The organism is Nonomuraea pusilla, from assembly GCF_900109355.1.
GTDB classification, from domain to species: Bacteria; Actinomycetota; Actinomycetes; order Streptosporangiales; family Streptosporangiaceae; genus Nonomuraea; species Nonomuraea pusilla.
Map to the genome: position 1 here is coordinate 1 of NZ_FOBF01000026.1, position 54,284 is coordinate 54,284.

Consider the following 54,284-nt stretch of genomic DNA (forward strand, 5'->3'; position numbering starts at 1 on the left):
GAGTACCGCGAGGTCGTGCCGCTCACCGACGTGGCCGACGTGATGAAGACCGCGATCGTGGCCATCGAGGACGACCGGTTCTACCAGCACGGCGCCATCGACCTGGAGGGCACGTTCCGGGCCCTGGTGAAGAACTTCGCCAAGGGCGGCGTCGCGCAGGGCGGCTCCAGCATCACCCAGCAGTACGTCAAGCAGGTGCTGCTCAACTCGGCGGTCACCGACAAGGAGAAGGCGAGGGCGCTGGAGGCCAGCTACGCGCGCAAGCTCAAGGAGCTGCGGTACGCGATGGCGGTCGAGGAGAAGTACAGCAAGGACCAGATCCTGGAGAAGTACCTCAACATCGCCTACTTCGGCGCGGGCGCCAACGGCGTCGAGGCCGCCGCCAAGCGCTTCTTCGGCGTCCACGCCAAGGACCTCACGCTGCCGCAGGCCGCCACGCTCGCCGGAGCCGTCCAGGACCCGAACGCCACCGACCCCAACCTCGGCAAGGCCCAGCGCGCCCGGCTGCTGCAGCGCCGCGACGTCGTACTCGACCGCATGGCCCAGCTCGGCAGGATCACGCCCGAGCAGGCGGCCAAGGCCAAGGCCGCCAAGCTCGGCTACAAGGGCACCCCCGTGCCCGGCGGCTGCGGCGCGAGCAAGTACCCCTACTTCTGCCTGTACGTCCGCAGCGAGATCCTGAACAACGCCGCCTTCGGCGCCACCGGCGAGCAGCGCCTCGCCCGGCTGAACCGCGGCGGCCTGACCATCAGCACCACGATCGACCCCAACGCGCAGGCCGCCGCCGACGCCGCCATCAAACGGCACGTCCACGCCTCCGACGCCCCCGTCGCCGCCGAGGCCCTGGTGCAGCCCGGCACCGGGGCGATCAGGGCGATGGCCGCCAGCCGCCCGTACGGCAACTCCAAGCGCAGGCACGAGATGTCGTACAACGTGGTGGCCGACGCCGCCCACGGCGGCGGCGTCGGCTTCCAGGCGGGCTCCACGTTCAAGACGTTCACCCTGATCGCCGCCCTGCAGCAGGGCATGCGGCTCGACGACGGCCTCCAGGCGGGAGCCGGGTACCGGGCGCCCGACTACTCGGCGTTCAGGAACTGCAAGGGCGAACGCGTCGGCGACCCCACCCACACCGTCACCAACGACGAGGGCAGCCCCGGCTGGAAGACGCTGCGCACCGGCACCTGGGCGTCCGTGAACACCTTCTTCATGGTGCTGGAGCAGCGGGTCGGGCTGTGCGCGACGGTCGAGACGGCCCGCTCCCTCGGCGCCCGGCGCGCCGACGGCCGGCCGCTCGCCGAATACGAGACGTTCACGCTCGGCATCAACGAGATGGACCCCGTGACCGTCGCCGCCGCGTACGCCGCCATCGGGGCACGGGGCAGGTACTGCGCGCCCATGGCCATCACCGCCATCACCGACCGCGACGGCAGGACCACCCCGTACCGGCCGCGCTGCCGCCAGGCCCTCGACCCCGAGGTCGCCGACGCCGCCGCCGAGGTGCTGTCGGGCGTGTTCACCCAGGGCACCATGCGGGGGGTCGGCGGCATCGGCCGCGACGCCGCCGGCAAGACCGGCACCACCGACGGGTACGCCACCGCCTGGTTCGCCGGGTTCACACCGGACCTCGCCGGAGCCGTCAGCATCGGCGACCCGCGCGGGTCCACCCGGCACAAGCTCACGGGCGTCACCATCGGCGGCCGGCACCACGGCGCCGTCCAGGGCGCCACCGTCCCCGGCCCCATCTGGAAGGACACCATGCTTGCCGCGCTGCGCGGGGTCCAGCCCTCGCGGTTCACGCCGGTGAACCGCATCCGCTTCGGCGGCTGCTCCACCCACTGCGCCCCCGCCAAGAGCGACGACCCCGCGGCCCCGGACGGCCAAGGGGGTGATCGGGGGGACGACCTGGGGGGTGACTTCGGGGACGGCCCCACCCAGCCCTGACCACACCCGGGCAGGTCTTTCCTGCATCGCCCGCTCAGGCACCCTTCGCCGGGGGTGCGACCCCCGCCCTCTCCTCGGCAGAGGGCTCCTCGGACAGAGGGCGGGGAGTGTCACCAGCCGGGCGGGTACGGCGGGCCGAGGTTCCAGGCGCGCAGGACGCCGTCGTCGGCCGCGGTCAGCGCGATGGCGCGGCCGTCGACGTCGGTCACGGCCGCCGCGCGCACGTCGCGCCACGCGCCGTCCACCGTCGCCAGCTCCGCGCGTTCGCGCAGGTCCCAGATCCTGATCGTCCCGTCGCTGCCTCCGCTGACGGCGATGGGGGAGCCGTCCACGGAGCCGGTGACGACGGCCCTGACGTCGCCGATGTGGCCGCGCAGCGGCGTCCCGAGGCTGCGGCGGGTGCGCAGGTCCCAGACCACGATCTCGCTGTCCTCGCCGTCGCTGCCGCCGATCAGCGCGACCTGGCGGCCCGCGACCGACCCCACCGCCACCGAGCAGATCCCGTCCGTACGCACCGGCACGGCGATCGAGCCGAGCTGCCGGGACCGCTCCAGGTCCCACAGCCGGGCCGTCGAGTCCGTCCCGACCGTGACCGCCACCGGGGTGCCGTCCAGCTCGGTCGTGGCCACCGCCATGACGTCGCCGTCGTGCTCCAGCGCGGCCCCCACCTGCCGGAACGTCCGCAGGTCCCACACCCGGGCGGCGTTGTCGGCGCCGGCGGTGACGGCGACGGGACGGCCGCCCACCCGGGACAAGGCCACGGCACGCACCGCGCCCGCGTGCCCCGTGAACCGCCCCAGCTCCTTCCTGCCGGTGAGGCTCCACAGCCGGGCAGTGCGGTCGTCGCTCGCCGTCACCGCCACGGGTGCGCCGTCGAGCGTGCCCAGCGCGACGGCGTTGACGGCCCCGGTGTGGCCGGTCAGCGCGCCCCCCGACTGGCGGCGCGTACGCAGGTTCCACACGCGCGCCGCCTCGTCGTCGCCGACGCTCACCGCGACGGGGACGCCGCCGAGCGCCCCCGCCGCCACCCCGTGCACCTCGCCGACGTGGCCGTTGAACGCCGCGCCGACCTGCCTGCCGGTGAAGAGGTCCCAGACCCGGACGGCGCGGTCGGCGCCGGTCGACAGCGCGATCGGCCCGCCGTCGGGGTGCCCGGCGGCGACCTCGAACACCTCGCGCCCGTGCCCGGTCAACGGAGAGCCCAGCTGCTCGTGCGTCACGAGATTCCACCGGCGGACGGTGCCGTCGGCGCTGCCGGTGACCGCCACCGGCACCTCGCCGAGCCGTTCCACCGCGATGGACGTGATCACGCCGCGATGCCCGGTCAGCGGACGTCCGAGCTGCTCATGGGTGCGCAGGTCCCAGACCCGCACCTCTTCGTCGTGAGAGGTGAGGACGACGTCCTCGCCCTGCACCCGCGCCAGCGCCACCGGCCCGGCCGCCGCGGCGTCGGTGCGCAGCGGGTCGCCGAGCTGCTTCATCGCGGACAGGTCCCAGACGCGCGCGGTGCCGTCGCTGCTGCTCGTGACGGCCACGGGAGTGTCGCCCGCCAGCCCGGTGGTGACCCCGCCGACGTCGCCGGTGTGCCCGGTGAGCCTGCCCACCGCCTTGCCGGTGTCGAGGTTCCAGACGTGGACGTCGTTCATGTCGCCGACCGCCACCGCGACCGGCGTGTCGCCGACCTGGGCGAGCGCTGCCAGGTAGGCGTACCGGTCCGTGATGGTCCTGCCGACCTGCCGGTACGTGGCGAGGTCCCACATCCGCAGCGAACCGCCGCCGTCGGCCGTGAGCGCCACCCTCGCGCCCCGGTAGTCGCCGAGCGAGATGGACCGCACGGCCACCCGGTGACCGCCGAGCGGGTTGCCGAGCTGCTGCCTGGTGCGCAGGTTCCAGACCCTGGCGAAACCGTCGGTGCCCCCCGTGACGGCCACGGGCACACCGCCGACCTGGCCGGTGGCCACCGGCAGGACGTACCCGGTGTGTCCGGACATCGGCTCGCCGAGCGGGCCGCCGAACGTCACCGCGTGCGGCTGCGTCGGCGGGGCCGGCACCAGCAGGTACGCCACGGTCAGCAGCGACGCCAGGACAGCGCCGCCACCCAGGACAAGCCGCCTCCCCCCGGCCCCCATCCGCTGCCACCGCCGCGCCACCCGCCCCACACCGAACCGCCGCCCCACACCGAACCGGCGGCTCCCAGCGAACCAGCGGCCCGCACCGAACCAGTGGCCCGCAGGGCGCCCCCGCAGCCCCCGCCCCTTGCGCGCACTGAGCCCGCGCCTCTTCAACCCACCCAGCCCGCGCACCTTCGCCCCGCTCGGCCCAAGGCCCTTCCGCTTGTCGGACTCCAGGGACTTCCGCCCGTTCAGCTCGGTGCCCCTGTTCAGCCCGGTGCGCCCGCTCAGCCCAGTGTGGTCGTTCGGCCCGGTGCGCCCGTTTAGCGGGGTGTAGTCGTTCAGGGAGGTGGGCCCGTCCGAGGAAGTACGGCCGTTCACGTCGGTGCGCCCGCTCGACGCGCCGTCCGCGCTCGCCCCAGGCCCAGCGGTGCTGGCCGACCGGCGTCCCCGCAGCCCCCGCGCCCAGGACCGTCCAGGCAACCCGCCACCGGACTCCCCGCGCCCACGAAGCCGACGCGACCCCCGCCGTACGCCCCGGGACTCGGGGCGAGCACCACCGGTCTCCCCCCGAGCACTCGGGACCTGGGTCCCACCCTGATCGCCGTCATCGGAGACCGACGCATCGCCGGCATCGGAGGCTCCGGCGGCCTCGAAGGCATCCGAGGCCCCGGAGACCCCGGATGCCGCGCGGGCCCGGGAGGCCCCGGAGGCGTCGGAGGCAGAGCCGGGAGGGCGCTGCACGTCACAGTCCAGCACAGGGTTCCCAAGGTCCCGCCGCTCCTGAGGGGCCGCCGGGCTGGAAAGGTCGTGTCCGTCCTGGCCGGAGGCTGGGCTGGGGAGGCGGTGTCTGTCCTGGCCGGAGGCTGGGCTGGGGAGGTGGTGGCCGTCCTGGCCGGATGCCGGGCCAGGGGGGTGGCGCAGGTCCTGTTGGGACGGCAGGCCAGGGAGGTGGTGCACGTCCTGTTGGGGTGCCAGGCCAGGGAGGTGGTGGTCGTCCTGGTCGGACGCCCGGCGGGAGAAGTGGCGCATGTCCTGGTCGGACGCCGGGTTGAGGAGGTGGTGGCCGTTCTGGTCAAGTGCCGGGTCGAGGAGGTGGTGGCCGTTTTGGTCGGGCGACGGGTCGGGGGAGGGGTACCAGTTCTGGTCGGAGGTTGGGCTGGGGAGGTGGTGCATGTCCTGGCTGGGTGCAGGGGCCGGGTGGTCGTGGCTGTCGTGGTCGGGCCTCGGGTGCGGGAGGGCGGGCATGTTCTGGCCGGGCGTCGGCTGCCGGAGGTCGTGGTTGTCCTGGCCGGGCGTCTGGTTGGGGAGGGCCTGGGTGTGCCGGTCGAAGAGGGCGTCACCGGGGGGCTGCGAAGGGCGGCGGGCGTGGCGGGGCTGCCCGGTGTGGCGGACGCGGGCGGCGGCACGGCGGCCGCGCCGGGCTCTCCGCATCCACCTGGCACGCCACGCGCCCGGCACCGCCCCGACCGCCTCATCTGGCCCTTCGCCCGGTGCCCGGCCGCCCGCGCTGTGGGGCCTTGCGTCGGGCATGCGTTCGATCGCGCCGTCTGGCCCTTCGCCCGGCGCCTGGCCGCCCGTGCTGTGGGGCCTTGCGTCGGGCATGCGTTCGATCGCGCCGTCTGGCTCTTCGGCCGGGGTCTGGTCGCCTGTGCTGTGGGGCCTTGCGTTGGGCGTGTGTCCGGCCGCCCCGGTCGGCACTTCGCGTGGCGTGTGTCCGGAGGTCCTGTCGGGTGATTCGCCCGGTGCTGGTTCCAGTGTTCTGTCGGGGGTTTCGTGGGGCGTGTGTGCGATTGTTCCGTTGGGCCATGTGCCCGGTGTGGGTTCGGCGGTCCTGTTGCGTGATTCGCCGGGTGCTCGTTCGGTCGTTCCGTCCGGGCCTTCGTTGGGTGTGCGTCCGTGAGTCGTGTTCGGTTCTCGGCCGGACGTGCGTCCTGCCGTTCCTGGGCGGCGTCTGCCGGGTGCGCGGCCCGATGTGCTGGGAGGGGCGGCGGGCAGGGTGAGGAGGGCGAGGTGGATGTCCGAGGCGCGGGGACGTGCGGCCGGGTCGGGCGCGAGGCAGGCCGCGACGAGCGGGTGCAGCGTCGCAGGCAGGGCGTCGATGTCGGCGATCCCGCCGGCCATCCCTGGTGAGGTGGGTCGGTCCTCGGGGAGGTGGGGGTCGGGCCGCTGTGGGGAGCGGGCGGTGGTGGCGGCGAAGAGCAGGGTGGTGGCCCATGCTCGTACGTCGGCCGCCTCCTCCGCAGGCCCGCCGGTCCACTGGTACGGGACGGCCGGCTCGTCCGCAGGCCCGCCGGTCCAGTGGTACGGGAAGCGGTCGGCCGGCTCGTCCGTAGGCCCGCCGGTCCACTGGTGCGGGAAGCGGTCGGCCGGCTCGTCCGTGGGCCGGTCGGATGTCAGGCCGGGGAAGTGGCCGGCTGGGTGGTTGGGGAACCGGTGGGGCGGCTCGTTCGTGGGGCTGGTGGGTGGCTGGGGCAGTGTGCAGGCGGTGCCGGTGAGCCAGGGGCCGTCGGCCGCGAGGCGGATGTTCTCCGGGTTCACCCCGCCGTGGGCGACGCCCGCGCCGTGCAGGCCGGCGAGTGCCCCGGCCGTGGCGATGCCGAGCCGCAGCAGCGCGGCGGCGCCGAGCGGCCCGCCGCGGCCGACCAGCTCCCGCAGGGAGGGCCCGTCGACGTGCTCGCTCACCACGTACGGTGTGCCGTCTTCGACGCCCGCCCCGAGCACCTGGGCCAGGCCCGGCCCTGACGCCCGCCGCGCCGCGAGCGCCCGGCGCAGGAAGCGCTCGCGCGCGCCGGCGCCGAGGACGGCGTGCAGCACCCTGACGGTCACCCGCCTCCCGGCCGCGTCGAGGCCGAGGTAGGAGACGCCCTGCCTGTCGTGGCCGATGGCGCCGAGCAGCAGGTAGCCGCCGATCGTGTCGTGTTCGCCGGGCCGCGGCGGTCGTGCCTCCGCCACATCACCTCCCGTGAGATCGTCCGTACTCAGCGTAGTGGTTCGGGCGTCTCCGTGCGGACCGGGAGCCGGAAGGCCTGGCGGAGCGTGCGGATCGTTATCGGCCGGTGCGTGAAGCGGCGGCCCGTCCGGGGCATCGTGGACGGGGTGACGACCGATGAGACCCGGGACGGGGTGGCGCTCACCAACCTGGGCCAGCCGCTGTTCGACGGCGCCGGCGCGACGAAGCGCGACCTGGTCGACTACCTCGACGCGGTCCGCGACAGGATCCTGCCGGCGCTGCGGGGCCGCCCGCTGTCGGTGGTGCGGGTGCGGCCGGGCCAGGAGCCGTTCATGCAGAAGAACCTGCCGTCGTACGCGCCGTCGTGGATCCGCAGGGTGGGGATGTGGGCGGAAGCGTCGCGCAGGCAGGTGTCGTACGCGCTGTGCGACGACCGGCGGACGCTGCTGTGGTTCGCCAACCAGCGGGCGGTGGAGTACCACCCGGGGCTGGTGCGCGGCGGGGAGCCCACGCATCTGGTGCTCGACCTGGACCCGCCGGAGGGCGCGGGTTTCGACCTGGTGGTGCGGGCGGCGCACCTGGTCCGGCAGGCCCTGGACGACGCGGGCCTCGCGGGCGCGGTGAAGACGAGCGGGGCGAAGGGCGTCCACGTGTTCGTGCCGGTGACGCCGGGGACGGCGATGGACGATCTGGCGGCGGCGACGCGGGCGCTGGGGGCGCGGGCGGAGCGGCTGGATCCGGCGCTCGCGACGACGGCGTTCATCCGGGAGGACCGCCGGGGCAAGGTGTTCGTCGACTCGACGAGGGCGGGCGGCGCGACGGTGGTGGCCGCCTACAGTCCCCGGGTGCGCCCGGGGGTGCCGGTGTCGTTCCCGGTGGCGTGGGAGGACCTCGACCGGGTGGTCCCGGCGGACTTCACCCTCCGTACGGCGCCGGGGCTGCTCGCGGAGCGTGACCCGTGGGCGGAGCTGATGCCCGAGCCGCGGCGGCTCCCGCCGGACCTGGTGGAGGAGGGGCACGCGATCCCGGTGGCGAGGGTGCAGGCGATGCACGAGGGCAAGCGGCGGGCACGGGCCAGGCGCGCCGAGTAGGGGAACGGTCTGGCCGGGTAAAACACGACATTGTCCGGGATTTGTGGCAAGAGCGTGAGGCAATAAGGCTTCCCAGGGATGTCGCGCCGGGTTACGTTCCGATTCGTTGCGGCTCGGGGGGATCTCTCCGCATCCCATTCGCACGTAGGGGAGCCCGTATGCGCAAAACCGTCCTGCCGCTGGCCACGGCATTCTCGCTGGTCCTCGCCGTGTCCGCGCCCGCCGCGGCCACGCCGCCCGGCGAGGTCATCGCCCGGCTGCTCGTCAAGAAGGTCAAGGTCGAGAACGTCAAGCAGCACCTGTCGGCCCTTCAGTCGATCGCCGACGCCAACGGCGGCACCCGCGCCATCGGCACGGCCGGCTACCAGGCGTCCCGCGACTACGTGGCGGGACGGCTGCGCGCCGCCGGCTACCGGGTGAGCCTCCAGCCGATCGACTTCGTGCAGAGCTGGAAGGAGAACGCCCCCGCCACCCTGGAGCTGCCCGGCTCCAAGTCGTGGGCCGCCGGGCAGGACTTCCACACGTTCGAGCCCTCGCCGGCCGGGGACGTGACGGCGCAGGTGCAGGGCGTGGACCTGACGCTTCCTCCCGCCCCCACCCCCAGCTCGACGAGCGGCTGTGAGGAGTCGGACTTCGCCGGGTTCGTGCCCGGGAGGATCGCGCTCATCCAGCGCGGGACCTGCGCGTTCGCCCAGAAGATCCGCAACGCGGGCCGGGCAGGCGCGTCCGGGATCATCGTGTTCAACGAGGGCCAGCCGGGCAGGACGGAATCGTACCCGCTGGACATCGGCGAGTGGCGGGCCAAGGTGCCCATGGTGTTCACCGACCACGCCGTCGGCGCGGAACTGGCCGCGGCGGGCAACCCGACGGTCCACCTCAAGGTCGACTCGACGCTCGTGCTCGGCAAGAGCGACAACGTGATCGCCGAGAGCCGCGCCGGGGACCCGCGCGACGTCGTGATGGTCGGCGCCCACCTGGACAGTGTCCCGGCGGGGCCCGGCATCAACGACAACGGCTCCGGCAGCGCCGCCATCCTGGAGGTGGCCGAGGAGCTGTCGCGCTTCCCGGTGCGCAACCAGGTCCGCTTCGCGTTCTGGGCGGGTGAGGAGGTCGGCCTGCTCGGCTCCGACCAGTACGTCGAGTCGCTCAGCCGGCGCCAGCGCGACCGCATCCGCCTGTACCTGAACTTCGACATGGTCGCCTCGCCCAACTACGCGTACAAGCTGTACGACGGCGACAACTCCGACAACGTGGGCTCCCCGGCCGGCCCGGCCGGGTCGGCGCAGATCGAGAAGCAGCTCGAAGCCTTCTACGACGCCCGCAGCCTGCCGCACAACGGCACCGACTTCGACGGCCGCTCCGACTACGGGGCGTTCATCGCGGCGGGCATCCCGGCGGGCGGCATCTTCACCGGCGCCGAGGGGATCAAGACGGCGGAGGAGGCGGCCCTGTTCGGCGGTACGGCGGGCGCCGCGTACGACGCCTGCTACCACCAGGCGTGCGACACGCTCAACAACATCAACGACACGGCGCTCGACGTCAACGCCGACGCCATCGCCGACTCGACGGCGAGGTTCGCGTTCGACTTGAGCGGCATCCCTGAGCGCGCCTCCCAGGGCTGACTGCACCCCTGAGCGCGCCCCCAGGGCTCACGGCATCCCTGAGCGCGCCCCCAGGGCTCACGGCATCCCTGAGCGCGCCTCCCAGGGCCGCCAGGGCTGACGTCAAGGCCCTCCCGGACGTTCACGGCGAAACCGCCGCCCCAGCCCGTAAGGGTCACGGCGTGGCGGCGGGGACGCGCAGGGCGGCCAGGAGGGCCTTCGGGTCGTCGGCGAAGAAGCGGACGACGGTGACCTCCGCACGGCCGCCCAGCGGGCGGACCGCCACGACCGGCTCGGACAGCTCGACCACCACGTTCGTCTGCGACGCCACGGACACGGTGGCCCGGCCGTCGGACATGTGCACCATGCGGCGTTCGTCGTACGTGCGGGAGAGCCGGGCCGAGACGATGAGCGCGCGGGGGAGCCGCAGGTCGACGTAGGGCCCGTAGCGGACGCGCAGCTCGCCGGCGGTGACGACGTGCGGGCGAGTGGCGCAGGCGGCGGCCAGCCCGACGCCGAACACCACGCCGTACGCGTCGGCGACCAGCACCGCGAGACGCACCGGCGCCGGCACGCCGAACGCGCTCAGCAGGACGTCCATGACGACGGTCTCGACCGCCATGGCGAACACCATGAGCAGGAGCGTGGTGGACTGCTCCCTGGCGTACGAGCAGGCGGTCGCGCCCGGCGGCACGCCGTGCCTGCGCCTGGCCACCCACAGGGCCACGCTCGCCAGGCCCTTCAGCTCGAAGCCCAGCACCCTCCACGCCACCCGCAGCGGCCACGGCGTCATGCGCGCTCCTTCAGCTCGGTCACCATCAGACGGAACACCTCGGCCTGCGCCGGGCTCAGCTCGCCCGACAGCGTCTCCAGCCAGCGCTGGTCGCCGGGCAGGCGGCCGGCGAGGGCCCGCGCCATCTCGTCAGGGAGGTGGGCGGCCAGCTCGGCGGCGAGCGCGGGAACCCGCGGGTCGTCGGCTCCGGCGCCCGAGAGCGCGTCCAGCCGCCGGTACAGCGCGTGCCCCTGGGCCAGCCTGTCCGGCTCGGTCAGCGGGCGCATCAGGGCGAGGACGCGGTCCTGGTCGGCCGGGTCGGCCATGAGGTTCATGAGCATGAGCAGTTCGCGGTCGACGTCCGCGAACCTGGAGCCCTTGGCGTGCAGGTCGCGCAGCACGTCCGCGGCGTCCGACGGCACGACCCAGCCGGGGCGCAGGTCGGCCCGATCCAGCAGCGCCGCGAGCCGCCGCCTGCGCTCCGCGATCGCCTCCTGCTCCCTGGCCAGGTCGGCGTCCAGGTCGAGGAGCACCTCGCGCAGCTCCTTGCCCGCGTCGTCGGCGAGCGCGTCGCGCAGCTCCTCCAGCGACAGGCCCAGCTCGGCCAGCCGCCTGATCCTGGCGAGGACGACCGCGTCGCGCAGCTCGTACTCGCGGTAGCCGTTCGGCCGCCTGGGCGGCTCGGGCAGCAGCCCCACGTGATGGTAGTAACGCACCGTACGGGTCGAGACCCCGACCAGCGCGGCGATCTCGCCGATCCGCATGCCGTCATTAGACACGTTGACGTCGCGTCAAGGTCAATGCGCGGCGTCCCGCCCGGGGTCAGGCGGTGGGTTGCGGTTCGCGGTCTGCCATGAGGTCGTCCACGAAGCGGGTGGTGTGCTCGCCGGCCGCGAACCGGGGATGCGCGAGCAGCAGCGGGATCGTGGTCACGACGCCCGGCCCCTCGACCGCCAACTCGGCCAGGACCCGGTCGGCCCGCGATGGCCTCGTCCCTGGTGGGCGCCCACACGACGAGCCCCGCGATCAGCGAGTCGTACGTGGGCGGCACCACGTCGGCGGCGGACGTCCTGCCGGCGGAAGGGCAGCGCGCCGCCCGCGGCGACCCTGATCTGCTCGCGGACGACGTCCACGCCGGTCAGCATCTCCGTCACGGGGTCGCCTGTCCATCGTGCAGGCGGTGGTGAGCGCGTACGGCGGCGAGGTCGGAGCGCGTTCGGCGCCGGGGGAGGGCGCCACGTTCGAGGTACGCCTGCCGCTGGGCGAGCCTCTACCGCCCTGAGACCGGGGCCCGGGGGCCCTGGCCGGTTCCCTGGAGCGGGGTGATAATCCGCTCAACCGGGACACCAGCCACCGGCACACGAGGAGCCGCGGCGTGAACCACCGCGTGACCGAAGAGGCCATGGTCCGGGCGCTGTACCGGCAGTACGGCGGCCCGCTGACGGCCTTCGCCGTCCGGCTGACCGGCGGCGACCGGCGCTGGGCCGAGGACGTCGTGCAGGAGACCCTGGTACGCGCCTGGCGCAGCCTGGACGGCCTGCGCACCGACTCGGGGTCGCTCATGCCCTGGCTGGCCACGGTCGCCAGGCGGGTCGTCATCGACGACCGCCGTCACGCCTCGCACGCCGCCGTGCCGGGCGGCGCCGGCCTGCCCGACCGCGCGCCGCCCTCCGAGGCGGAGGACGACCGCCTGCTGCGCGAGATCGTCGTGGCCGACGCGATGCTCTCGCTGTCGCCTGCCCACCGGCAGGTCCTGACGGAGACGTACCTGAGGGACCGGTCGCTCAAGGAGACGGCCGACCTGCTCGGCGTCCCCGTGGGCACGGTGAAGTCCCGCGTGTACTACGCGATGCGGGCGTTACGCGTCGCGCTGGAGGAGAGGGGAGTGACCCTCCCGTGACGGGCCCATGACACAGGCGCACCACGAGGACGTCGCGGCGTACGCGCTGGGGCTGCTCGACCCGGCCGAGCGGGAGGAGTTCGCGCGCCACCTTTCCGGCTGCGCCTCCTGCGCCGCCGAGGTCAGGACGTTCGCCTCGATGGGCGAGCTGCTCAGGTACGCCGACCCGGACGGGCTGGAGGCGGCCCCCGCCGACCCCGGTGTCGAGTCGCTGGTCGTCAGGCGGGCGCTGAAGGAGCGGCGCGCCCGCCGCCTGCACCGGGCCTTCGTCTCGGCGGCGGCCTGCGTCGCCGTCGCGGCCGGGGTGTACCTGGCCGTCCACGCCACCGCCTCCGGGCCGAACCCGGACAGCGTCCACGGGCCCGCGCGGGCGCTGCTGCTGACGGGGCGCACGTACACCGGCGCCGACCCGGCGACCGGCGTGTCCGCCGTCGTCGGGCTGGAGGACAAGGGCTGGGGCACGCACGTCGCGCTGGAGCTGAAGGGCGTCAGGGGCCCGCTGCGGTGCCGCCTGCTCGCCGTCGGCGACGACGGCCGCTCGGAGGTGGTGGCGAGCTGGGGCGTGCCGTCCGCCGGCTACGGCGTGCCCGGGGCGCCGGACCCGCTCGTCCTGCACGGCGGCACCAGCCTGCCCGAGGACGAGCTCAACCACTTCAGCGTCGAGACCCTGGACGGCCGCCTCCTCGCCACCGTGCCCGTCTGACCGGCACCGGTCACGCCGTCTTCCCCGCGGCGGCGAAGTGCGTGGTGAACCACTCGCGCGCGTGCTCCGCCACCGCCTCCAGCGTGCCGGGCTCCTCGAACAGGTGGGTCGCCCCCGGCACGATCCGCAGCTCGCACGCGGCCCGCATCCGCCTGCGCGCCTCCTCGTTCAGCTCCAGCACGATCGGGTCGTCGCCGCCGACGATGAGCAGCGTCGGCGCGCGGACCTCCGCCAGGCGGTCCCCGGCCAGGTCGGGCCGCCCGCCCCTGGAGACGACGGCGGCGACGTCGTTGCCCGGCTCGGCCGCCGCCCACAGCGCCGCGGCGGCGCCGGTGCTGGCCCCGAAGTAGCCGACCGGCAGGCCCGTCACGCCCGGCTGCCGGCGCACCCAGGCGCTGCGCTCCAGCAGCCGCCCCGCCAGCAGCCCGATGTCGAAGACGTTGGCCCTGTCGATCTCCTCCTCCGGCGTGAGCAGGTCGAACAGCAGCGTGGCCAGCCCGGCCTCGTTGAGCGCGCCCGCCACGTACCGGTTGCGCGGGCTGTGCCTGCTGCTCCCGCTGCCGTGCACGAACACCACCACCCCCCGAGCCGACTCGGGGACGATCAGGTCGCCGTTCACGAGCCACACCTCCCCCCGCGGCTCCGCTACCCGTGACGGCCCCGCTCTATCCCGCGTTGCCCGCCGTCGATGCGGGGCATAGGGGTACGTCATGGAGAGCGGTGAGAGGCGCGGGCGGCGCCCGGGCCGGTCCCCGCTCGAACGCATCGCGGCGGGGATGCGGCTGGCGCTCGACCAGCTCAGGACCCTCGGGCCGGGCGGCTGGCTGCAGATGGAGAAGGAGGCGTTCGTCCAGACCGCGAAGGTGACGGGGGCCTGCCTGATCGCCTGGTGGCTGGCCGCGGCCGTGCTCAGGGTGGAGCTGCCGGTGCTGGCGCCCATCGGCGTCCTGCTGACCGTGTCCGCGACCGCGTACAGCACCGTCGTCAGGGCCGTTCAGCAGGTCGGCGCGGTGATCGTGGGCGTGACGGCGGCGAGCGGGCTGACCTGGCTGCTCGGCCCCAACAGTCTCACGCTGGCCGTGCTGGTGGTGGCCGGGCTCGTGCTGACGCGGCTGCTCACCCTGCCCGCCCAGAACGTCCAGATCCCCATCACGGCGCTGCTGGTGTTCGCGCTGGGCAACACGTACGGCCTGGAACGGCTGATCGACCTCCTGCTCGGCGCGGGGCTCGGCATCGCCGCCAACCTGCTCGTGTTCCCTCCCCGGTACGTGGAGCAGGCGGCGGGCGAGGTGTGCGCGCTGTCGGAGGAGATGTCCGGGCTGTGCGACGACATGGCGCAGGGGCTGCGCGGCGCGTGGAACGAGGACCAGGCCCGCGACTGGCTGGACCGGGCCCGCGCGCTGGCCCACCGGCTGGAGAGCACCAGGGACGCCGCCGACCAGGCGTCGGAGTCGGTGCGCCTGTCGCTGCGCCGCCACCGTTACAAGCCGCGGCTGCGGCAGGTGGCCGAGGCCGCCACCTGCGTGGACCACGCCTGCCAGCAGGTCAGGGGCATCGCGAGGGGGCTGGTGGACCTCGTCGCGGGCGCGCGCGGCCTGCCGGGTGAGGCGGCGGCGGCCCTGCCCGAGCCGCTGTCGAGGGAGCTGGAGGCGGTCTCCCGGGTGTTCGCCGCGTTCGCCAGGATCCAGGCGGGCGGCGACGGCGCCGACGACGAGGAGCAGCTGCGCGAGCTGCGCGCCGCGCTGCACGCGGGCGAGACGTTCCAGCACCAGCTCGCCGGCGCGCTGGACCCGGCCGACCAGGAGGAGCTGTGGTCCCTGTACGGCGCGCTGCTCGACGACTGCGCCCGCATCCGCCACGAGTTCGACCCCGCGGGCCCCCACCGCGCCGCCTACCCCCGTCCCCAACAGGAGGCGGAGCCGCGCTGAGCCTTCAGGTCTGGGACGTCCGGGGGCGGGGGCAGCCGCGTGGACAGGGCAGGATGCGCAGGCCGGGACGGCCGGGAGGGCCGCCGGTGAGGGTGAGCACCTCGCCCGCGCTGAAGCAGAAGCCGCACAGCCCCGCGGCCTGGACGGCGGGGTGCTCCCAGGCGGGCCGCCGGGCGCGCTCGGCACCGGCCGCCGCCGGCTCGCCGTCTCCGCCGACCTGCCCTTCGCCGAGGCAGACCGGGCAGGCCAGGAAGTGCTCGCCGAGCCGCATGCCCTTGCGGCCTCCGCATTCGGGACAGGTGGCCGGGCCGCTCACCTGCCCCTCCCGGCGGTGTGGCAGGGCCGGATGACAGGCAGCGCCACACGGGACGGAGAGGCGGCGGGCAGGGCCGGGCCGCGGGAAGCGCCGGTGGCGGGCGGGGCCGGGTGAGAAGGGCGGGGGACCGGCGGGCGGGCGCCGTCGTCGCGCTGGGTCACGTCGTGCTCCTTCGGGGGGTTCCTCGGGGGGACGTCTCGGCGGCTCCTTGGGGTCGGGGGCCGTCCTTCCGACTTGTTGCCACCGCCGCGCGCCGCCACACCTGCCGCAGGCGTTTTCCCGTGACCTTCCCGGGGGAGCGGGCTCCCGAGGCTCAGACGTGCGCCGAGTCGGACCTGTCGGGGACGAACCGGTAGCCGACGTTGCGGACGGTGCCGATCAGCGACTCGTACTCGGTGCCCAGCTTGGCGCGCAGCCGCCGGACGTGGACGTCCACCGTCCTGGTGCCGCCGAAGTAGTCGTAGCCCCAGACCTCCTGCAGGAGCTGCGCGCGCGTGAACACCCGCCCCGGGTGCTGCGCGAGGTACTTCAGCAGCTCGAACTCCTTGAACGTGAGGTCGAGCACCCGGCCCCGCAGCCGCGCGGTGTAGGTGGCCTCGTCGATCGACAGGTCGCCGCTGCGGATCTCGTCGGGCACCTCCTCGGCGGCGGCCTGGGAGATGCGGCCGGTGGCCATGCGCAGCCGGGCCTCCACCTCGGCGGGGCCCGCGCCGTCGAGCAGCACGTCGTCGACGCCCCACTCGGCGGTCATCGCGGCCAGGCCGCCCTCGGTGACGATGACGAACAGCGGGCAGTCGATGCCCGTGGTGCGGATCAACCGGCACAGGCTCTTGGCCTGGACGAGCTCCCTGCGCGCGTCGACGAGCACGGCGTCGGCGGGCGGGGCGTCGATGAGCGCGGAGGCCTCGGCGGGCGCGACCCGGACCGAGTGGAGCAGCAGCCCCAGCGCGGGGAGCACCTCGGCCGAGGGCTCAAGTGCGTTGGTCAGCAGGAGCAGGTTGCTCATTACGGCCTCCTCAAACGCGCAAGGACCCGGGGGCTACGTCGCCCAGGTCCTGTACGCGAGGATAGCCCACGCGTATGAGGCGTCCATTGGGCGTCCGCCGGATGAACGGCGGATCTCGTGAAACGACCGTGTTAACCGCGGCGCACAATGGATCGGAGTCGATTGTGAGGTTCGCATGGGCACAGGAAAAATACGGTATTGGGCCGCGGCGAAGGAAGCCGCGGGAGTCGCGGAAGAGCCGTTCGACGCGGCCACTCTCGGCGAATTGATGACGAAAATCACACGCGATCGTGTCGAGCTGGCGCGCGTGGCGAGCCGTTCGTCGTTCCTGGTCGACGGGGCGCCCGTCGGCCGGCGTCCGCACGACGAGGTGCTGCTCGGCGAGGGGGTGACGGTGGAGGTGCTGCCGCCGTTCGCCGGGGGGTGAACGCCCCTTTCATCAGGGAATGAGACAGCCAGTCGATAGGCTGGCAACCCCCTTCTCGCCCAGGGAGCCCCATGCGGAAGCTGATCCTTTTCCTCATCGTGGTCGCCGTCCTCCTCGTCGCCCTCGACCGCGTCGCGGTCGCCGGAGTGGAGCGCGACATCTCGAACAGGATCGCCGCGTCGGCCGATCTCAGCGAACAGCCCACCGTCACGATCGAGGGCATCCCGTTTCTCACCCAGGCGCTTTCCGGGCGTTATCAGGAGGTGCGGTTCGACCTCGGCACGCTGACGTACGGCGGCGTGCCGGTGAAGAACCTGCACGGCTCCGCGTACGACGTCACCGCGCCGCTGGCCGACGTCCTGCAGAACCGGGCCGACATCAGGGCCGGGCGGGTGGCCGTGACCGGCACGCTGACCAGCGCGACGATCGACAAGTTCGCCCCGGAGGGCGTGAAGATCAGGGGGAACGCCAAGGGCCTCACCGCCTCCGGCGAGGTGCCCGTGGGCGCCATGAAGGTGAAGTTCCAGGCCGAGATGGCCGTCGAGGTCACCGACGGCGGCGTCAGGCTGCGGGCCGAGAAGATCGAGGGCGTGCCCGACCAGCTCGCCGGGCTCCTCTCCTACACGATCCCGGTCAAGGGCAAGCTGCCCTTCGGCGCGAAGCTGACCAGGGTGAGGGGCGTCGCCGACGGGCTGGAGATCTCGGCCGAGGCGTCAGACGTGCCGCTCCGTGGATGACGTTGAACCGTCCCGCCCCGGCGTACGTGATGAGGACGTGAGTTCAGCGGGCACCGCCGACGATGAACTCGTGAGGACGCTGTTCGACGAGCACGCCGGCCCGCTGTACGGGTACGTGCTGCGCCTCACGGGGGATTCGGGACGCGCGGAGGACGTCGTGCAGGAGACCCTGCTGCGCGCGTGGAGGCATCCCGACGCGCTGGCCGGGCGCCCCATCCGCGCCTGGTTGTTCACGGTGGCGCGTAACCTCGTGGTGGACCAGCACCGCGCCAGGAAGTCGCGCCCCCAGGAGACCGGCGACGAGGCGCTGGCCGTCATCCCGGCCGACGACGAGCTGGAACGCGCGGTCGAGTCGTGGGCCGTGGCCGAGGCGCTGGCCGCGCTGCGGCCCGAGCACCGCGAGGTGCTCATGGAGGTCTACTACCGGGGGCGATCGGTGAAGGAGGCGTCGGAGACGCTGGGCATTCCGCCAGGCACCGTGAAGTCACGCACCTACTACGCGCTGCGGGCGCTGAAGCTCGCGCTGCAGGAGCGGGGGCTCGCGCCATGATGACCTGCGAGGAGGTGCGCGTCGCGCTGGGCGCGCACGCGCTGGGGGCGCTCGACCCCGACGAGGCACTGGAGGTCGACAACCACCTGGCCACCTGCGAGGAGTGCGGCGCCGAGCTGCTCGACCTCGAAGGCGTGGCCGCGTTCCTGGGGAAGGTGTCGGAGCGCGACGTCGAGCTGGTCTCCAGCCCGCCCAGGCAGGTGCTGGACCGGCTGCTGAACGCCCGCGCCAGGCGCAGCAGGCGCGGACGGCTGCTGCTGGCCGTGGCCGCGTCCGCCGCGGCCGTGGCGGTGGGCGGCGCCGTCTGGACCGCCGCGCGGCCGCCGTCCGGCGGGCAGGCGACCAGCGTCACCGCGCAGGGGCCGATGGCGGACGCGTCCGCCGCGCAGGGCACCGCCCCGCCGGCCGCCGAGTCCTCGGAGGCGGCCTCGGCGTTCGCGGCCGACGGGAACGAGAAGGCGATGACCAAGATGAACGCCGAGCCGTCGCCGTCGGGCAGCGCGACCACCGGGCGCGAGTTCTCGCGGGAGAACGGCGGCTACCGCGCGACCGTCTCCGCCTTCCCCGGCGCGAACGGCACGGAGCTGTCGGTGGGCCTGTCCGGCGTGCCGGTCGGCACGACCTGCCGGCTGGTCGTCGTGGGGGCGTCGGGGCGGCGCGACCTCACCCAGAGCTGGACGGTGACGCGGGAGACGGTCCGCGACAAGAGCGTCTTCCGCCGCCAGACCGACCTGCCGATGTCCGACATCATCCGTTTTGACCTGGTGGACGGTTCGGGCAAGCTGCTCGTCCGCGTCCCGGTGCGTGACGGGAAGTGACGGCCCGGGGAAGGGCGTCGGGGACGTCCGGGGCGGGGCGGGGAAGCAATCCGGGCCTCGCGCGGTTGCACCGGGCGACGATGGGTGTGCGATGACGGGTCTGTGGGTGGCGCTGGCGACGCTGGCGCTCGGTACGGTGATCGGGGTGGTCCGGCTGCGCCGCGACGGACGCGTACGTGACATGGGCCAGGACGCCGACCGGCTCACCCCGGCCGACCTCGGCGCCGGGCTGGGGGAGCGGGCGACGCTCGTGCAGTTCTCGACCGCGTTCTGCCAGCCGTGCCGCGCCACCAGGCGCGTCCTGGCCGACGTGAGCGGCCTCGTCCCCGGGGTGGCGCACGTCGAGATCGACGCCGAGTCCCGGCTCGACCTCGTCCGCAGGCTCGACATCCTGCGCACCCCGACCGTCCTGGTCCTCGACGCCTCGGGAACGATCGTCAAGAAGGCCGCCGGCCTCCCCAGGAAGGCCGACGTCCTCGCCGCCCTGTCCACCGCCCTCCCTGACGGCACGTCGTAGGGCGTTCTCGTCCGTGGACGGTTCGTCTCACCAACCGGACGAGATGTGACAGATGACGAGACGCCGAGTACTGTCTTAGCCATGAACCCTTCGACAGAGCTGCTGACGAAGCGGCGCGCGGTTGATTTCTGCCGCGTCGCCACCGCGCTCTGTCGCGCTGCCTGAGGACGGTCTCGAGCGGACTCCGATCCGCCCCCACCCGACCCTTCAGGAGCATCCCGCGATGCGTGCCGATCCCCGAGCGCTGCGCTTCGGCGCGGCCGTCACCACCTTGGTCCTCGCCCTCGTCCTGGTCATCGGCAGCCCCTGGCTGCTGGCCGTCCAGGCGCTGGCGTTCGCGCTCGGAGTGGTCTGGCGCTCGCCGTACTCGATGCTCTTCAAGGCGTTCGTCAAGAGCGCGCCGAAGGAGACCGAAGATTCCCGCCCGCCACGCTTCGCGCAGGGTGTCGGGCTGGTCTTCGCGGTAGCGGGCCTGATCGGATACGTCGCCGGGATCACGCCGCTGGCCTTCGCGGCCACGGCCGCGGCTCTCCTCGCCGCCTTCCTCAACGCAGCCTTCGGATTCTGCCTTGGCTGCGAGATGTACCTGCTGATCCGCCGTCTACTGCCCGCCGCCAACATGGAGGTTTCCCAATGAGCCGCTCCGCCGCACTGGTGGATGCCGACTGGGTCGAGGCCAACCTCGACACCCCGGGCGTCGTACTCGTCGAGGTCGACGAGGACGTCAGCGCCTACGACAAAGGCCACATCCGTGGCGCCGTGAAGATCGACTGGCAGCAGGACCTCCAGGACCCCGTCCGCCGCGACTTCGTGGACAAGACCGGTTTCGAGGCCCTGCTGTCCGAGCGCGGCATCTCCAACGACGACACCGTCGTCCTGTACGGCGGCAACAACAACTGGTTCGCCGCCTACGCGTACTGGTACTTCAAGCTCTACGGCCACGAGAACGTCAAGCTGCTCGACGGCGGCCGCAAGAAGTGGGAGCTCGACTCCCGCGAGCTGGTCAAGGACGTCGTCGAGCGGCCGAGGACGCAGTACGTCGCCACGGAGCAGGACGCCGCCATCCGCGCCTTCCGCGACGACGTCGTCGACGCCATCGGCAAGCTCAACCTGGTCGACGTCCGCTCGCCCGACGAGTTCACGGGCAAGCTGCTCGCCCCCGCCCACCTGCCGCAGGAGCAGGCGCAGCGCGCGGGCCACGTGCCCACCGCCCGCAACATCCCGTGGTCGAAGGCCGCGAACGACGACGGCACGTTCAAGTCCGACGACGAGCTGCGTTCGCTGTACGCCGCCGCCGGCGTCGACTTCGACAAGGACACCATCGCCTACTGCCGCATCGGCGAGCGCTCGGCGCACACCTGGTTCGTGCTGCACGAGCTTCTCGACCAGGCCAACGTGAAGAACTACGACGGTTCGTGGACCGAGTACGGCTCGCTCGTGGGCGTGCCGATCGAGCTGGGGGAGGCCCGCTGATGACTGCACAGGGTTGCGGAGCGCCGGAGCAGACGATCGCGCTGCCGGCCGGTATCGACCTTTCCAACCAGGCCGTGATCCAGGGCGTGGTGACCGGCACGAGCACCGCGTACGCGCGGCTGCTCGACCACACCGGCGAGTTCACCGGTGAGGTCGTGGTGTCCGACGACGGCGTCTTCCGCTTCTTCGCGGCGCCGGGCGACTGGACCGTCCGCATCATCGCGGGCGGCGGCGTCACCCGCGACGTGCAGGTGGAGGCCAAGCTGGGCGAGGTCTCCCAGCTCGCCGTCGCCGTCTGACATCCAGGCGAGGAACCGGGCCCGCGTCCGCCCAGGACGCGGGCCTTCTTCGTGTCCCGACGCCCCTGCCGTCAATGTGCGGGGACGTTTCAGTCCGGTGCAACCGAAACCGGGCACGCGGTGTTGGAGCAGACGTGAGTGACACGGATCCGGTGCTGAAGGCGCTGCAGGACGACCTCGACGAGGGGTTCGCCGAGATGTACGCCGCCCACCGCGCCACCGTCTTCTCGGTCGCGCTCCGCCTGGGCGGGAGCTGGGCCGACGCCGAGGACCACACGGCCGAGACGTTCCTGCGCGCCTACCGGGCGCTCACCGGCTACGACCGGGAGCGGCTCGCCGCGCTGCAACCCCGGGCGTGGCTGCTGACCATCCTCATGAACATCTGGCGCAACTGGGTACGGTCCAGGGTCCGCAACCCGCCGCCCGACCTGCGCGACGAGCCGGTCGACGGCGTCTGCCGCCGGGCCGACGTCGAGGCCGCCGCCGAGCTCAGGGAGACCGGCGACGAACTGGCCGGGCTCCTCGGCCGCCTGCCCGAGGAGCAGCGTGCCGCCGTGGTGCTCAGGCACGTCGTCGACCTGCCGGTCGCCGAGATCGCCACCGTACTGAAGATCCCGCAGGGGACCGTCAAGTCGCACGTCTCGCGCGGGCTGCGCCGCCTGCGGACGCTAGGAGGGGCACGATGACCCACGACCCCCGGCTCCCCGGCCAGTCCGAAGCCGCGTGCGGGACCGGGCTGCTCGCCGCGCTGGCCGCGCTCGCCGTCGACGCTCCCGAGGGGCTGATCGACCGGGTGGCGGCCCGCTGGGTGACCGTCCAGGGGCCGCTCGGAGAGCTCCGCGCGGCCTTCACCGACCACGGCGTGGCCTACCTCCGCCCCGAACCACCCGTGCCGCCGGATGAGGCGGCCGATCCCGGCGTCGCGGCAGGCGCCTTCGAGGCGGGGGGCGGAACCGTGGGCGGGTTCGCGGAGGAGTTCAGGCGGCTGGTGGGGCGGCCGCTGCTGCGGGGCGCGCGGCCCCCGGCCGGGCTGGCGCCCGCGCTGCGTACCGGCAGGACGTCCGGCGTTCCCCTGGACCTGCGCGCCTGCGGGGCGTTCGAGCGCGAGGTGCTGCTGGCCGTGCGGTCCGTCCCCCGGGGCGAGATCCGGCCGTACGCGTGGGTGGCGGCCCGCACGGGCAGGCCCGCCGCGGCCGCGCGGGCCGTCGCCGCGGTGCTCGCCCGCAACCCGGTGCCCCTGCTCGTGCCCTGCCACCGGGTGACCGGGGCGGGCGGCGTGCTCGGCACGCACGTGCTGGGGCCGCTGGCGCAGGAGCGCCTGCTGCGCGCCGAGGGCGTGGACCTGGAGCGGGTGCGGGAGCTGGCCGGGCGGCGGGTGTACTACCTGGCGAGCGACACCACCGGGATCGTCTGCCTCCCGACCTGCCACAACGCCCGGCGCATCACGCCCAGTCACCGCCGCGGCTTCCGCAGCGTCGCCCAGGCGCGGGCGGCGGGCTACCGCCCCTGCCGCTCCTGCCACCCGACCCCCGCCTGACGTCCAACCGGCGGACGCGAGGCGGGCGGTCAGGGCCTGGTGGGGTAGCGCATCAGGAGGGTGGCGTGGACGGGGTCGGGGCCGTCGGCGCGGTAGCAGTGCGGGACGTCGGCACGCCATGAGACGTGCTCCCCCGGCCCCGCGGTGCGCGGCGCGTCCAGGGGCCCGGCGCTCAGCGTGCCGCTGAACACAGTGACGTGCTCGGTGACCCCGGCGTGGTGGGCGGGCGAGGTCTGGGTGACCCCCGGCGGGACGCGCATCCGGTACAGCTCGTAGGTGACGTTCTCGTCCTCGAAGACCTCCAGCAGCTCGGCCTCGACGGCGGTGCCGCGCACGGCGCGGGGCTCGGGCGGAGCGTCGAGTATCGCGCCGATGGGCACGCCGAGCTGCGCCGTGATCGCCCAGAGGGTTTCGAGCGTGGGGTTGCGGGTGCCGGTCTCGACGCCCGACAGCGTCGCCTTGCCGATGCCGGCCCGCCGCGCCAGCTCCGACAGCGAGACCCCGGCGGCCTGGCGCAGCCGCCGCACGCGTTCCCCGACGACGCGGGGGTCGGTGTCGAGCGCGGGACGCGGTTCCATACCTGTCATCGTGCCGTACCCGCGTGTCCCCCCGACGCCGTCCGGTGTGTCGGGCCGGGGTTCTCTCATCGCCGGGTTGCGGCTGCGGCGTTCGGGGGCATGACGCTACGATTCAGCAGATGTCCGGATTGTCAGGTGTGCTGGCGGCTTCCCAGCCTGGGTCCACGCCGGCTCAGCGGCTGCCCTCGCCGTTCTCGCTGCCCCTGCACACCCTGCGCCTGCTGGGACGATGCGGGCTCGCGCTCGTGCTGTGGTACTCCGCCGGGCAGGTGGTCAGGTTCGCCCTCCTGTACGGCGCGACGGAGGTGGCGTACGGCGACTTCCGGCCGGTCCGGCTCGTCGCGACGATGACGCTTCTGACGCTCGTGGTGCTGGCCGCGATGACGGTCGTCACGGGCATGCTCCACTCCGTGCGCGGCGCGCTGTGGGAGACGCGCGCCAGGGCCGCGGACGGCACGCCGGCCGAGCCCTTCTTCACCGCCCTCGACCGCGTGGCCCCCGCGTTCGCGGTGCTCTACATGGCGTGGGGCTTCCACGTGGAGGACGCGCGCGCCCTGCAGCAGATGGACCTGTTCCACCACTTCTACGACATGACCGGGGCCGCGCTGTTCGGCGAGAAGAGCCAGGTCGCCCGGAGCCTCACCGACCTCGACTGGCGGGTGTCGCTGGGCACGATGGCCGCGGCGTTCGGGCTGAAGTTCCTGTTCGCCAAGCTCGTGGAGAGGGGCGGCGGCAAGTTCTACGGCTTCGCCTCGGCGTTCTCCGAGTTCGCGTTCGTCTTCTACGGGCTGAACGCGACGGTGGCGTTCGCGGACGCCCGCTCGGAGTGGACGGAGCACCGCGCCGTGGTGGCGGGCACCGAGGAAATGATCAAGAACGCCGAGAAGAGCATTCCCGGCTTCGACGCGGTCACGAGCGCGGTCGGCGAGGTGTGGCCGCTCGTCGTGGACGCCGTCGTGATCCCGCTGGCGTGGCTGACCGTGGCGATGCTCGTCTTCGGCGCCTTCGCGGACGACGCCCGCACCGCGCTGAAGGGCACCGGCCTCGAACGCGGCCTCGACCGCCTGGAGCAGAGCCACGACCTGACGCAGAAGTCGGTCGAGCACGTGACGGGCGGCTTCCAGGAGCGCTGGGTGCCGCTGGTGAACTCGCTCCGCATGACGGTCAAGGGCGGCGCGCCGCTGTTCGGCATGATGTGCCTGTGCTACGTCGCGGTCACCGTCGGCGCCCAGTACGCCGACCGCGCCGTGCGCACGCTGATCGGCTCGCAGGTGGACTGGAGGTGGGTCTACCTGGGCCAGCCGGTGTCGTTCGTGCGCGACCTGCTGGTGACCGTGGTGACGATGGCGCTGCTCGCCGCGACCTTCGACATCGCCGCCACCCGGGCCCGGCTGCGCGGCGAGACGTTCAGCGTCTGAACCTCAGCACCTCGACGTCCGGCTTGGCGGTGCCGCGCTTGAAGAGGTCGTCGGTCGAGGCGTCGGAGCGGTAGGTGCTGGGCCTGAACGACAGCTCCACCTCGCCCGCCACCGCGGCGGGCACCACGGCGACCCCCTGCAGCGGGTACTCCTTGCCCACCTCCATCCGGTCCAGCGGCCGGTCGCCGTCGGCGACCTCGACGACCCAGGCGCGACCGGCCCGGTCCTCCAGCCTCAGGTCGCCCGGCTTCGCGATCATGGTGGCGCTGCCCTCGTCGAGCACCTTCTCCGAGATGTCCACCTGCATCCAGGCGACGTCCGGGCCGTGGTGGTTGCCGGGGGGCGCCTTCATAGGCGCGACCGTCGCCTTCCACTCGATGCCGTACGCCTTGCCGGCCTGCCCCGCCGCCACGACCGTCTCGCGCGTCTCCTTCGACGTCGCCTTGTCGTAGAAGAGGTAGCCGTCGTACGTCCTGGCGCCGACGGCCGCGGCGACGCACAGCACGGCGCCCGCGGCGACCAGCAGGGTGCGGCCGCGCCGCGGGGGCGCCGGAGCGGTCCGCGGCGCCGCCTGCTCCGGCGACGGCGTGGGCGCGGACGGCTCCCCTGCGGCCCCCAGCGGCTCCTGCGGGCCCTGGGGCCAGGGAGCGGCGGCCGGCTGCGGGAGCCCCGGCGGCCGCCCGTGAGCGGCGTGCTGCGGCGCCGGAGGCCGCGGCCGGGACGGCGGCGCGGGGGGAGGGGCCGAGCCCTGCACGACGGGCATCGGCTGCGTGGACTCGCCCGTGCCCTTCCTGCCCGCGGGCGGCCACACCTGCTGGTCGGGGTACTGCCGCGGCTGGGGCCGCGAAACCGGAGGAACCGGCCGTGCCGGCGGGACCGGCCGCGCGGGCGGCGCCGGCCGCGCGGGCGGGGCGGCAGGCGACGGCCCCGGCGACGGCGACGGCGACGGCGACGGCGACGGCGACGGCGGCGACGGCGGTGCGGCGGGCGGGGACGGCTGGGCGGGCGGCGGGGGCGGCCAGGCTCCGCCGTCCCTCGGCTTGTCGGGGCTGGGTGAGAACCAGTCGCGGTCGTCTGTGCTCATGGTCCAATCACTTCTTGGCGAGGGAGTAGACGTCCTGCGGCGCGGCGGCGAGCCTGCGCGCGGCCTCCTCGTCCAGACCGAGGTCGATCTCGACCTCCGGCCGGTACGGCTCCACCACCACCTCGGGAGGCAGGCCGAAGACGACCCTGGCGCCGGGGAGCGCGGACGCGGGGATCTCGAAGAAGAACGAGCCGCTGACCCAGATGTCGGGCTGCACCCATTTACTGGCCAGGGTCTGGAGCGCCTCGACCCGGTCGGTGGCGGCGAACCGCTTGTCGTCGGCGGTCAGCAGGACGGGCTGCCCGAGGTGGTACGGCTTCAGGCTGGACTTGGCCGCGGCGTTGACGACGAGGAAGAGGGCGTCGGTCTCGACGGTCTTGCCGATGCCCGTCCTGACGGCCTTGGCGACGGAGAAGCCGTCCAGGCGCAGGGTGAACCGTCCGGCGTCGACGGTCTCGCCCTTGCCGCCCGCGTACGTGAGCGGCGCGGCGAAGGCGGTCTCGTCCAGGTGCAGCGTCTGGAGCCCGACGGCGCCTCCGGCGAGGAGCAGGCCGAGCGCGGCGTTGAGCAGCCGTGAGCCGCCGCCGGGGCGCCCGTCCTTCCTGCGGCGCCGCGCGGCCCTGGAGTCGTCGGTCTCCGCTTCCGCCCTCGTGCCGGGCTGGGCGGCGGTCACGCCGCGCCGCCCTGGACGGGGAGCGTCACGCGGGCCTTGATCTCGGGGACGAACCTGTCACCCGACTCGGTGGCGATCATGCGCCAGTTCTCGGACGGGTCGTTGAAGCCGGCCGTGAACTCGAACCCCGCGACGTCCAACGTCATCTTCTCCGGTGGCCGCTGGCCTTCCTCGAGCTCATAGCGGACGATGACGGTGGTCTTGACGCCCGGGTGGAGCTGCCGGCTCTCGCCGCCCTTGGCGACGGCGAAGACGAACGGCCCCGCCTCCGCGGGAAACGTGGGCGTGATCTTCACGAAGGAGTCGGCGAAGGTGGTGCCCAGGTAGGCCTGCTCCGGCTTGCCCGGCGGCATCCCGACGGGGGTCGTGTCGTCCCCGCGGTTGGTGACGTCGAAGACCAGCTCCACGAACCGTTTCTCCTCGTCGAACTGCGACGCGGCCGGCACGACCCTGACCCGGGACTCCACGAAGCGGGTGGAGTAGCGCCCCTGGTCGAGCACGGCTCCCTTGCCTAGTCGCGGGGGGTCGTCGGGAACCTCGTTGAGACCGCCGAGGAGGGCGGCGATGCCGACGGCCGTGATCAACACCAGGGCCAGCGCGGGCACCACGACCGGACGTCGGGGTTTGGAGCTGCCGCCGGAGGGTTCCGTCATGAAAAAGGATGGTAATAGGTCACCTTTGCCTCAACTGCCGCAATCCTCCCATCCGCCTGGTCGAATTGCCGAGAACCCTGCCGCTACAGGGGGTGTAGCTCATACGCTGTCGTGGAGCGGAGGGCTCTCCCTACTAACGACATATCGCCCGGAGGGTCACGTGGCGGACGTGCATCCCGAGCATGCGCAGCTCCAGGCGGACCGCATCTACCTGGGCTGGCAGTACATCCTGCTCAACCCCGATCCCGGGCCACCGCCGAAACGTCCCTCGCCGGCCGAGGAGCCCGCGCCGCCCGCGTCCGACCCGGCCGAGCAGGAGCGGCTGCGGCGCAAGCGGCTCCAGGAGGACATGCTCAACCAGCCGGTCCGCACGATCCGCGCCTTCGCGCTGCTGCTCAGCGCGCTGGTGCTCGTCCTCGCCGCCGCCGGCTACCTGCAGTGGCGCTTCGCGCTGGTCGGGCTGGTGGCGGCAGGCGGCGTGGCGGGCATCTGCAGCTACGCGATCATGCAGGGCAACCGCGCGGTCAAGTACCGCGCGCTGGAGCAGCAGGCGCGCGACGACCGCCAGCGCAGGGAGCGCGACAAGGAGCTGTACCGCGCGCAGGAGGAGCACGCGCAGCGCTACCGGGAGTGGCAGGAGCTGAAGGACCGCCACGACCGGCAGCTCACCTGGTACGCCGTCGCCGTGCCCGACGAGATCGACCGCATCGACGTCGCGGGCGGCACGCTGCCCGGCTGGTCGGCGCTCGTCACCCTGATCGGCGCCACCCGGCTCTACAGCGGCGGCCACCTGACGGTGCTCGACCTGTCCGAGGGCGCCATCGCCAAGGACCTCATCGAGCTCGCCCGCAAGGGCGGCGACGACCCGCTCGTCTGGGTGCTGCCCGTGGACCTGCCCAAGCTCGACCTCGGCGCCACGCTCAAGCCCGAGGCGTTCGCGGACGTCCTCGCGCACGTCGTCAGCGTGAGCGAGGAGCACCCCACCACCCGCGACCTCAGCTTCGACAACGCCATCCTGGAGCGGGTGCTGGAGGTGCTGGGCGAGAACGCCACGATCAGGCAGGTGACCGCGGCGCTGCGGGCGCTCGCCCAGGTGGGCGACCCGCGCGACGACCTGCGCTACGGCCTGATCACCGCCACCCAGCTCGAACGCATCGGCACCCTGTTCGGCCGCGGCGTGAGCGACAGGGTGGTGATCGAGCGCGCCTGGGCGCTCGAGTCGCAGCTGCGCAAGCTGGAGACGCTCGGCACGCAGGCCGTGCGGCTGCCCCCTGCCAGGCTCAGGGTGGTGAGCATGGACCGCCAGGCCGGGGTGTTCGGCAACCGGGTGCTCGGCACGTACGTGGCCACCGCGCTCACACACATCCTGCGCCAGTCGCCCGCCTCCGACAGGCCCTGGTACCACACCATCATCGTGGCGGGCGCGGAGAAGCTCAGGGGCGACGTGCTCGACCGGCTGATGGACGCCTGCGAGACGTCCAGGACGGGGCTGGTCCTGACCTACCGGTCGCTGACCCCCACGGTGCGCGAGCGGCTCGGCAGGGGGCACGCGGCGGTCGCGTTCATGCGGCTGGGCAACGCCGAGGACGCCAGGGTCGCCAGCGAGCACGTCGGCACCGAGCACCGGCTCGAACTGGCCCAGCTCACCGAGACGATCAGCGACTCGCTCCCGGGGCTCGACGGCGGCTACACCTCCACGATCTCCCAGGTGGACGACGCCAGGGAGGAGCGCGGGCAGAGCCCGCACGACCTGGCCGAGGACATCACCGAGTCCACCGAGTGGGGCAGGACCGCCGACAAGATCTCGGAGAAGGAGCGGGTGCTCCAGCGCTCGCGCGAGTTCCTCGTCGAGCCGCACCAGCTCCAGCAGCTCCCCACGACCTCCGTGATCGTCACGGACGCCACCGCCGAGGGCCGCAGGGTCCGCCTGGCCGACGCCAACCCCGCGATCCTCACCTTCCCCAAGACCACCCTCGGCGAGCTGGAGGACGTCCGCGACGCCGTCCTCGCGCCGCCGGAGGAGGACGGCGACGGGCAGGAGCCCCCGCCCAACCTGGGGCCGCCGCCCCCGCGCCTCGACTGGCGAAAGGGGAGGCAATGACAGGCAATGAGATGGTCAAGTTCGGGGCAACGGGCTGACGGTCGGCGGGACTTTACTGAGAACCGTCTGTGGGGGGAAGACATGCAACCCAGCGTCGCCCTGAGCGGGCCCTGGTACCGGATCCAGTCGATCGCCGCACCCTCGCGCAGCTCGTCGGCGGAGTGGGATTTCGTCACGGTGCTGCCCGCCGCGCTGTCGGCGGCCCAGCGGGGCCGGCCGTTCGTCATCGGCTGGCTGTCACGCGGATCGGGCGCGCCGCTGGAGCTGATCACGAACGCCGGGCCGCTGACGCCGCCGCGCCAGCCGCGCAGGGGCAGCGGCGACGCGCAGGGCTCCTCGTACGGGCCGCAGCCGCTGCTGTTCCCCGGCGGGGCCCGCGGCGTCCAGCTCGACGACGGATACCTCGCCGACCTCGACGACCTGGTCTGGACGCCCTGCCCCGGGCGTCAGGCGCCGCCCCTCGGCGGCCGGCGCGAGTCCGACCTCGACCCCGACGAGCTGAAGCGGCCCACGCTGTTCGAGTCCACGCTGGTCACGCTCATGTCGCGGCCGTTCGCCTGGCTGGTGGTGGCCGAGCCCACCGACCTGCTCGACGCCGAGGTGGCCCACCTGCGTACCCAGCTCAACGTGCTCAGGCAGTACGGCGACGCCTCCGAGCGCTCCCGCTTCGACGCTGAGCGGGCCGAGCGGCGCATGCAGGAGCTCGACGCGTTCCGCGAGGCGGGGCTGTGGAACGTGCGGGTGCTGGCGGGGGCCGCCACCGCCGACGAGCTGCGGCAGATCGCCCCCGTGCTGGTCGGGTCCGTCGAGATGAGCCATCACCCGTACCGGCTGCGCAGCGCGCAGGGGGCGGCGTACCCGCTGCCCGACGCGCTGGCGATCGGCATGCAGGACCCCGCCGACGGCGCGGCGGCGCCGTTCGCCGCCACGGCGGGCGCGCTCGCCGCGCTGGCCGGGCTGCCGCGCCGCGAGGTGCCCGGCGTGCGGGTGCTCGACTCGGGCTTCTTCGACGTGACGTCCGAGGCCGACGGCGGCGAGCTGGAGCTGGGCGAGATCCTCGACGGCCAGGACCGCGGCGTCGGCACGTTCCGGGTGCCGCTCGCCACGCTGAACAGGCACGCGTTCGTCACGGGAGCCACCGGCTCGGGCAAGTCGCAGACCGTGCGGCACCTGCTGGAGCAGCTCAGCAGGGCGCGCATCCCGTGGCTGGCGATCGAGCCGGCGAAGTCCGAGTACGCCGCCATGGGCGGCCGCATCGACCCGCTGGCCCCCGTCACCGTGATCAACCCGTCGGCGCCCTCGGGCGTGCCGTTCAGCATCAACCCGCTCGAACCGGAGCCCGGCTACCCGGTGCAGGCGCACATCGACATGGTGCGGGCGCTGTTCATGGCCGCGTTCGACGCCGAGGAGCCGTTCCCGCAGATCATGTCGCTGGCGTTGCAGCGCGTCTACGAGGCCACCGGCTGGGACGTCGTCACCGGCGGCGCCGTGCCCGGCTCCACCGTGCCGCCGAGCGTCCCCACGCTCGAACAGCTCCAGCAGCAGGCCATGGACGTCATCAAGGAGATCGGCTACGGCCGCGAGGTGCAGGCCGACGTCGAGGGGTTCATCTCGCTACGGCTGCGCTCGCTGCGGGTCGGCTCGGCGGGCCGCTTCTTCGAGGGCGGCCACCCGGCCGACATCGGCGGACTGCTCGAACGCAACGTGGTCCTCGCGATCGAGGACGTCGCCAACGACGAGGACAAGGCGTTCCTCATGGGCACCCTGATCATCAGGATCGTGGAGCACCTGCGGATGCGGGCCCGGCGGGAGAGGTCGTCCGGGCTGCGGCACGTCATCGTCATCGAGGAGGCGCACCGGCTGCTGCGCGACCGCGGCACCGGGCGGGCCTCCACGCACGCGGTGGAGCTGCTCGCCGGCATGCTGGCCGAGATCAGGGCGTACGGCGAGGGGCTGGTGGTGGCCGAGCAGATCCCGACGAAGCTCGTGCCCGACGTGGTGAAGAACACCGCGCTGAAGGTCGTCCACCGGCTGCCCGCCGAGGACGACAGGAGGCTCGTCGGCGCGGCCATGAACCTCAGCGACGAGCAGTCGCGGCACGTCGTGTCGCTGCAGCCGGGCTGCGCGGCCGTGTTCGCCGACGGCATGGACCGGCCGCTGCGGGTGCGGGTGCCGCTGGGCGAGTCGCGGGAGAAGGTGCTGCCGGGCCCGCCGCCGCCCATCAGGGGCCGCAGGTCGGCGGCGTGCGGGGCGCAGTGCCGCACGGGGCAGGCGTGCACGCTGGTCGAGCTGCGCGAGGCCGACGTGCTCGCCGGCGGCCCCGACTGGGCGTGGCTGCGCATCTGGTGCGACGCGGTGGTGCTGGCGTTCGTGGCGAACCGGCCGCTGCCGGGCGTGCCGCGCCCGCTGGCCGCCGCCTGGGCCGAGCTGCCGGCCCGCCGCAGGGAGTGCCTGCTCGCCACCCTCGTCGAGCGGTCGGTGCAGCGGCGCGCCTGGGCGCTGCGCAGCTGGTTCGACCCGGCGCTGCTGACGGAGCAGGCCGCGGAGACCGCCTCCCGCCTGCTCGCCGGGCATGAGGGCGGCGGAGAGCGGCCCGGCCCCGCCTGGGTCATCCCGCAGGTGCGCTGGCTGCACGAGGTGGACAGGCTCTTCCCTTACGGGCGGCCCGCACCCGACCTGCGCAGCCCCGCCCCGCCCATGGAGTACGCGCTGCTGCCGGCCCGGAACGGCGACGGGCGTCCCTCCTCCCAGGCGGCGCAGGGCGAGGAACTGCTGGGCCACCGGGCCAAGGCGCTGCGGCACCACCCGCTGTCGATGGAGATGGAGCACAACAGGGAGCTGGCCTGGCGGGCGATCCTCGGCGACGACGAGAACGAGGGCGTCCAGCGCGACGTCGTCAACGTGGCGATCGGCGTGGAGGCGAAGACCAGGCTGCGGCACGTCGGGCAGACGATGGGCGCGGCCTGGCTGGAGGGGGTGCTGTCCTGGCCGCGCCGGTTCGTGCTGCCGTTCGACCAGGAAGGCGCCCCGGGGATCGCCTTCGCCGAAGCCCCGTGAGCCCCTGGTCGGCGCAGGTCACGCCCGGCCCGCCGCTCCCGGCGGTCTCCGGCACGGCCTTCCGCCAGGGCCGCGTTTTCGTGTGCGTCTGCAGAGCAAGGCCCGACGGCGACTAGGATCCATGGGCATGACCCAGCTTCCTCTGCGGGCTCAGCTTGCCAGTGCCCTGGGCCGCAGTGCCGCCACGCTGTCCAGGATGACCGGGCGCGGCGATGGTTCGGTGATCGGCGGGCGGGTCGGCCTGCTCCTCGAACCCGACCTGCTGCGCAAGCTGGCACGCGACCGCAAGCTGGCCCTGGTCAGCGCCACGAACGGCAAGACCACCACCACCCGGCTGATCACCTCCGCCCTGCTGGAGCTGGGCGAGGTCGCCACCAACGCGTTCGGCGCGAACATGCCCGCTGGGCACGTCTCGGCGCTGTCCCAGCACAAGAGCGCCCCGTACGGCGTGCTGGAGGTCGACGAGAAGTACCTCCCCGAGGTCCTCGACACCACCGGCGCGGGCGTCGTCTGCCTGATGAACCTGAGCCGCGACCAGATGGACCGCGCGGGGGAGATCTGGCTGCTGGCGCAGAAGTGGCGCAGGGCGCTGTCGGGCCGGCCCACGCACGTCATCGCCAACTGCGACGACCCGCTCGTCACCTGGGGCGCCTCCACGGCCGCGCAGGTCACCTGGGTCGCCGGGGGCCAGCGCTGGAAGGAGGACTCCTGGTGCTGCCCCGAGTGCGGCGGCCCGCTCGACCGCAAGGACGCCGCCTGGGCGTGCAGGGAGTGCACCTTCCACCGGCCCGAGCCGCACTGGGTCCTGCACGACGACGTGGTCGTCGATCCGCGCGGGCGGCAGTGGCGGGTCGACATCCAGCTCCCCGGCCTGGCCAACCGCTCCAACGCGGTGATGGCGCTGGCCGTCGCCGAGGCGTTCGGCCTGCCCGTCGAGCGGGCGCTGCCCCGTCTGGGTCAGGTCACCTCCGTCGCGGGCCGCTACACCACGGTCGAGCGTGACGGGCGCTACGCCAGGCTGCTGCTGGCCAAGAACCCCGCCGGGTGGCTGGAGGCGTTCGACGTCGCCGACCCGGGCCTGCCCATCATCCTGTCGGTCAACGCCCAGGGCCCCGACGGCCGCGACACGTCCTGGCTGTGGGATGTCGACTACCGCATCCTGCGCGGGCGTCCCGTCTTCGTCACCGGTGAGCGCCGCCTCGACCTGGCGCTGCGGCTCGACGTCGCCGACGTGCCGTTCACGCTGTGTGCCTCGTTCGGCGAGGCGCTGGCCATGCAGCCCCCCGGCCGGCTCGACGTGATCGCCAACTACACCGCCTTCCAGCAGATCCGATCGGAGTTCGGCCGTGCCGAGTGACAGCGCCCTGCGCATCGTCTGGATCTACCCCGACCTGCTGAGCACGTACGGCGACCAGGGCAACGTGCTGGTCCTGGAGCAGCGGGCGCAGCGGCGGGGCATCCCGACGGAGACCTACCACGTCCGCTCGGCCGACCCGGTGCCCGAGGGCGGCGACGTCTACCTCATCGGCGGCGGCGAGGACCGGCCGCAGATCCTCGCGGCCCAGCGGCTGCGCAGGGACGGCGGGCTCCACCGCGCCGTCGCGAGGGGCGCGGCGCTGCTGGCGGTGTGCGCGGGCTACCAGATCATGGGCACGACGTTCGGCGGCGAGGAGGGGCAGCCCGTCGAGGGGCTCGGCATCCTCGACATCGCCAGCTCCCGCGGCCCGGCGCGCGCCGTGGGCGAGCTGGTGGCCGAGGTTGACGTCGCGCTCAACCTGCCGACGCTCACCGGCTTCGAGAACCACATGGGCGTCACCCACCTCGGGCCGGGCGTGAAGGCGCTGTCGAAGACGGTCGTGGGCGTGGGCAACGGCGACGGCTTCGAGGGCTGCTACGCGGGGCACGTCGTCGGCACGTACCTGCACGGGCCCGCGCTGGCCCGCAACCCGGCGCTGGCCGACCTGCTGCTGTCGTGGCGGGTGGGCGAGCTGCCCCCGCTCGACGACTCCCGCTACGAGGCGCTGCGCCAGGAGCGCCTGGCCGCCGTCCTGCCGGCCTAGAGACCTCGTAGAGCTCCCCGGCCCCGGCGGGGCCGGGGCCCGGGTCAGGCGCGGGTGGCGGCGAAGCCGTCGAGCACCTTGCCGAGCCCGTAGTCGAACCCCTCGTCGCGGGTGCGCTGGGGGTCGTGGTCGACGCCGGCCGCGTACAGCCTGCTCAGCCGCGGGTACGGCTTCATGGCCTCCTGCGCGATGGGCCACAGCCGCTCGAACCAGTCCTGGTCGGTCTGGCCCCTGCGGGCCAGCATCGTCACCCAGGCCGCCTCGCTGATGGTCACGCCGGTGACGTACGCGAGCACCGTGCTCATGACGGCGTTGCCCTCGCCGAGGGAGAACCCGGCCGCCTCGTACACGCCGAGCATCTGGTCGGTGATGCGCATGAGATTGGGGCCGAGGTACGACATGCCGGCGGCGCCGAGCACGGACGCGATCCACGGGTGCCGCAGGATCATCGCGCGCACGCTGTGGGCGAAGGCGACGGTCGCCTCCCGCCACTGGCCGGGCTCGGTGGGGGGCGGCGGCACGTCCAGCTCGCCGTAGATCTCGTCGGCCACCAGTTCGAGCAGTTCGTCCTTGCTGGCGACGTGCCGGTAGAGCGAGGTGGCCCCGGCGTTCAGCCGCTTGCCGAGGTTGCGCATGCTGAGCGCTTCGAGGCCCTCGGTGTCGAGCAGCCGCACCGCTGCGGCGACGATCTGCTCCTGGCTCAGCGACTGCTGCTCCCGCCGCCCCCTGTCGAGGCGGGCCCACACGGACGGTACCTGCTGCTCGTCTGCCGTCATCGTGCCTCCTCCGTTCTGCCGTCCCCAGCCTAGCGCACACTGTACCTCGTTGCGCACACTGTTCCTCGATGCGTACAGTGTTCGCAAGAAGCGCACGCCGTGCGCGTCAGGTGGAGAGGGATAGGCGATGAACCGTCATCCGCGACGCTGGCTCATCCTCGTCGTGCTCTGTCTCAGCACGCTCGTGCTGGTCATCGACAACATGGCGCTGAACGTGGCCATACCGACGCTCACCGAGGAGCTCGGGGCGAGCGCGCAGGACATCCAGTGGATCCTGGACTCCTACATCCTGGTCTTCGCGGGCCTGCTGCTCACCGCCGGCAGCCTCTCGGACCGCTTCGGCCGCCGCCGGGTGATGATCATCGGCCTGGTGCTCTTCGGAGCCGCCTCGCTGGCGGCCACGCTCGTCACCACCCCCGAGCTGCTCATCGCCGCACGCACCCTCATGGGCGTCGGCGGCGCGCTCATCATGCCGAGCACGCTGTCGATCCTCATCACCGTCTTCGAGGAGGACGAGCGCCGCTCCGCCATGGCGGCGTGGAGCGTCGTCGCCATGGTGGGCCTGGTCGGCGGACCGGTCGCCGGCGGGCTGCTGATCGCCCAGTGGTGGTGGGGCGCGGTCTTCCTCATCAACGTGCCCATCGCGATCCTGGCCGTCGTCGCCGCGCTGGCGCTCATGCCGGAGTCCAAGGGGCCGTGGCGCAAGCCCGACCCGGTCGGCGCGCTGCTGTCGACGGTCGGCATGGTCGCACTCGTCTGGACCATCATCGAACTGCCGAGGAACGGCCTGACCCACCCCGCCACGCTCGCGGGAGCCGCCGTGACCGTCGTCGCGCTGGGCGGGTTCGTGGTGTGGGAGCTGCGCACGCCGTCCCCGATGGTCCCTCTCGGCCTGTTCCGCGACAGGAACTTCACGGGGGGCAGCGTCTCCCTCACCCTGGTGGAGATCGCCAACGGCGGCCTGCTGCTCGGCGCCACCCAGTACCTGCAGTTCGTCCTCGGCTACACCCCGGCCCAGACCGGCCTGGCCTTCATCCCGATCGCCGTGGCCGCGCTCGCGTTCAACGCCGTCGGCGCCACCCTCGGCAGGAAGATGGGCAACCGGCCCATGGCGGTGACGGGCATGCTCCTCGTCGCGGCCGGGTTCGGCGTGCTCACCACCCTCTCGCCCGGCGACGGCTACTGGGTCATGGGCGTCGCGCTGGCCCTGATGGGCGCCGGCAGCGGCCTGGCGGCGCCCGCGGCGATCGCCGCGATCATGGGCGCCGTGCCCGCCGAGCACGCCGGCGTCGGCTCCGCGCTGAACGACACCATCCAGCAGGCGGGGGCGGCACTCGGCGTGGCCGCCATCGGCAGCGTCCTGTCGGCGGCCTTCACCGGCGCCATGCCGGAGAGCGCGCCCGAGCAGGCCCGCCAGTCGATCGGCGACGCCATCGCCGTGGCCGGCGCGACCGGCGACGCCGGGCTGGCCCACGCCGCCCGCGACGCCTTCACCACCGCGATGGCCTCCGGCTTCCTCGTGGGCGCGGCCGGCGTCCTCGCCGCCGCCGTGGTCGCCGTCCTCCTGCTGCGCGACCGCCGCCCCGAGCCGGCCCCCGCCGAGCCCGTCGCCGCCCACCTCTGAACCGCCACCTGCGAGAGGAACCCGCCCCCGTGGAACGACTCGACAGCGCCGTCTACCGGCGGGCCGAACGCCTGCTCAGGCACAACCGAGCCCGGCTGGTCCGCGGCGCGGCCGTCAGGCCGCGCTGGATCGACGGCGGCCCCCGCTTCTGGTACGCCGCCGACACCGCCGAGGGCAGGCGCTTCGTCGTCGCCGACCCCGAGGCCGGCACCCGCGAGGACGCTCGGTCGTCTCGCCCGACGGCGAGCACGTCGTCCTCCTGCGCGGGCACGACCTGTGGACGCGCCCCGCGCGTGGCGGCGAGGAACGGCCGCTGACCCGCGACGGCGAGGAGGACCGCCCCTACGTCGCGGGCGCGTTCGTGCCGGGCGTGCTGCTCGGGAAGCTGGGCATCCCGCACCTGCCGCCCGCCGCCGCCTGGTCGCCGGACTCGTCCCGTGTGCTGACCCACCGCACCGACCTGCGGGGCGTGCGGGAGACGTACCTGGTGGAGGCCGCCCCGGCGGACGGCGGCGCGCCACGCCCGCTCAGGCAGCGCTACGCCTACCCCGGGGACGAGCGGATGCCGCTCGCCGAGCTGGTCGTGCTGGACGTCGCCACCGGCGAGGCCGTCCTCGCCGCGAACGAGCCGCTGCCGGTGCCGCTCCTGTCGCCCCTCACGACCGGGTGGGCGTGGTGGGCGGAGGACGGCTCGGCCGCGTACTTCCTGCGCCGGTCGCGCGACCTGCGCACGCTCTCGCTGCACCGCCTCGACCCCGCGAGCGGCGAGGTGCGCACCGTCGTGTCCGAGAGCGGCGCGACGCGGGTCGAGCCGGGCCAGGAGCCGGGCCGGCCGCCGATGGTCAGGGTGCTGGGCGGCGGCGACGAGGTGCTGTGGTACTCGCAGCGCGACGGCTGGGGCCACCTCTACCTGTACGACGCCCGCACCGGCGAGCCGCGCCGGCAGGTGACGTCAGGGCCGTGGGCGGTGCAGGAGATCGTCCACGTGGACGAGGAGCGCCGCGTCGTGCGCTTCCTCGCCGCCGGGCTGGTGGAGGAGGATCCGTACCGTCGCACGCTCTGCTCGGCCGGGCTGGACGGCGGGGAGGTCGTGAGGATCACCGGCGACGCGCTCGACCACGTCGTGGTCGCGGCCCCGGACGGCCGGTACGTCCTCGACGCGGCGTCCACGACGGACACGCCGCCGGTGTCCACGGTGCGCGACTGGGACGGCAGGGTGCTCGTCGAGCTGGAGCGGGCCGACGTGAGCGCGCTGCGCGAGGCCGGGTGGACGCCTCCGGAGCGGTTCCGGGTGAAGGCGGCCGACGGCGTCACCGACGTCCTCGGCCTGCTCCACCTGCCCCCGGACTTCGACCCTTCGCGCCGCTACCCGGTGCTCGACCACCCCTACCCGGGGCCGCACGTCCGGCGCGTGTCACCCTCGTTCGACCAGGGCTTCTTCGGCTGCGACGCGGAGGCGGCCGCCGCGCTGGGGTTCGTCGTGATGGCGATGGACGGCAGGGGCACGCCGGGCCGCGACAAGGCGTTCCACGACGCCTCCTTCGGCCGGCTGGGCGACGCGGGCGGCCTGGACGACCACGTCGCCGCGCTGCGGCAGCTCGCCGCCGCCCGGCCCTGGATGGACCTCGACCGGGTGGGCGTCTGCGAGGCCGGCAACCACGACAACCGCTGCTACCACCTGTGGTGGGCGGAGACGTACGACGGGCCCGATCCGGAGGCGTACGCCCGCTCGTCGAACCTGGGGATCGCCGACCGGCTGCGCGGCAGGCTGCTGCTGGTGCACGGCGGCATGGACGACAACGTCCACCCGCATCAGACGCTGCGGCTGGCCGAGCGGCTGATCGCGGCGGACAAGGACTTCGAGCTGCTCATCGTGCCCGGTGCCGAGCACGTCTTCCTCGGCTACGAGCACTACGTGACGCGCCGCCGCTGGGACTTCCTGGTGCGCCACCTCATGGGGGCCGAGCCGCCGGAGTACCGCCTGTCGCCGGTGCCGCCGGACGCGGGGACCCTGGCGGGCGTGTTCGGTTGACATGCAGCCGAACGGCTGCCTATGGTTCATGCAGCCAAACGGCTGCATGAACGGGATGGTATGGACGAGGTCTTCAGAGCACTGGCCGATCCCAGCAGGCGCAGGCTGCTCGACAGCCTGAACGCCCGCAACGGGCAGACCCTGCGCGAGCTGTGCGCCGGGCTCGACATGGCGCGGCAGTCCGTCAGCAAGCACCTGGCCGTCCTGGAGGCGGCAGACCTCGTCACCACGGTGTGGCGCGGCCGCGAGAAGCTCCACTACCTCGACGCGGCGCCCATCAACGCCATCGCCGAACGCTGGATCAAGCGGTACGACCGCCACCGGGCAGGTGCGCTGGCCGACCTCAAGGAAGCACTGGAGGGGAAACCCATGGGCAGTGACGCGTTCGTCTACACCACCTACATCAACACCACACCCGAGCGGCTCTGGGAGGCGCTCACCGAGCCCGCGTTCACCCGGCGCTACTGGGGCGTCGAGCTGGAGTCGGACTGGACGCCCGGGGCGGCCGTCACCTGGAAGTGGAAGGGCATCACCATGGCCGACCCCGAACAGGTCGTGCTGGAGGCCGAGCCGGGCAGGCGGCTCGCGCTGACCTGGCACGCCATCACCCCGGAGTTCGCCGCCGCCACCGGCATGGACGACGACCTGCGCGAACGCCTCACCCACGAGAGCCGGACGAAGGTGACCTTCGACATCCAGCCCGCGGGCGCCGTGGTCAAGCTGACCGTCGTCCACGACGGCTTCGACCCCGACAGCCCGCTGCGCGACATGGTCGGCGAGGGCTGGCCCGAGCTGCTGTCCAGCCTCAAGACGCTGCTGGAGACCGGCGAGACCCTGCCCGAGAGCCGCTGAGCGCGCCGACGGGGGCCGCGCTCAGTACACCAGCGCCTGGACGCCCTCGGCCGTGACCTCCTCGACGAACGCCGGCGCGCCCGCGATGCGCACTCCCTCCATGACGTCGTCGGGCGTGATGTTCCTCCTGGCCGCGCACTGGGTGCACAGCGTCACCCGCCCCGCGGCCAGGACGGCTCCGAGGAGGTCCGGCAGCGGCACGGCGTGGGGGAGGCTGAACTCCGCCGCCCGGCCCGGCAGCGCGAACCACGACGACTCGCCGGTCAGCCACAGGGAGACGGAGACACCGCTCGCCAGCGCGGCGGCCGCGACCGTGAACGCCTGGTTGCAGCGCTCGGGAGCGTCGGCCCCGGCGGTCACCTTGATCACCAAAGATCGTGCCATGCCGTCACCCTAGTGCCCCGGCTCGGAAGGACACCGACGCGAGGCACCCCCGCGAGCTCCTTGGGAGAGCCGGCGGCTCGGTGATGGCACCGGCGGCCAGGGGGCGCGGCGGTCCGGCTGGCGCGGGCTCTTTCTTCCCGCGAGGGCGGCGCCGTCGCGGGCTCTTCCGCTTTTCTCAGGGGGGTGGTGGCGCGGATAGGGTTGGGGGATATGGAAGAACCTGAGGTGCACCCCGACCTGGAGCCGATCGCGTTCCTGCTCGGCCGGTGGGAGGGTGCCGGAGTCGGCGGCTACCCCACGATCGAGAGCTTCAACTTCGGGCAGGAGATCGAGTTCGGGCACAACGGGAAGCCGTTCCTGACGTACGTGAGCCGTACCTGGCTGCTCGACCAGGACGGCAACCGGGTGAGGCCGCTCGCCACCGAGAGCGGCTACTGGCGCATGCAGCCGGAGCGGCAGCTGGAGGTGCTGCTCGCGCACCCCACCGGCATCGTGGAGATCTACATCGGCGAGGTGGTCTTCCACAAGATCGAGCTGCGCACCGACGTCGTGGCGCGTACGGCCTCGGCCAAGGAGTACACCGCGGGCTACCGCCTGTACGGCCTGGTCAACGGCAACCTGATGTGGGCCTACGAGATGGCCGCGATGGGCAGGCCCCTCACGGACCACATGTCCGCGGAGCTGAAGAAGGTCGGGTGACAAGGGAAGGGCCCCGGGCGTACTCCGCCTGCTGATCAGGCGGGCCGGACGGACTACTGGGCCGGGATCTGTGATCCCGCCCCTCCGGCTGCCGCGGGGCCCCGGTGGTTGCCTCGTATTCGCCAACGACACGAGACAGGGAAGTCCGCGTCGTCAGCGGACAACCACCTCGCTAGTCCAACTATGAATCACCATTGTTCGGACCACCTCCTTTCCGCGTACCAACGAAGCTATGTGCTGGTCGCCGACGGGGGCAAGCGAATATCCGGCCGCCGTAGACTCGGGTCATGACGGAGACGCAGTGGCACGAGGAACTCCGCGCGAAGGGCTACCGGGTCACGCCGCAGCGCCAGCTCGTCCTGGAGGCGGTCAAGTCGCTGGAGCACGCCACGCCCGAGGAGATCTGCGTCAAGGTGAGGGAGACGGCGCGCGGGGTCAACATCTCCACCGTCTACCGCACGCTCGAGCTCCTGGAGGAGCTCGGCATGGTCACCCACACCCACCTGGGCCACGGCGCGCCCACGTACCACCTGGCGGCCGAGGCCGACCACGTCCACCTGGTGTGCCGCGGCTGCGGCGAGGTGATCGAGGTGCGGCCCGAGCTGGCCGAGGGGCTGGTCAAGGGCCTCGACGAGGAGCTCGGGTTCGCCGCGGACGTCCACCACCTGACCGTCTTCGGACGCTGCCGCAACTGCCGCTAGCCTGGGTGCATGCGTAGCCCTCTGCTCGATCTTCCCGGCGCCGTCCCGGCCGAGGGGCCCGACTCCGACGTGGCGGCACACTACGGCGACATCTTCGCCGAGCAGCGCGCGCTGGCCAAGGGCGAGGCGGTCGTCGACCGCAGCAACCGCGAGGTGATCCGGATCTCCGGCGCCGACCGGCTGAAATGGCTCAACGACCTGACCTCGCAGAAGCTCGACACGCTGACGCCCGGCCAGTGGACCCAGACCCTCGACCTCGACCTGCAGGGGCGCGTGCAGCACCACCTCACGCTGGTCGACGACGGTGAGAGCGTGCTGGCGCACGTCGAGCCCGGCACCGGGCAGAGCCTGATCGACTACCTCGACCGCATGCGCTTCATGCTGCGCGTCGAGGTGTCGCGGGCCGACGACCTGGCCGTGCTGTCCACCGCCACCGAGGACTTCCTGGTGCCGCGCGCCGAGCTGCCCGGCCACCTCGGCCGGCCGCTCGCGGGCCTGTGGGCGTACGAGGCGCTGCGTATCGAGGCGTACCGGCCGCGGCTCGGCTTCGAGACCGACCACAAGACGATCCCGCACGAGGTCGGCTGGGTCGGCTCGGCGGTGCACCTCAGCAAGGGCTGCTACCGGGGTCAGGAGACGGTCGCCCGGGTGCACAACCTCGGGCATCCGCCGCGCCGCCTGGTGTTCCTGCACCTCGACGGCAGCGTCGAGACGCTGCCGCCGCACGGGGCGCCCGTGCTGCTCGACGGCCAGGAGGTGGGCGTGGTCGGCTCGTCGGCCCGGCACCACGAGCTGGGGCCGATCGCGCTGGCCGTGGTCAAGCGGGCGGTGCCGGTCGACGCCACGCTGCTGGCGGGCGGCGTGGCCGCGTCGCAGGAGGTCGTGGTGCCGCCGGACGCCGGCCGCAACGTCTCGATCGACCCGGCGCTGCGCCGCCGCATCCGCTGACCCCCGCGCCTTTCCACCTGCGGGCCAGGCATGTGGCGGGGGTGTCGCGCGTGCCCGCGCCTGTCCCGTACGCGGGACAGGCGTGTGGCGGCCGTCCCGGGGGCGACGCCGCGGTGCCCGTTCATGGGGCGGGGCGGCGGGTGGTCAGAGTTCGAGGATCAGGGTGATCGGGCCGTCGTTGACGAGCGACACCTTCATGTCGGCGCCGAAGACGCCGGTCTCGACGCGGGCGCCCAGCGCCCGCAGCTCCTCGACCACCGCCTCGACCAGCGGCTCGGCCACCGGGCCTGGGGCGGCGGCCTGCCAGGTGGGCCGCCTGCCCTTGCGGGCGTCGCCGTAGAGGGTGAACTGGCTGACCACCAGGAGCGGCGCGCCGACGTCGGAGCACGACTTCTCGCCGTCGAGGACGCGCAGCCCCCACAGTTTGGCCGCCAGCTTGGCGGCCTCGGCGCGGGTGTCGGTGTGGGTGACGCCCACGAGGACGAGCAGCCCCGGCTCGTCGACAGCCCCGACCGTCGTCCCCTCGACCACCACGGACGCCGAGGTCACCCGCTGCACAACTGCTCGCATGGCATCCCATTCTGGCCCACCTGCGGCGCTCCGTAGACTCGTGCCGGAAAGGGGCGCGAAATGTCGCTAGTTGTGGAAGTTGTCCGGTCGGGCTTCGTGGAGTCCACCCACCACGCCCGCATGCTGACCGTCGACGCGGAGGGCCGGCCGGTCGAGACGCGCGGGGCGGTGCACGTCCCGGCCTCGCCGCGGTCGTCGATGAAGCCGCTGCAGGCGCTCGGCATGCTGCGCAGCGGCCTGCGACTGGAGGGCGAGCTGCTCGCCCTGGCCTGCGCCTCCCACTCCGGCGAGTCCTTCCACGTCGACGGCGTCAGGAAGATCCTCGCCGAGGCCGGGCTGGACGAGTCGGCCCTGCGCTGCCCCGAGGACCACCCGGACGACCGGGCGTCCACCGCGTACGGCCGCGTCTACATGAACTGCTCGGGCAAGCACGCCGCGATGCTGGCCACCTGCGTGGTCAACGACTGGCCCACCGACACCTACCTCGAACCCAGGCACCCGCTCCAGCGCGCCATCCGCGAGACCGTCGAGGAGCTGACCGGCGAGCGGGTCGCCGCCTCCGGCGTGGACGGCTGCGGCGCGCCGCTGTTCTTCGTGTCGATGCTCGGCGTGACCAGGGCGTTCCGCGCGTTCCCGCTGGCGGAGGCGGGCTCGCCCGAGCGGCGCGTCTTCGACGCCATGCGGGCCTTCCCCGAGTGGACGTCCGGCACGAACCGGCCCGAGGCCGCCATCATGCGGGCGGTGCCCGGGCTCGTGCTCAAGGCGGGGGCGGAGGCGTTCGACGCGTTCGCCTTCGAGGACGGCCGCGCCGGCACCGTCAAGATCGAGGACGGCTCGCAGCGCGCCAGGACGCCGGTCACGGTCGCGGCGCTGCGCTCGCTCGGCCTCGACGCGCCCGCCCTGGAGGAACTGGCCCACCCGCCCCTGCTCGGCGGCGGTCGCCCCGTGGGTGAGCTGCGCGTCCGCCTCTGAGGTGTCGGGGCCGGCGGTGCGGCCGGGGGCCGTTCACCGCCGGTTCGGGCTGGGCTCCAGGCCGAGCAGGGCGAGCAGGCTGTCCATCATGTCGTCGAAGAGCGGCTCGATGTCGTCGAAGGCGAAGGCGAGGTGGCCGTAGACGGCCATGCTGACCAGCCCGTAGATCTGGCGCCAGCAGGCGATCATGACCTGGACGACGCCGAGCGGCAGTTCGGGCTGGAGGATCTCGCGGTAGGTGGCGAGCTGGCGGCGCAGGGCGGGCGGGATGCGGTCGTCGGGCGGGTACTCCAGGCCCTTGGTGCGCAGCAGGCGCAGGAACAGCTCGCCGAACACGCCGCCGAGCTCGCGGGAGATGACATGGCGCAGCTCCGTCTGCGACGCGGCGGCGGTGGCGTACGTGGCGCCCATCAGCAGGCCGAACTCCGCGCGGTTGGCCAGCGACCACTCCAGCACGGCGCGGGTGGCGGCGTCGAGCTGCGCGCTGATGTCGTCCTCGTCCTGGCGCCGCGCGGCCTCGCGCACGGCGCCGATCAGCTCTGCCGTGAGGTCCTCGTAGAGCGCGTGGACGAGCCCCTGCCTGCCGTCGAAGTAGCGGTAGAGCGCGGGTGAGCTGACCCCCACTCTCCTGGCGACGGCCGCCAGCGTCAGCCCTTCGACGCCCTCGGACGCCGTGATCTGCCGGGCGGCCGCCCTGGCATCGCGCAGGAGCTGTTCGCGCTGCCTCTCCCGCCGAGAGGCCCCCTCCGCACTCCCCGACGCCACGCTCACCTGTCATCCTCCTCGGCCACTGCCATGCCGTGCTGAGCAACCCGGCCCACCTTACGCCCCGGCCCCGTCGCGCCGATCACGCGATTCCGCTTGCGCTCAAGACCGATCACGGAGTTAATTGCCTTAACTCTTCTAATGGTCTTCATTCTCAGTGGAGGCTCGTCCCCCACGGAAGGAGTCGGCGATGGACGCCGAGTCGACGGCGTTGCTCCAGACCGGTGCGACCACCCTGGTGACCCTGATGGTCACCGACGCCTGGTCGCAGTTCCGCACGCGGCTGGCGACCATGTTCGGGCGGCGCGGCGGACGGGACGTCGTGGAGGCCGCGGCGCAGGACCTGGAGGAGTCCAGGGCCCACCTGCTGGCCGCCCGGCAGGCAGGCGACCTCCAGGCGGCACAGGACATCGAGGCCGAGTGGCGGTCGCGGCTGCGCCGGCTGCTCGCCGACGACCCCGCGACGGCCGCCGAACTGCGTGCCGTCGTCGACGCGGCCGCCCCCCGGGTGGCGCAGGTCAGGATGGGCGACGACATCCGCGTCAGCGGCACCTTCCTCGGGCCGGTGCTCGGCAAGGGCACCCAGAATGTCCGGTAGCCGGCGAACCGTGGCCCACCTCGGGGACGACATCCGCGTCAGCGGGACGGCCTTCCACGGGCCGGTGCTCGGCAAGGGCACGCAGAACATCACGAACATCACCGCCGCCCCCGCCCGTGAAGACCACCTCGGCTCGGGGACGAACGCGCTCAGAGCCCGCGACTACCCGTCGGCTGCGCGGCACTTCCGTCGGCTGCTCGCCCTGCGGCACGACGACCCGTTCGCCCACTACTACCTGGCGCTGGCGACGCTGCACGGACGCAACCCGTGCGAGCACGGCCACGACACCGTGGAGGCGGTGGCGCGGCGGCTGCGGGCCGCCGCCTCCCTCGACGCGGCGTGCCGCCCCGCCGTCGTCGCCGCGCTCCTCGTCCAGGACGCGTACCTGCAGCGGTGGGGGAGGAGCAGGAGGTCACTGACGCAGGGCGAGCGGAGCCTCGTCCGCCGGGTGCCCGCGGGACGTGCCCAGGAGCTGACCGAGCACGTCCCGGCGCCCGGGAGCGTGTGGTGGCGGGCTCTCTCGGCCAGGGCCGAGGCCGGCAGAGGGAGGGGCGCGCGGTGAGCGCCGCCAGGCCGTCGCCCGAGGAGATCAGGAAGTACTTCCTCGACCCGCCGGACCCGGCCGAACTCGCGCACGCCGAGGCCGGTCTCCGCGACGCCGAGCGCCGCATGGCGGAGGCGCGCGCCCGCCGGCCGCACCCCGGCACAAGGAAGCGGGAGCAGAACAACCGGCTGGTCGTCGCCGGGGCCCTGGCGTTCGTCTCCCTCGTGATGTCCGTCACGGGGAGCGGCTTCCTCGGGTTCCTCGGCCTCGCCGGCGCCGCGGTCATCGCCGTACGCGCCTACCTGACCCCGAAGGAGCGGGAGGAGGCCGAACGGGAGGCCGCGCACCGGGCCTGGGAGGACGCGAACAACGAGCGGGAGCGGGCACTCCGGGCGCTGCGGGAGTACCACCGGCGCCACGCGCTGGCCGAGCCGAAGCCCTCCGACGGCCAGATGGACCGCGTGCTGCGGCAGGACATCGAGCTGATCAAGTCACGCGCGCTGATCACCCTCAACGTCCACCCCGACGACCTGGTCCGCCCGGCGTACATGGCCCGCCACCGGGTCTCGTTCGACGCCTCCGCCCCGTCGAACTCGGCCGACGTCCACGACCCCTTCGTGGTCTACGGGCCGGCGTACGGGGCCGGTTACGCCGTCTGGTCGGCCGCGGGCGCCGACGGAAGGCGCCGGTACAGCAGGTACGAGGTCATGGTGATCTGCACCACCCGCTATCACCTGGCGCTGTACCGGTGCGTCCTGGACACCTTCACGGGCGCGCTCGACGAGGAGCGCACCACCGAGTACCACTACAACGACGTGGTGGCCGTGCACAGCGAGTCGGATCCGAACGCGGGAGGGCGTATCCAGATCCAGCCGAGGCCGTCGCAGAAGTACCTGTTCACCGCGGACACGGAACGCTACTTCGAACTCGTGGTGTCGAGCGGCGACCGGGTGCGGATCGTCACCGGCATCGGCAGCAGGCGGACGCCCGCGCGGCAGGGGCAGGCGGGCGCCCAGCACGTCGTCCACCGGGGGAAGGACCCGGACTTCCAGGCCGTCGCGGACGCCGTCCGCATGATGCTGCGGGAGAAGAAGGGCGGCGTCCACAGCCCTCCCCACGGACTCTGACGGGCCGCCCCGGCGGGCCCGCCCGTCAGAGGGAGCGGAACTGGCGGGTGGCGGAGATGGCGCCCGAGGTGGTCGTGGTGAACGTCCGCATCGAGCCGGCGAACTTGGACAGGTCCCACTCGGCCGGGCCGTGGTACCAGTACAGGTTGTCGGCGGGGCCGCCGTTGCCCGTCACCGACGCCACCACGCGCGACCAGTGCTCGACGCCGTCGAAGATGACGGCGTACGGCAGGTAGCGGGAGAACAGCTCCACGCGGTGCTGCTCGGGCACCTCGCCCAGCTCGCCGGAGAACAGGTACCGGCGGAAGGCCAGCGTGTGCGCGAGCGCCGCCGAGCCCTTGGCCGTCTTCGCCGGCATGTACTGGCCGCCGACCGCCAGCGCGCCGCCGGCGATGACGACCCCCAGCCCGAGCAGCCCGTACGTGGTGAACCAGGCGAGCGCCACGGTGGCGAGGACGCCGGCGCCGATGAGCACCACGCCGACGGTGGTCCAGCGGGTGCGCTCGGTGTCGGGACGCCGCGCGAACCAGCCCTGCGTCACCACGTCGGCGTACAGCGCGTCACGCACCTGGCCCAGGTGGCTGGCGAACGAGCCGGACAGCTGCGACAGCAGCACCCCGTCGCGGCCCTCGAAGATCGCGTCGTACAGCGCCCGCTCGTAGGCGAGGAGCGCGTCGACGGGCGCGGTCGGCAGCTTGACGAGCATCCAGTCGGGCGCGTCGTACGGGCCGCGCGGCTGCTCGTCGATGCGCAGGTACCCGCGCACCGCCAGGTCCACGATGGTGGCGGTGACGTCGATGACGTCGGCCTGCTCGTCCACGAGGGTGCCGATCTGGCCGGGACGCACCCCGTCGGGCGGGGAGAAGTGCCCGTTCCGCACGGGATCGACCGGGCCCTGCTCGTGCCCGGCCACGCGGGCGTCGCGCCCGCGCGTCCAGTACAGCAGTGCGACGCCGCCGAGCAGCAGCACGAGCAGACCGGCGAGGGCGCCGCCGGTGACGGTGTTCAGGGTGAAGGCGCTGGCCAGGGAGAAGCGCTTCTCCAGGATCGGCGCGCCCGAGCTGGACCCCTTCGGGTAGCCGACCACGACCGTCAGCGCCTGGCCGGGCGCGATGTTCTCCTGCTCGAAATCGGCCTCGGTGGCGGAGTGGTCCATCGAGGCCGAGGTGCAGCCGATGGCGGACGTCAGCTCTCCCGCGAAGCAGGACAGGTTCTGCACCTGGCCGGGGCCGGCGACCTTGACCGTGGCCCTGGCGACCGTGGTGCTCCAGCCGTTCACGGCGAACCAGCGCAGCTCCTCCACCCCTCCGGAGGAGGCCACCGCGCCCTTGACGTCGTACTCGACCGTGCCGCCCTTGGTGGTCAGCACGTCGCCCGCGAGGGTGCCGCCCTTGACGTTCGAGATCCGGTAGACGCGGTCGCTGTCGTCGTCGTAGCGCGTACGCGTGATGAACGTGCGCTTCAGCTCGCCGGACGCCCCCGTGATCTTCTCGACGACGTGCAGCGTGCCGTCCTTGCCGAGGGTCATCGTCACCTCGTCGGTGATGCCGGCCTCCCCGTGGGCGGGGACGGCGGTCAGCGCCAGAGCGGCGGCCCCCAAGGCGGTCAGCGTGCGCCTGATACCCGTCATGGCGGCACATCGTATCGGTAAGGGGTGCTTATCAGTCGATCGTGATGGCAGTCGCCGCCCTGGCCACGCTCTCCCCGGCCGCGGCCTGGCCGGGGTTCTCCAGGGCGAGCGCCTGGTTGGCCGCGACGAACGGGCGCATGCGGTGCTCGTACCTGGTGAACGCACCCTCGGGGCTCGCCGCCAGCTCCTCCGCCAGCACGTACGCGCCGACGAGGGCCAGGCTGGTGCCCTGGCCGGACAGCGGCGAGGCGCAGTAGCCCGCGTCGCCGACGAGCGTGACCCGGCCCCGCGACCAGCGGTCCATCCGTACCTGGGCCATCGCGTCGAAGTAGAAGTCGTCCGCCTCCCACATCGCCTTGATCAGCCGCGCTCCCTCCCAGCGCAGCCCGGCGCAGTGCTGCTCGACCAGGCGCTTCTGCTGGACGACGTCGCGGTGGTCGTAGACGATCGGCCCGGCGGCGAAGCCCAGGTTGACCTTCATGACGGCCGGGTCCCTGTCGCTGAACAGGCCGAACCCGGCGTCGCCCTCCCGGTGCCAGACCTGCCAGCGGTCGAGGCCGAGGACGTTCTCCGCGGTGAAGATGGAGACGTACATGCCGAGGTGGCGGATGAGGCGCTCCTCGGGGCCGAAGGTGAGGGCGCGCACGGCCGAGTGCAGGCCGTCGGCGCCGACGACGTGGTCGTACCTGGCCCTGGCGCCGCCGTCGAACACCACGTCCACGCCCCGCTCGTCCTGGTCGAGGGCGGCGACGGAGTCGCCGTACAGGTGGCGGGCCCCGCGGGCGGCGTCGGCGAGGAGCCCGATCAGGTCGTCGCGGCCGATCTCGACGTCGTCGCTGTCGAGTCGTCCCGCGCTGACGGTCTCCTCGGTGGAGCGCATGATCTCGTTGCCGTCGCCGTCCACCATGGACATGCCGCGCATGGTGGTGCGCAGGGCTCTGGCGCCGTCGAGGACGCCCATGCGGTCGGCCACGGTGAGCGCGGCGCCGCGGATGTCCACGGCCTGGCCGCCGGTGCGCGGCGTGGGGGCGCGCTCGACGAGCGTGACGTCCGCGCCGTGGCGGGTCAGCCAGTACGCGAGCGCCGACCCGGCGATCCCGGCGCCTACGATGAGGACCTTCATCGCTGTCTCCCTGTCTGTTGACGTTGTACGCGCACTGAATGTACGTAGTACGCATAGCGGCCTACAAGGGATTCTCGCTAAGATCTGTACTAGTACAGAGGAGGTCGGCATGGGAGCTGCGCCGTACGCGCGGATCGTCGAGGACGTGAAGCGGCGCGTCGCCGAGGGCAGGCTGCGGCCGGGCGAGCGGGTGCCGTCGACCCGGCAGCTCGCCAGGGACTGGGGGGTCGCGCTCGCCACGGCCGCCAAGGCGCTGTCGGTGCTGGCGCAGGAGGGCGTGGTGGTGGCCGAACCCCGCGTGGGCACCGTCGTGGCCCAGCCGCGCGCGAGGCAGGGGCGGCGGGATGCGGGGCGCGGCGAGGTGACCGCGCCCACCGGCGGGGTGGGAGAACGGGACCTGGCGCGGGCACGCATCGTCAGGGCCGCCATCGAGCTCGCCGACGCGGAGGGCCTGGGCGCCGTCACCATGCGCGCCGTCGCCGCCCGCCTGGGCGCCGCCACGATGTCCCTCTACCGCCACGTCGGCGGCAAGGACGACCTCGTCATGCTCATGGTCGACGAGGTGCTCGACCGGTTCCCGCTGCCGAGGCAGCCGCCGGACGGCTGGCGGGCCAGGCTGGAGGCGGCGGCGCGGGCGCAGTGGGCCGCCTACCGCGCGCACCCCTGGATGGCCGGGGTCACGTCACTGACCCGCCCGCTGCCGTCGCCGAGCCTGCTGAGGCACACCGAGTGGGCGCTGTCGGCCCTGGACGGCACGGGGCTCGACGCGACGTCCAGGATGCACGTCCACATCCTGCTCTACAGCTACGTGCAGGGCATCGCGGCCAACCTGGAGCGGGAGACCCGGGACCGCGCCTCCACCGGCCTCACCGGCGACGAGTGGATGCACGGGCAGGAGGACGCCATCGCCGCCATCGCGGGGTCGGGCGGGTATCCGGCGTTCGCCGCGGCGGTGGCCGAGCTGGGCGGCGACTTCGACCTGGACCTGGACGTGCTCTTCGAGTTCGGGCTCGCCCCGCTGCTCGACGGGCTCGCCACCGTGATCGGCGAAGCCGCGGGCGGGGCCGGTCGGAGCGGCCGGGGCTAGTCGGAGATCGTGATGCGCAGGCGGCGGAAGCCGCGGCCCTTGCTCTCGATCTTGGCGACCTTGATGCGCCCGATCTGCCGCGTGGACGCCACGTGGGTGCCGCCGTCGGCCTGCGTGTCGAGCCCGACGATGTCGACGATCCTGACGTCCTGGACGTGCTCGGGCACGAGGTTCGTGGCGGTGCGGATGATGTCGGGGATCGCGAACGCCTCCTCGCGCGGCAGCACCTTGACGTCAATGCGCCGGTCGGCGGCCACCTCGGCGTTGCAGGCGTCCTCGACGGCCTCCTTGAAGCCGGGGGGCACCTCGGGCAGGTTGAAGTCCATGCGGGCGCTCAGCTCGTCCATGTTGCCGCCGGTGACGAGGCAGCCGTAGTCCCTGAACACGACGCCGCACAGGACGTGCAGCCCGGAGTGGGTGCGCATGAGGGCGCTGCGGCGCGCGTCGGCCACGGCCGCGCGCACGACGACGCCCGCCGGCGGGATCGGGTCGCCCTCGGCGGGGATCAGGTGGAGGTCGTCGCCCTTGCGCGCGCCGACGATGCGGGTCTCCACGCCCTGCCAGATCAGCACCCCGTGGTCGGCGGGCTGACCGCCGCCGCCCGGGTAGAAGGCCGACCTGTCGAGGACGATGCCCTCGGGGGTGGCGTCGAGGACGACGGCCTCCCAGTCGCGCAGGGTCTGGTCGGAGAGTTCGAGCCGGCTGGTGCGCCCGTGGAGGTCGGTGGTCATGGCGGCAGCCTAGCCCCGGGGAATCGGCGCGGGCGCCGTGTTCACCACGGGCCGTACGGGCCGTTGTTGCCCCGGCCCATGCCCTTGACGGCGGGCTTGACGTCCACGATGTAGACGGTGGCCGCGATGACGGCGAGGATCGAGAACAGGCCGAGGCCGATGCCGATGAACTGCATCCCGCCGACGACCATGAACGCCTGGAGGTAGCTCCACGCTCCCGCCCCGGAGAACAGGGTGGCCAGCACGAGGATCACCAGCCACAGGTTCTTCTGCAGCTTCCCGGCCGAGACGAACGCGGCCGTGGGCACCCTGAGGGCGTGTACGAGGGCGTACACCGACATCCCGAAGATGATGGCGGCGAGCACCAGGAAGAGGAGGTTGAAGACACCGTTGATGAGGTTCATGTGGTCACTCCGCCCAACGCCGCTGTGAGACGGCCCCAGCCTAATGGCCGCCCCCGGCAGGCGGGCACCCGGAGAACCGGGTGTCCGCGTGTCAGGGGCGCGAACAGGTGGACGGCGCAGGCCCGCCGCCCCTGGAAGCGGAGACCCGCCGTCCCTGGGCGGGGCGGCGGGTGCTCCGTGTCATCCGTTCGGTACGGCCCGGGGGTCAGGCCTTGGCGGTCCTGGCGCCGCGCGCGGCCGGCTTCTTCGGCTGGACCTTCTGGGCGACGGGCGGCTCGGCGGCCTCGGAGACCTCCTCCAGCTCCAGCGCGGCCTGGCCGCTGGCCTGGCTGACGATCTTGCGGCCGCGGGCCGCGAAGTCCTCGTACACCTCGGTGGCCCTGCTGGTGAACTGGTCGGCGTACTCGCGGGCCTTCTCCGGGAACTCCTTGGCGAAGCCCTCGGCCTTGCCGGCGTAGACGCGGGCCTTCTCCGGCAGCTCCTTGGCGAGCTCGGCGCGGCGCGACTGGAGCCTCTGCAGCTGCTCGGGCAGCTCGCGCAGCTTCTCCACGGCGTAGTCGCCGACACCCGCGACGGCGTAGAAGGGCTTGGAATCGGTGAGCTTCTTGACTTCGGTGGCGAGCGTCATGGGTTAACCTTCCTTGGTTTCCTGGGTGACGTCGTTGCCCGAGGTCGCCGCATAGGGCTCAAGAGCGGCGAGATACTCCTCAGGCAGCGGCTCGTCGTCCGTCTGGGAGCCACGCCGGGGGCGAGCGTTCTGGGAGGTCTGCTCGTCCTCGGCGTGCCTTTCCTTGCGGAACGACTCATAGATATCAATCAGCACCTGGCGTTGCCGCTCGGTGAGGTGGGTGTCGGCCTGGATCGCGGTGAGCACGTCGCTGGGCGGCTCGCGGTCCTCGATGAGGCCCGCCTGCACGTACAGCGCCTGCGAGGAGATGCGCAGACCCTTGGCGATCTGGTTGAGGATCTCCGCGCTCGGCTTGCGCAGCCCGCGCTCGATCTGGCTCAGGTAGGGGTTGCTGACCCCAGCCGCGGCTGCGAGCTGGCGCAGCGAGATCTTCGCCTGCTGCCGCTGCTCGCGGATGTACTCGCCGATCGAGCCGACCTTCGGTAGTGCCATACCTTCAGTCTGTACCACCCTGCTTGCAATTGCAAACACGATGGCTAACGCCAGCAAGCAATCAGAGCTGGATGACCCACAGGAAGGGAGTGGCGGTGAGCAACGTCACAGAGAGCGCGATGGAGCCGTACCGGATGCGCCTCGACAGCTCCGGGCCCGGCTTGACCAGGCGATCGACCCTCGCCATGACCGTGTGGGCGCGGGCGTGCAGGCCGATCATGCCGTGCGGGGTGGGCATCGCGCCCGCCGTGCCGAAGCGCAGCAGCGCGGTGGCCAGCCGCCGCGGCGAGCAGTAGCGGCGCGCGCGGTCGTCGGCGGCCATCTCGACGAGCAGCTCCACCTGGTCCTGCGCGTCGCGCACGACCTTCGACCAGGGCAGCGCCCTGCGCAGCGCCGCGAACGGCAGCAGCACCAGGTCGTGCCGCTCCCGTACGTGCGCCGCCTCGTGGGCGAGCACCGCGTGCAACTCGTCCTGCGACAGCAGCCTGATCGTGCCCTCGCTGACCACGACCTGCGAGCGCAGGCCGGGCACGCAGTACGCCGCCGCGCTCGGGTGGTCGAGCACCCGCACGCCGGGCACGCCCGGGTCGTCGTGCGAGATCAGCGCCAGCAGCAGCCGGTGCCGCCGCCGCGCCCGCAGCGCCTGGACGCCCGCCGTCAGCAGGACGACGACCAGCACCGTGAGCGCCGTCAGCCCGGCGATCATGGCGAGCACGTGCATGAGGTCCCACGGCTCGCGCGGGGTCTCGCCGTTCGCGAACGCGTGCAGGCCGGCGAGGACGCCGGCGCCGTACGGCTGGACCGCGTAGGCCAGCATGGCGCCGGTGGTGGCCAGCCCCCAGGCGACGCCCAGGGACTGCCAGAGGATGATGGCGACCCGGGGAGCGCGGGAGGTCCACCGGGCGGTGGTGAAACGCCAGGCACCAAGCGCGCACGCGGTAGCGAGCGCGGCGAGCAGCGCCGCCGTGATCACTCGTCCTCCAGCTCCGTGAGGGCTCTCCGCAGGATCTCCGCCTCGGTGCCGGACACGGCCTGGGCGAAGCGGGTCAGGGCGGCCGATCGGTCGCCCGTCAGGTCCAACGCCTCCAGCATAAGCTCCGCGATGTACGCGTCACGGGATTCGGCCGGCTCGTACCTCCAGGCGCGGCCGTCGCGGGTGCGCTTGAGGAAGCCCTTCCGAGTGAGGCGGTCGAGTACGGTCATGACGGTGGTGGGGGCGAGGTCGCGGTCGGCGATGAGCCTGCCGACCTCGCGGGCGGTCAGAGGGTTCGTCTCCGCCCAGAGGATGTCCAT

Annotated in this window: 58 protein-coding genes (1 of these 58 running past the window's edge); 36 read left to right on the plus strand and 22 right to left on the minus strand. The window is 73.2% G+C overall.

Annotated features, from left to right (window positions below; translation table 11 throughout):
• Positions 1-1,941, plus strand: a 1,941-nt coding sequence (locus tag BMX74_RS36850) for a transglycosylase domain-containing protein (protein WP_143078901.1), incomplete at its 5' end; no start/stop codon positions are given.
• A gap of 110 nt (positions 1,942-2,051) precedes the next feature.
• Here the strand turns inward: BMX74_RS36850 and BMX74_RS44535 are convergent.
• Positions 2,052-7,007 carry a WD40 repeat domain-containing serine/threonine-protein kinase gene (locus tag BMX74_RS44535; protein WP_177227652.1) on the minus strand — a complete coding sequence of 1,652 codons (4,956 nt, stop codon included), beginning with the start codon at positions 7,005-7,007 and terminating at the stop codon, positions 2,052-2,054.
• Positions 7,008-7,151: 144 nt separating this feature from the next.
• Here BMX74_RS44535 and BMX74_RS36870 point away from each other — a divergent pair, with 144 nt between their 5' ends.
• Entirely contained in the window at positions 7,152-8,096 is a 945-nt protein-coding gene (locus BMX74_RS36870) for a DNA polymerase domain-containing protein (RefSeq protein WP_091105247.1), read from the plus strand.
• Between the two features lie 158 nt (positions 8,097-8,254).
• The gene (locus BMX74_RS36875) at positions 8,255-9,718 is read left to right on the plus strand and encodes a M28 family metallopeptidase (RefSeq protein WP_055504938.1); all 1,464 of its coding nucleotides are present in this window, start codon (positions 8,255-8,257) and stop codon (positions 9,716-9,718) included.
• A gap of 154 nt (positions 9,719-9,872) precedes the next feature.
• Here the strand turns inward: BMX74_RS36875 and BMX74_RS36880 are convergent, their stop codons facing one another.
• On the minus strand, positions 9,873-10,490 hold the full coding sequence (locus BMX74_RS36880) for a hypothetical protein (protein ID WP_091105148.1): 618 nt from the start codon (positions 10,488-10,490) through the stop codon (positions 9,873-9,875).
• Positions 10,487-11,233 carry a MerR family transcriptional regulator gene (locus tag BMX74_RS36885; protein WP_091105150.1) on the minus strand — a complete coding sequence of 249 codons (747 nt, stop codon included), beginning with the start codon at positions 11,231-11,233 and terminating at the stop codon, positions 10,487-10,489. The genes BMX74_RS36880 and BMX74_RS36885 overlap by 4 nt, the downstream gene beginning before the upstream one ends.
• A gap of 219 nt (positions 11,234-11,452) precedes the next feature.
• On the opposite strand from BMX74_RS36885, the gene BMX74_RS44540 reads away from it, so the two are divergent.
• From BMX74_RS44540 to BMX74_RS36900, 4 genes are all read left to right on the plus strand, one after another.
• Positions 11,453-11,656, plus strand: coding sequence for a hypothetical protein (locus tag BMX74_RS44540; protein ID WP_091105151.1), 204 nt, complete (start codon positions 11,453-11,455; stop codon positions 11,654-11,656).
• Positions 11,653-11,751, plus strand: a complete 99-nt coding sequence (locus BMX74_RS46535; protein WP_337959881.1) for a hypothetical protein — start codon at positions 11,653-11,655, stop codon at positions 11,749-11,751. The genes BMX74_RS44540 and BMX74_RS46535 overlap by 4 nt, the downstream gene beginning before the upstream one ends.
• 93 nt (positions 11,752-11,844) lie before the next feature.
• The gene (locus BMX74_RS36895; protein WP_434094016.1) at positions 11,845-12,369 is read left to right on the plus strand and encodes a sigma-70 family RNA polymerase sigma factor; all 525 of its coding nucleotides are present in this window, start codon (positions 11,845-11,847) and stop codon (positions 12,367-12,369) included.
• 7 nt (positions 12,370-12,376) lie between these two features.
• The gene (locus BMX74_RS36900) at positions 12,377-13,072 is read left to right on the plus strand and encodes an anti-sigma factor family protein (RefSeq protein WP_055504942.1); all 696 of its coding nucleotides are present in this window, start codon (positions 12,377-12,379) and stop codon (positions 13,070-13,072) included.
• 10 nt (positions 13,073-13,082) lie between these two features.
• On the opposite strand, the gene BMX74_RS36905 is transcribed toward BMX74_RS36900, so the two are convergent.
• Complete coding sequence (locus tag BMX74_RS36905; RefSeq protein ID WP_063792191.1) at positions 13,083-13,691, minus strand: dienelactone hydrolase family protein; 609 nt, start codon at positions 13,689-13,691, stop codon at positions 13,083-13,085.
• A 91-nt stretch (positions 13,692-13,782) separates the two neighbouring features.
• Between BMX74_RS36905 and BMX74_RS36910 the strand changes: the two genes are divergently transcribed.
• Complete coding sequence (locus tag BMX74_RS36910) at positions 13,783-15,000, plus strand: FUSC family protein (protein ID WP_055504944.1); 1,218 nt, start codon at positions 13,783-13,785, stop codon at positions 14,998-15,000.
• 4 nt (positions 15,001-15,004) lie between these two features.
• Here the strand turns inward: BMX74_RS36910 and BMX74_RS36915 are convergent, their stop codons facing one another.
• Complete coding sequence (locus BMX74_RS36915; RefSeq protein WP_143078904.1) at positions 15,005-15,316, minus strand: hypothetical protein; 312 nt, start codon at positions 15,314-15,316, stop codon at positions 15,005-15,007.
• 313 nt (positions 15,317-15,629) lie between these two features.
• A complete protein-coding gene (locus tag BMX74_RS36920; RefSeq protein ID WP_055504946.1) occupies positions 15,630-16,322 on the minus strand; it encodes a response regulator transcription factor in 693 nt (230 codons plus the stop codon).
• 175 nt (positions 16,323-16,497) lie between these two features.
• Between BMX74_RS36920 and BMX74_RS36925 the strand changes: the two genes are divergently transcribed.
• The 11 genes from BMX74_RS36925 to BMX74_RS36970 all read left to right on the plus strand — a co-directional run bounded on the left by BMX74_RS36925 (position 16,498) and on the right by BMX74_RS36970 (position 22,680).
• Positions 16,498-16,749, plus strand: coding sequence for a MoaD/ThiS family protein (locus tag BMX74_RS36925; protein WP_055504947.1), 252 nt, complete (start codon positions 16,498-16,500; stop codon positions 16,747-16,749).
• Between the two features lie 71 nt (positions 16,750-16,820).
• Positions 16,821-17,486 carry an LmeA family phospholipid-binding protein gene (locus BMX74_RS36930; RefSeq protein WP_055504948.1) on the plus strand — a complete coding sequence of 222 codons (666 nt, stop codon included), beginning with the start codon at positions 16,821-16,823 and terminating at the stop codon, positions 17,484-17,486.
• Positions 17,487-17,523: 37 nt separating this feature from the next.
• The gene (locus tag BMX74_RS36935) at positions 17,524-18,036 is read left to right on the plus strand and encodes a sigma-70 family RNA polymerase sigma factor (RefSeq protein ID WP_091105152.1); all 513 of its coding nucleotides are present in this window, start codon (positions 17,524-17,526) and stop codon (positions 18,034-18,036) included.
• Entirely contained in the window at positions 18,033-18,854 is an 822-nt protein-coding gene (locus BMX74_RS36940; RefSeq protein WP_091105154.1) for an anti-sigma factor family protein, read from the plus strand. The genes BMX74_RS36935 and BMX74_RS36940 overlap by 4 nt, the downstream gene beginning before the upstream one ends.
• Before the next feature lie 91 nt (positions 18,855-18,945).
• The gene (locus BMX74_RS36945; RefSeq protein ID WP_055504951.1) at positions 18,946-19,371 is read left to right on the plus strand and encodes a thioredoxin family protein; all 426 of its coding nucleotides are present in this window, start codon (positions 18,946-18,948) and stop codon (positions 19,369-19,371) included.
• Between the two features lie 81 nt (positions 19,372-19,452).
• Positions 19,453-19,536: a putative leader peptide gene (locus BMX74_RS46795; RefSeq protein ID WP_350668905.1), complete on the plus strand. Its 84-nt coding sequence runs from the start codon at positions 19,453-19,455 to the stop codon at positions 19,534-19,536.
• A gap of 58 nt (positions 19,537-19,594) precedes the next feature.
• Entirely contained in the window at positions 19,595-20,008 is a 414-nt protein-coding gene (locus tag BMX74_RS36950) for a DUF4395 domain-containing protein (protein ID WP_055504952.1), read from the plus strand.
• Complete coding sequence (locus tag BMX74_RS36955; protein WP_055504953.1) at positions 20,005-20,844, plus strand: sulfurtransferase; 840 nt, start codon at positions 20,005-20,007, stop codon at positions 20,842-20,844. Before BMX74_RS36950 ends, BMX74_RS36955 begins: the two co-directional genes overlap by 4 nt.
• A complete protein-coding gene (locus BMX74_RS36960; protein WP_055504954.1) occupies positions 20,844-21,143 on the plus strand; it encodes a DUF1416 domain-containing protein in 300 nt (99 codons plus the stop codon). Before BMX74_RS36955 ends, BMX74_RS36960 begins: the two co-directional genes overlap by 1 nt.
• A 134-nt stretch (positions 21,144-21,277) precedes the next feature.
• Entirely contained in the window at positions 21,278-21,829 is a 552-nt protein-coding gene (locus tag BMX74_RS36965) for an RNA polymerase sigma factor (protein ID WP_236714857.1), read from the plus strand.
• Positions 21,826-22,680, plus strand: a complete 855-nt coding sequence (locus BMX74_RS36970; RefSeq protein WP_091105157.1) for a methylated-DNA--[protein]-cysteine S-methyltransferase — start codon at positions 21,826-21,828, stop codon at positions 22,678-22,680. The genes BMX74_RS36965 and BMX74_RS36970 overlap by 4 nt, the downstream gene beginning before the upstream one ends.
• 29 nt (positions 22,681-22,709) lie before the next feature.
• On the opposite strand, the gene BMX74_RS36975 is transcribed toward BMX74_RS36970, so the two are convergent.
• Complete coding sequence (locus BMX74_RS36975) at positions 22,710-23,258, minus strand: helix-turn-helix domain-containing protein (protein WP_091105159.1); 549 nt, start codon at positions 23,256-23,258, stop codon at positions 22,710-22,712.
• 119 nt (positions 23,259-23,377) lie between these two features.
• On the opposite strand from BMX74_RS36975, the gene BMX74_RS36980 reads away from it, so the two are divergent.
• The gene (locus BMX74_RS36980) at positions 23,378-24,676 is read left to right on the plus strand and encodes a hypothetical protein (RefSeq protein WP_143078905.1); all 1,299 of its coding nucleotides are present in this window, start codon (positions 23,378-23,380) and stop codon (positions 24,674-24,676) included.
• Here BMX74_RS36980 and BMX74_RS36985 read toward each other — a convergent pair.
• Genes BMX74_RS36985 through BMX74_RS36995 form a run of 3 tightly spaced genes read right to left on the minus strand, consistent with a single transcriptional unit; the run spans position 24,666 to position 27,086 of the window.
• Complete coding sequence (locus BMX74_RS36985) at positions 24,666-25,760, minus strand: hypothetical protein (RefSeq protein ID WP_143078906.1); 1,095 nt, start codon at positions 25,758-25,760, stop codon at positions 24,666-24,668. The genes BMX74_RS36980 and BMX74_RS36985 overlap by 11 nt on opposite strands.
• Positions 25,761-25,767: 7 nt before the next feature.
• Positions 25,768-26,433 carry a hypothetical protein gene (locus BMX74_RS36990; RefSeq protein ID WP_091105162.1) on the minus strand — a complete coding sequence of 222 codons (666 nt, stop codon included), beginning with the start codon at positions 26,431-26,433 and terminating at the stop codon, positions 25,768-25,770.
• Entirely contained in the window at positions 26,430-27,086 is a 657-nt protein-coding gene (locus BMX74_RS36995) for a hypothetical protein (RefSeq protein WP_055504960.1), read from the minus strand. The genes BMX74_RS36990 and BMX74_RS36995 overlap by 4 nt, the downstream gene beginning before the upstream one ends.
• Before the next feature lie 169 nt (positions 27,087-27,255).
• Here BMX74_RS36995 and BMX74_RS37000 point away from each other — a divergent pair, with 169 nt between their 5' ends.
• The 4 genes from BMX74_RS37000 to BMX74_RS37015 all read left to right on the plus strand — a co-directional run bounded on the left by BMX74_RS37000 (position 27,256) and on the right by BMX74_RS37015 (position 34,304).
• On the plus strand, positions 27,256-29,187 hold the full coding sequence (locus tag BMX74_RS37000) for a hypothetical protein (RefSeq protein ID WP_201784662.1): 1,932 nt from the start codon (positions 27,256-27,258) through the stop codon (positions 29,185-29,187).
• Between the two features lie 81 nt (positions 29,188-29,268).
• Positions 29,269-32,244 (plus strand): ATP-binding protein, encoded by a 2,976-nt coding sequence (locus BMX74_RS37005; RefSeq protein WP_091105164.1) that lies wholly within the window; start codon positions 29,269-29,271, stop codon positions 32,242-32,244.
• Between the two features lie 127 nt (positions 32,245-32,371).
• Positions 32,372-33,601: a MurT ligase domain-containing protein gene (locus tag BMX74_RS37010; protein ID WP_082535165.1), complete on the plus strand. Its 1,230-nt coding sequence runs from the start codon at positions 32,372-32,374 to the stop codon at positions 33,599-33,601.
• Complete coding sequence (locus tag BMX74_RS37015; RefSeq protein ID WP_055504964.1) at positions 33,591-34,304, plus strand: type 1 glutamine amidotransferase; 714 nt, start codon at positions 33,591-33,593, stop codon at positions 34,302-34,304. The genes BMX74_RS37010 and BMX74_RS37015 overlap by 11 nt, the downstream gene beginning before the upstream one ends.
• A 44-nt stretch (positions 34,305-34,348) precedes the next feature.
• Here the strand turns inward: BMX74_RS37015 and BMX74_RS37020 are convergent, their stop codons facing one another.
• Entirely contained in the window at positions 34,349-35,080 is a 732-nt protein-coding gene (locus BMX74_RS37020; RefSeq protein ID WP_055504965.1) for a TetR/AcrR family transcriptional regulator, read from the minus strand.
• 127 nt (positions 35,081-35,207) lie between these two features.
• Here BMX74_RS37020 and BMX74_RS37025 point away from each other — a divergent pair, with 127 nt between their 5' ends.
• From BMX74_RS37025 to BMX74_RS37035, 4 genes are read left to right on the plus strand one after another with little or no spacing between them, the layout of a single operon-like run.
• Positions 35,208-36,704: an MFS transporter gene (locus BMX74_RS37025; RefSeq protein ID WP_091105165.1), complete on the plus strand. Its 1,497-nt coding sequence runs from the start codon at positions 35,208-35,210 to the stop codon at positions 36,702-36,704.
• A gap of 29 nt (positions 36,705-36,733) precedes the next feature.
• A complete protein-coding gene (locus BMX74_RS46085; RefSeq protein WP_256257507.1) occupies positions 36,734-37,021 on the plus strand; it encodes a hypothetical protein in 288 nt (95 codons plus the stop codon).
• Positions 36,979-38,736, plus strand: coding sequence for a S9 family peptidase (locus BMX74_RS46400; RefSeq protein ID WP_305728685.1), 1,758 nt, complete (start codon positions 36,979-36,981; stop codon positions 38,734-38,736). The genes BMX74_RS46085 and BMX74_RS46400 overlap by 43 nt, the downstream gene beginning before the upstream one ends.
• A 60-nt stretch (positions 38,737-38,796) precedes the next feature.
• The gene (locus tag BMX74_RS37035; protein ID WP_091105167.1) at positions 38,797-39,588 is read left to right on the plus strand and encodes an ArsR/SmtB family transcription factor; all 792 of its coding nucleotides are present in this window, start codon (positions 38,797-38,799) and stop codon (positions 39,586-39,588) included.
• A 21-nt stretch (positions 39,589-39,609) separates the two neighbouring features.
• Here BMX74_RS37035 and BMX74_RS37040 read toward each other — a convergent pair whose 3' ends face one another.
• Positions 39,610-39,972, minus strand: a complete 363-nt coding sequence (locus BMX74_RS37040; protein WP_055504968.1) for a DsrE family protein — start codon at positions 39,970-39,972, stop codon at positions 39,610-39,612.
• Positions 39,973-40,182: 210 nt separating this feature from the next.
• On the opposite strand from BMX74_RS37040, the gene BMX74_RS37045 reads away from it, so the two are divergent.
• The 3 genes from BMX74_RS37045 to ygfZ all read left to right on the plus strand — a co-directional run bounded on the left by BMX74_RS37045 (position 40,183) and on the right by ygfZ (position 42,320).
• Positions 40,183-40,671, plus strand: coding sequence for a heme-binding beta-barrel domain-containing protein (locus tag BMX74_RS37045; RefSeq protein ID WP_091105169.1), 489 nt, complete (start codon positions 40,183-40,185; stop codon positions 40,669-40,671).
• A 287-nt stretch (positions 40,672-40,958) separates the two neighbouring features.
• Positions 40,959-41,372 (plus strand): Fur family transcriptional regulator, encoded by a 414-nt coding sequence (locus tag BMX74_RS37050; RefSeq protein WP_055504970.1) that lies wholly within the window; start codon positions 40,959-40,961, stop codon positions 41,370-41,372.
• Between the two features lie 9 nt (positions 41,373-41,381).
• Entirely contained in the window at positions 41,382-42,320 is a 939-nt protein-coding gene (gene ygfZ / locus BMX74_RS37055) for a CAF17-like 4Fe-4S cluster assembly/insertion protein YgfZ (protein WP_055504971.1), read from the plus strand.
• A 144-nt stretch (positions 42,321-42,464) separates the two neighbouring features.
• Here ygfZ and dtd read toward each other — a convergent pair whose 3' ends face one another.
• The gene (dtd, locus tag BMX74_RS37060; RefSeq protein ID WP_055504972.1) at positions 42,465-42,890 is read right to left on the minus strand and encodes a D-aminoacyl-tRNA deacylase; all 426 of its coding nucleotides are present in this window, start codon (positions 42,888-42,890) and stop codon (positions 42,465-42,467) included.
• Positions 42,891-42,950: 60 nt separating this feature from the next.
• Here dtd and BMX74_RS37065 point away from each other — a divergent pair, with 60 nt between their 5' ends.
• Positions 42,951-43,862 carry an asparaginase gene (locus tag BMX74_RS37065; protein WP_055504973.1) on the plus strand — a complete coding sequence of 304 codons (912 nt, stop codon included), beginning with the start codon at positions 42,951-42,953 and terminating at the stop codon, positions 43,860-43,862.
• Positions 43,863-43,895: 33 nt separating this feature from the next.
• On the opposite strand, the gene BMX74_RS37070 is transcribed toward BMX74_RS37065, so the two are convergent.
• A complete protein-coding gene (locus BMX74_RS37070) occupies positions 43,896-44,633 on the minus strand; it encodes a TetR/AcrR family transcriptional regulator (protein WP_091105170.1) in 738 nt (245 codons plus the stop codon).
• Positions 44,634-44,817: 184 nt separating this feature from the next.
• On the opposite strand from BMX74_RS37070, the gene BMX74_RS37075 reads away from it, so the two are divergent.
• The 3 genes from BMX74_RS37075 to BMX74_RS37085 are packed head-to-tail and all read left to right on the plus strand — an operon-like array spanning position 44,818 to position 46,896.
• Positions 44,818-45,225, plus strand: coding sequence for a hypothetical protein (locus BMX74_RS37075; protein ID WP_091105172.1), 408 nt, complete (start codon positions 44,818-44,820; stop codon positions 45,223-45,225).
• 10 nt (positions 45,226-45,235) lie between these two features.
• Positions 45,236-45,787, plus strand: coding sequence for a hypothetical protein (locus tag BMX74_RS37080; protein WP_091105174.1), 552 nt, complete (start codon positions 45,236-45,238; stop codon positions 45,785-45,787).
• Positions 45,784-46,896, plus strand: coding sequence for a hypothetical protein (locus BMX74_RS37085; protein ID WP_143078907.1), 1,113 nt, complete (start codon positions 45,784-45,786; stop codon positions 46,894-46,896). Before BMX74_RS37080 ends, BMX74_RS37085 begins: the two co-directional genes overlap by 4 nt.
• Before the next feature lie 25 nt (positions 46,897-46,921).
• Here BMX74_RS37085 and BMX74_RS37090 read toward each other — a convergent pair whose 3' ends face one another.
• Together BMX74_RS37090 and BMX74_RS37095 are read right to left on the minus strand one after the other, a co-directional pair.
• Positions 46,922-48,526 (minus strand): DUF2207 domain-containing protein, encoded by a 1,605-nt coding sequence (locus BMX74_RS37090; RefSeq protein WP_055504978.1) that lies wholly within the window; start codon positions 48,524-48,526, stop codon positions 46,922-46,924.
• Positions 48,527-48,557: 31 nt separating this feature from the next.
• Positions 48,558-49,649 (minus strand): FAD-dependent oxidoreductase, encoded by a 1,092-nt coding sequence (locus tag BMX74_RS37095; protein WP_091105177.1) that lies wholly within the window; start codon positions 49,647-49,649, stop codon positions 48,558-48,560.
• Positions 49,650-49,758: 109 nt separating this feature from the next.
• On the opposite strand from BMX74_RS37095, the gene BMX74_RS37100 reads away from it, so the two are divergent.
• Positions 49,759-50,736: a TetR/AcrR family transcriptional regulator C-terminal domain-containing protein gene (locus tag BMX74_RS37100; protein ID WP_055504980.1), complete on the plus strand. Its 978-nt coding sequence runs from the start codon at positions 49,759-49,761 to the stop codon at positions 50,734-50,736.
• Here the strand turns inward: BMX74_RS37100 and BMX74_RS37105 are convergent.
• The 6 genes from BMX74_RS37105 to BMX74_RS37130 form a co-directional block, all read right to left on the minus strand.
• Positions 50,733-51,467: an alanyl-tRNA editing protein gene (locus BMX74_RS37105; protein WP_055504981.1), complete on the minus strand. Its 735-nt coding sequence runs from the start codon at positions 51,465-51,467 to the stop codon at positions 50,733-50,735. The two genes, BMX74_RS37100 and BMX74_RS37105, sit on opposite strands and share 4 nt — an antisense overlap.
• 41 nt (positions 51,468-51,508) lie before the next feature.
• On the minus strand, positions 51,509-51,871 hold the full coding sequence (locus tag BMX74_RS37110; RefSeq protein ID WP_055504982.1) for a DUF2516 family protein: 363 nt from the start codon (positions 51,869-51,871) through the stop codon (positions 51,509-51,511).
• A 205-nt stretch (positions 51,872-52,076) separates the two neighbouring features.
• Entirely contained in the window at positions 52,077-52,499 is a 423-nt protein-coding gene (locus BMX74_RS37115) for a hypothetical protein (protein ID WP_055504983.1), read from the minus strand.
• Between the two features lie 3 nt (positions 52,500-52,502).
• The gene (locus BMX74_RS37120) at positions 52,503-52,991 is read right to left on the minus strand and encodes a helix-turn-helix domain-containing protein (protein ID WP_055504984.1); all 489 of its coding nucleotides are present in this window, start codon (positions 52,989-52,991) and stop codon (positions 52,503-52,505) included.
• 61 nt (positions 52,992-53,052) lie between these two features.
• Positions 53,053-53,964 (minus strand): M56 family metallopeptidase, encoded by a 912-nt coding sequence (locus BMX74_RS37125; RefSeq protein WP_055504985.1) that lies wholly within the window; start codon positions 53,962-53,964, stop codon positions 53,053-53,055.
• Positions 53,961-54,284, minus strand: the 3' portion of a protein-coding gene (locus BMX74_RS37130; RefSeq protein ID WP_305728684.1) for a BlaI/MecI/CopY family transcriptional regulator. It continues 33 nt past the right edge of the window; 324 of the gene's 357 nt are visible here — the last part of the coding sequence; the start codon falls outside the window, past its right edge; it ends in the stop codon at positions 53,961-53,963. The genes BMX74_RS37125 and BMX74_RS37130 overlap by 4 nt, the downstream gene beginning before the upstream one ends.

Bases quoted from the DNA above. Each gene is read 5' to 3' on its own strand.
- BMX74_RS36875 (WP_055504938.1), top strand. From the start codon at position 8,255: ATGCGCAAAACCGTCCTGCCGCTGGCCACGGCATTCTCGCTGGTCCTC.
- BMX74_RS36880 (WP_091105148.1), bottom strand. From the start codon at position 10,490: ATGACGCCGTGGCCGCTGCGGGTGGCGTGGAGGGTGCTGGGCTTCGAG.
- BMX74_RS36885 (WP_091105150.1), bottom strand. From the start codon at position 11,233: ATGCGGATCGGCGAGATCGCCGCGCTGGTCGGGGTCTCGACCCGTACG.
- BMX74_RS44540 (WP_091105151.1), top strand. From the start codon at position 11,453: ATGGCCTCGTCCCTGGTGGGCGCCCACACGACGAGCCCCGCGATCAGC.
- BMX74_RS36900 (WP_055504942.1), top strand. From the start codon at position 12,377: ATGACACAGGCGCACCACGAGGACGTCGCGGCGTACGCGCTGGGGCTG.
- BMX74_RS36910 (WP_055504944.1), top strand. From the start codon at position 13,783: ATGGAGAGCGGTGAGAGGCGCGGGCGGCGCCCGGGCCGGTCCCCGCTC.
- BMX74_RS36920 (WP_055504946.1), bottom strand. From the start codon at position 16,322: ATGAGCAACCTGCTCCTGCTGACCAACGCACTTGAGCCCTCGGCCGAG.
- BMX74_RS36925 (WP_055504947.1), top strand. From the start codon at position 16,498: ATGGGCACAGGAAAAATACGGTATTGGGCCGCGGCGAAGGAAGCCGCG.
- BMX74_RS36930 (WP_055504948.1), top strand. From the start codon at position 16,821: ATGCGGAAGCTGATCCTTTTCCTCATCGTGGTCGCCGTCCTCCTCGTC.
- BMX74_RS36940 (WP_091105154.1), top strand. From the start codon at position 18,033: ATGATGACCTGCGAGGAGGTGCGCGTCGCGCTGGGCGCGCACGCGCTG.
- BMX74_RS36945 (WP_055504951.1), top strand. From the start codon at position 18,946: ATGACGGGTCTGTGGGTGGCGCTGGCGACGCTGGCGCTCGGTACGGTG.
- BMX74_RS46795 (WP_350668905.1), top strand. From the start codon at position 19,453: ATGAACCCTTCGACAGAGCTGCTGACGAAGCGGCGCGCGGTTGATTTC.
- BMX74_RS36950 (WP_055504952.1), top strand. From the start codon at position 19,595: ATGCGTGCCGATCCCCGAGCGCTGCGCTTCGGCGCGGCCGTCACCACC.
- BMX74_RS36955 (WP_055504953.1), top strand. From the start codon at position 20,005: ATGAGCCGCTCCGCCGCACTGGTGGATGCCGACTGGGTCGAGGCCAAC.
- BMX74_RS36960 (WP_055504954.1), top strand. From the start codon at position 20,844: ATGACTGCACAGGGTTGCGGAGCGCCGGAGCAGACGATCGCGCTGCCG.
- BMX74_RS36970 (WP_091105157.1), top strand. From the start codon at position 21,826: ATGACCCACGACCCCCGGCTCCCCGGCCAGTCCGAAGCCGCGTGCGGG.
- BMX74_RS36975 (WP_091105159.1), bottom strand. From the start codon at position 23,258: ATGGAACCGCGTCCCGCGCTCGACACCGACCCCCGCGTCGTCGGGGAA.
- BMX74_RS36980 (WP_143078905.1), top strand. From the start codon at position 23,378: ATGTCCGGATTGTCAGGTGTGCTGGCGGCTTCCCAGCCTGGGTCCACG.
- BMX74_RS36985 (WP_143078906.1), bottom strand. From the start codon at position 25,760: ATGAGCACAGACGACCGCGACTGGTTCTCACCCAGCCCCGACAAGCCG.
- BMX74_RS36995 (WP_055504960.1), bottom strand. From the start codon at position 27,086: ATGACGGAACCCTCCGGCGGCAGCTCCAAACCCCGACGTCCGGTCGTG.
- BMX74_RS37005 (WP_091105164.1), top strand. From the start codon at position 29,269: ATGCAACCCAGCGTCGCCCTGAGCGGGCCCTGGTACCGGATCCAGTCG.
- BMX74_RS37010 (WP_082535165.1), top strand. From the start codon at position 32,372: ATGACCCAGCTTCCTCTGCGGGCTCAGCTTGCCAGTGCCCTGGGCCGC.
- BMX74_RS37020 (WP_055504965.1), bottom strand. From the start codon at position 35,080: ATGACGGCAGACGAGCAGCAGGTACCGTCCGTGTGGGCCCGCCTCGAC.
- BMX74_RS37025 (WP_091105165.1), top strand. From the start codon at position 35,208: ATGAACCGTCATCCGCGACGCTGGCTCATCCTCGTCGTGCTCTGTCTC.
- BMX74_RS37035 (WP_091105167.1), top strand. From the start codon at position 38,797: ATGGACGAGGTCTTCAGAGCACTGGCCGATCCCAGCAGGCGCAGGCTG.
- BMX74_RS37040 (WP_055504968.1), bottom strand. From the start codon at position 39,972: ATGGCACGATCTTTGGTGATCAAGGTGACCGCCGGGGCCGACGCTCCC.
- BMX74_RS37045 (WP_091105169.1), top strand. From the start codon at position 40,183: ATGGAAGAACCTGAGGTGCACCCCGACCTGGAGCCGATCGCGTTCCTG.
- BMX74_RS37050 (WP_055504970.1), top strand. From the start codon at position 40,959: ATGACGGAGACGCAGTGGCACGAGGAACTCCGCGCGAAGGGCTACCGG.
- ygfZ (WP_055504971.1), top strand. From the start codon at position 41,382: ATGCGTAGCCCTCTGCTCGATCTTCCCGGCGCCGTCCCGGCCGAGGGG.
- dtd (WP_055504972.1), bottom strand. From the start codon at position 42,890: ATGCGAGCAGTTGTGCAGCGGGTGACCTCGGCGTCCGTGGTGGTCGAG.
- BMX74_RS37065 (WP_055504973.1), top strand. From the start codon at position 42,951: ATGTCGCTAGTTGTGGAAGTTGTCCGGTCGGGCTTCGTGGAGTCCACC.
- BMX74_RS37075 (WP_091105172.1), top strand. From the start codon at position 44,818: ATGGACGCCGAGTCGACGGCGTTGCTCCAGACCGGTGCGACCACCCTG.
- BMX74_RS37090 (WP_055504978.1), bottom strand. From the start codon at position 48,526: ATGACGGGTATCAGGCGCACGCTGACCGCCTTGGGGGCCGCCGCTCTG.
- BMX74_RS37095 (WP_091105177.1), bottom strand. From the start codon at position 49,649: ATGAAGGTCCTCATCGTAGGCGCCGGGATCGCCGGGTCGGCGCTCGCG.
- BMX74_RS37100 (WP_055504980.1), top strand. From the start codon at position 49,759: ATGGGAGCTGCGCCGTACGCGCGGATCGTCGAGGACGTGAAGCGGCGC.
- BMX74_RS37105 (WP_055504981.1), bottom strand. From the start codon at position 51,467: ATGACCACCGACCTCCACGGGCGCACCAGCCGGCTCGAACTCTCCGAC.
- BMX74_RS37110 (WP_055504982.1), bottom strand. From the start codon at position 51,871: ATGAACCTCATCAACGGTGTCTTCAACCTCCTCTTCCTGGTGCTCGCC.
- BMX74_RS37115 (WP_055504983.1), bottom strand. From the start codon at position 52,499: ATGACGCTCGCCACCGAAGTCAAGAAGCTCACCGATTCCAAGCCCTTC.
- BMX74_RS37120 (WP_055504984.1), bottom strand. From the start codon at position 52,991: ATGGCACTACCGAAGGTCGGCTCGATCGGCGAGTACATCCGCGAGCAG.